Here is a 57,369-nt window from a genome sequence, read left to right on the forward strand (position 1 = left end):
ATCAGCGGAGCACCCGGCTTTAAACGTGCCCGAATGGATTGCAGAAGCGCTCGTTTGGCCTCATCGCCTTCCAGATGATGCAGAACGCCGATCACCGTGGCGGCGTCGTAAGACTCATCGGCAGGCAAGTCATCGACCGGCCCGAGATGCAGATCCGTTCGCTCAAGCAAGTCATGCGAGCGCAACTGCTCGGTCGCCGCCGCCAGCATCGGCTCGGAAGGGTCAACCGCCATGAAACGCCAGCCTGGCTCCAGGCTTCCCATCGCGATGATTTCCTGTGCGGTCCCGCCTGCGCCAACCGCCAGAATCCGCGCCGAACCTGCGTTACCGAGGCTGGCCGCCAGCATGCACGCAGCAAGGTCATGGCAAGTGTCATAGCCCGCCAGCGCAATGCGGCTTTGCTTGCCATATTCATTGGCGCGGGAGTTGTCGAATTTTTCAGTCGAGGAAGCGTTCAAGGGCGTTTCTCCGTGTCCTTGAATCACCCTACGTCACGAGGACCGATAATAGAAATTCATTGATTTTATGCGGTGCATTCCTGTGAGGAATGCGGAAGGCACCGATGGTTAGATCAACACCGTCAACAAAGCCGACAGCAACAACAAAAATGCCAGCCCGGCATTCATGCGCCTGAACGCCCGCGGCGATCCAAAAAACCGAGCACTGCCCACCCCCAGCAGCGCCCACGCCGTCATGCACGGCAGGCTGACCAGCAGAAACGCCAGCGACAACAACGCCATCCGTGCGCTGTCCTCGCTGCCACCGGCAAACACGCTCACCACCGCCACGGCCATCATCCACACCTTGGGGTTGATCAATTGCAGGCCGGCGGCGCCGAATACGTTGAAGCCGTCATCATTCGACGTTGAGGACTCCAACGATGGCGGCGTGCTGCGAAAGATCTGCCACGCCAGCCAGCTCAACCACAACACCCCGGCCCAGGCCATCGCCTGCTGCACACGGGGATAGCGCAGCAAGGTTTCCCCCACGCCGAGCCCGACCACCAACACCACCAGCGCCGCCGACACACACGCGCCGAAGATGATCGGCACGGTGGCCGTCAGACCGCGCCGCGAGCTGTGGCTCATCACCAGAATATTGGTCGGCCCCGGGGTGATCGAGGCAACGAAGGAAAACAGCAGAAAGGGTAACAACGATTCCACGGCATGGACTCCGGATCAGAACAGAGAGCCATGGTCGCGGTTGGATGCAGTTCCGTCTGGAAGGTTTGAGCAGTAATCGCGGGAGTCTGCAGCCCGAAGTAGAACCTAATCCAGCAGCTCACGCCTAAGCAGAAAAAACTCCTCCGCCAACTTCTTTGTGATCTCTTCCGCACGCCCGGTGCTGTCTACATATAACAAAACCGGATATTCGGGAAATTCCTGTTCCACCGCTTCGCCGTCGAAAGGGTCAATATTGTTTTTCAGCGTGAGGTGCTCCGACTCTTTATTACCAAAGAAATAATACTCACCGCCGTGATAGCCGCTTTCGCGTCTATCAAGGGAAAGCTCGAGACTTTCCTCAACTTTCGACCTGGCGGCTGAAACACTCAAATTTTTGACACCGTACAAATCGTAAGCAGCCATCAATGCACCTTTGTAAATAGGATGCCGGAGCATTCCAGCCTTGCGCCTTTGCGCTACCTCCGCTGGAGGCCAACAAAGACCAGGTGATCCTCAGACTTCCTCAAATTCCTTCCTCACAACTAATATCGAATCCACTTTCCCGTAGATATCAATTTCGGACTATCAGGATCAACCAGATTAAGCCATTCCGGATCATGCCCCAATGTACCTACCAAAACACCTAACGCATTTGGATTATCTGGCGTACGCGTGAAGTGCACGATTCCTATATAGCTTCCTATACCTTGAGTGCTTTGCAGTTGAAAACGTAAAGAGCCATCAGCATTGTAGATAGCCGCATTATCAGGACAGTTAAAAAACCAGGGAAATTCAGGCGTACTGAATTTTGAAGGTTTCTCATCAAAAACCACCAACACCCCTGTTCTATCTTCAAGAATATAGGGTGTCTCAAGGACTGGGAGTCGTACTTCAACGCCACTTTCAAGTACCAGATATTGCTCGAATCTTACGACTGCGTGCTCTTGCGCGTAGATCAAATTTTTTTTTGTATCTTCGAAGCTGGTAGAGGTCCCGTCCCAGCGGCGAAAACTCTCAAAGAGCAGACCATCATCGAATTCCCACATTTCTCTGATTTCGCTGATCAACTGATTCACTGCAATGACCTCACTGTCCCACCTATGAACCTCATACGACTTTGAATGGGTTCGGGGCGTTTTATCCATGGTTACTCCCTGATGTCCGTCACCAGGCAAGCGAGCTTCGTTCATAGCATCCCACAGATCGCCCACGGTTCCCTCACGAATTCCCAACGTTGCGCGGGGTTCAGTCTGGAAGGTTTGAGCAGCGCTTGCGGTAATCCGCCGGCGTCAGGTGATAGGCACGGCGAAACCAGCGCCCGAGGTGACTCTGATCGGCGAAACCGAGGGCGCTGGCGACGGTGGCGGGTGTTTCGCCGCGCGCCAGCAATTGCCGGGCGCGGGCCAGGCGCAACTGAATCAGATAGGCATGTGGCGCCAGTCCGAAAGCGGCCTTGAACGCCCGGGTCAGTCGAAAGCGATCAACCCCGCAGGCTTTGGCTACATCGTCCAGCCCGATGTCCTCGAAGGCATGCGCATGCAGATAGTCCCGCGCCACCTTGGCCACCCGTGGCAGGCGCGGATCGAACGGTTGACGTTTGCGCCAGTCGAGGTGCGACGTCAGCGAACCGAGCAAGGTGTCGATGGCGGTCTGGCGCACGATACGCAAGTCGCCTTGATGCAGGGCGTTAAAGGCCTGATTGATGGCGTTGGACAGGCTCGAATCCTGGCTCAGGGTATCGGTGAACCCGAGCTGGCTATTGTCCGGCGCATGCTCGAACAGCACGCGTAATTCGCGCTCCAGCCAGTGCGGGTCGAGGTAGAGCATGGAATAGGTGAAGCCCTCCTCCGTCGGCGCGTGCCCGTCGTGGATCTCCCCCGGTTCCAGCATGAAAATCTTGCCCGGCGTACTCAAATGCCTCACGCGCCGGCAATGAAACTGCTGCACGCCCTGCTCGGTGACGCCCACCAGAAAACTGTCATGCCAGTGCGGATCGTAGGCATGCCCCTGGAAGTGGGCACGAATCGACTCGATCCCGGTGTCGGCGTCCTGGGACAGCTCGATCCAGTTGCGTTTGTCCACGCAAGGCTCCGAAGGCAGTGTTAGTCGTTGAGGACGTCTACGTTACCGCGACTTTGCCGAGGCGTTTAGAACATTTGTGCACGTGCGCCAGGCAAGCCACCAAGCAAATTAAATGAACCCTGAGTGGCATGCCCCGCCTAAACCGATGACCATCAGGAGGTAGCCCATGCAACTTGAAACCACGTGGATCGTACTGGCCGTCGTTCTTTTGCTCATCGAATTGTGGGCAATCAACCGGGTGCGCAAGAGTGAGGGGAAAGCCAGCAACAAAGGCGTCTGGATCGTATTGATCGTGTTTGTGCCGCTGTTCGGGCTGATCGCCTGGGCGCTGGCGGGTCCCAAGCACGTCACTCAGGCCTGAAACTCAAGGCAAGCAGGAGCCCCGAACATTCGGGGCTTTTTGTTGGCCGCAGGTTTGTATCGCAGTGTGTACGAACGCCTCCCGGATACATGCCCGCGCATCAGCCAACGAAAACGGAAACAGCGCAGATACGTGGCCAGTCTTTAATGAACGCCAGATACGAAGGGTTCAGCCAGAACCCGGCCCTCGCCGATCATAAGGAGACTTGCCATGAAGCACGCACCACACACCACCGTCGCTACCGGGAAAAACCGTCGCCGCCTGCTGGGCCTGTCGATACTTGCCACCGCGCTGCTGCAGTTCGGCGCGTTCGCTCAAGCGCAAACCGCAGCACCCGAGCCGCTCAAGACCGAAGCCGCCAGCGTCAAAGCCGACCTGCCCTTCGGCCCGCTGAAACACGTGAAGGCCGGCCTGCTGGACGTGGCCTACGCCGAAACCGGCCCGGCCAATGGCCCGGTGGTGATTCTGCTGCACGGCTGGCCGTACGACATTCACAGCTATGACGACGTCGCGCCGCTTTTGTCGGCCAAGGGTTATCGGGTGCTGATGCCGTACGCTCGGGGTTATGGCGACACGCATTTCCTGTCTGAAAAGACCGTGCGCAACGGTCAACCGGCGGCGCTGGCCAGTGACGTGATCGATTTCATGGACGCCCTGAAGATCAAGCAAGCCGTGCTCGGCGGCTACGACTGGGGCGCGCGTTCGGCGGGCATCGTGTCGGCGCTGTGGCCGGAGCGGGTCAAGGCGCTGGTGTCGGTCAGCGGCTATCTGATCGGCAATCAGGCTGCCGGCAAGAATCCGCTGCCGCCCAAGGCCGAGCTGCAATGGTGGTATCAGTTCTACTTCGCCACCGACCGTGGTGAGGCGGGCTACACCAAGAACACCCATGATTTCGCCAAGCTGATCTGGCAACTGGCGTCACCGAAATGGGCCTTCGACGACGCCACCTTCGACCGCAGTGCCAAGGCGTTGCAGAACCCGGATCACGTCGCGATCACCGTGTTCAACTACCGCTGGCGTCTGGGCCTGGTGCAGGGTGAAAGCCAGTACGATGCGCTGGAACAGAAACTCGCCACCGCGCCGTCGATCAGCGTGCCGACCATCACCCTGGAAGGCGACGCCAACGGCGCGCCGCACCCGGCGCCCGAGGACTACGCCAAACGCTTCACCGGCAAATACCAGTTCCGCCTGATCAACGGCGGCATCGGTCACAACCTGCCGCAGGAAGACCCGAAAGCCTTCGCTCAGGCGATCATCGACGCCGATCACCTCTGAAGCAGCACGCCGAACGGCTCGTCATTTGACGAGCCTTTTTTCTTTGGACGGTCGATAACCGAAATAGGCGCTGTAGCACTTGCTGAAATGGCTCGGCGAGACGAATCCGCAGGCCACCAGCACGTCCACCTGGGACAGCTCGGTGTGTTGCAGCAGACGGCGGGCCTCGGTGATGCGCAGTTCCATGTAATAACGCTGCGGGGTGGTGCCCAGTTGTTCTTTGAACAGCCGTTCCAGCTGACGCCGAGAACGCCCGGCATACACCGCCAGTTGCTCCAGCTCCAGCGGTTCTTCGAGATTGGCGTCCATCAGCTTCACCACTTCACGCAACGGCGCGCTGACGCAAATGTTCTCGGTCGGTTTGATCCGCCGATAGCGCGATTCCTCGAACGCCAGAATGTCTTCGATGCCTTCGACCAGCGCTTTGTCGTGCAGGCCTTTGATCCAGTCCAGCGCCATGTGGAACGCGCCGGACGGACTGGACGCGGTCAAACGGTCGCGGTCGATGACGTAGGGTTCGCTGCTGACCTGGGTCGCCTTGGAAATCTCCGCCAGTGCCGGCCGATGCTCCGGGTGAATCGCACAGCGATAGCCTTCCAGCACCCCTGCCCGGCCCAGGAACCACGCGCCGTTCCACAACCCGGCCAGGATCACGCCGGCCTCGGCAGCCATTTTCAGCAGGTTGATGAACTCGTCGCTCGCCTTCAATTCCGTGCGGTAACCGCCGCAGATCACCAGCAGATCCAGTTCCTGTATCGCGCCCGTCTCCAGTCGCGCATCCGGGCGAATGACCAGACCCAGATCGCTGATCACTTCGCCGTCGCTCAGACCGAAAGTGCGCGTGGAAAACAGACCGGGGCGCAGCAGATTCGAGGTAATGATGGTGTCCAGCGCCTGGGTAAACGCTGGCAGGGAGAAATGCTCCAGCAGCACAAACCCGGTGCGGGTCATGCGTCCCGGCCCGCTGGCGGGCTCGTTCAGGTAGCGAAGGTTCTTGCCCTTCATGCCACCGCTGAATTGGCGTCGTTCGATCAAGGTGTGGTCCATCGGTTTCATTGTTGTAGCGCCATGCTAACCGCCGAAGCGGCAAAATACTCGGGAATGAACGCAATTCGCCCCAACCGGTACGCGCGTACCGATCGGGGCGAAAAAGACCTGCGAAAAACCGCGATGAATCAGGACGCGTCGATCCAGATGGTTTTCAGCTCGGTGTACTGGTCATGGGCCCAGATCGACTTGTCACGCCCACCGAAACCCGACTCCTTGTAGCCGCCGAAAGGCGTCGAGGCATCGCCCTCGCCGAAGCAGTTCACGGTGACGATGCCGGCACGGATCCCCCGCGAGAGTTTCAGCGCATGGCGCAGGCTGCCGGTGTACGCCGACGCGGCCAGACCATAAGCCGTGTCGTTGGCCAGGCTGATCGCTTCGTCGACAGAGGTGAACGTGGTCACGCTCAGCACCGGGCCGAAGATCTCCTCCTGGAACAGACGACTGTCACGGCTGACGCCATCGACGATGGTCGGCTCGACGAAGATGTTGTCGGCCGTGTTGCCCCCCGCCAGCACCGAAAGATTTTCATCCCGGGCATGGTCGAGGTACGAACGGACCTTCTCGAAATGCGCCTTGCTGATCATCGAGCCCAGACGGTTTTCCGGGTCTAGCGGGTCGCCCATTTTCCAGTCGGCCAGATGCACCTGCACGCGCTGGAGCAATTCGTCCTTGATGTCCGAATGCACGATCAACCGCGACGAAGCCGAGCAGTTTTCGCCCATGTTCCAGAACGCGCCGTTGACCACATGCTGGGCGACCAGATCGACGTCTTCGACATCGTTCATCACCACCGCCGGGTTCTTGCCGCCGCACTCCAGCACGATGCGTTTCAGGTTGGATTCGCTGGAATACTTGAGGAACAACCGCCCGGTGTCGGTCGAACCGGTGAAGCTGACCATCGCGACGTCCGTGTGACGGCCCAGCGGTTCGCCCGCCTCCTTGCCGCCGCCGGGCACCACGTTGAACACACCGGCCGGAATCCCCGCCTGGTGCGCCAGCTCGGCTACGCGCAGGGTGCTCAGGGTGGTTTCCTTGGCCGGTTTGACCACAATCGAGCAGCCAGCGGCCAGCGATGGACCGATCTTCCACGCGAGCATCAGCAGCGGGAAATTCCACGGCAACACCAGACCGACCACGCCGATCGGCTCGCGCACGACCATGGTCACCGCGCCGTTACCGGTCGGTGCGGTCGAATCGTAGATCTTGTCGATCAGCTCGGCGTGCCAGCGCAGGGTATGAATCGTCTCGGGCACGTCGATGTTCTGGCATTCGCGGATCGGTTTGCCGCTGTCCAGGCTTTCCAGCACCGCCAGTTCATGGGAGTGGTCTTCCAGCAACTGGGCGAATCGCAGCAACACCGACTTGCGTGCCGACGGCGCCAGCCCCTGCCAGCGTCCATCCTCGAATGCCTCCTTGGCGGCGGCGACAGCGACGTCCACGTCCTGGGCACCGCACGCAGTAATCTCGGTCAACACCGCTTCAGTCGCCGGGTTGGTCGTGGTGAACGTCTTGCCGGACAGCGCGCTGCGAAACTCGCCGTTGATGAACGCCTGATTGCGAAACTCAAGCCTCGCCGCCAGCTCGCGGTATTGCGCTTGACTCAGAAGATCGGCCATTTCAAACCTCCGCGACGATGCGCGCCACATTCTGTTTGAGGGTTTTGATCACGCTTTCCAGCACTTCCTTCTCGGACGCTTCCAGCGGCTGCATCGGCTTGCGCACGCCGCCGGCCCGCAGGCCGACCAGTTCGCTGCCGTGCTTGATCGACTGAACGAACTTGCCGCTTTCCAGCACGTCCATCAGCGGCAACAGCGCCGACATGATCCGCCGGCCCTTGTCGAAGTTCTTCTCCAGAACGCAGGCTTCGTAGAGCGCAATGTGCTCGGCCGGAATGAAATTCGAACCGGCGCAAACCCAGCTGCGCGCGCCCCAGGCGAAAAACTCCAGGGCCATGTCGTCCCAGCCGCAGGACAGCTGAATCGAAGGGTGCGAATGCGCCAGACGATGCAACTGGGCGGTGTCGCCGGAGCTTTCCTTGATCGCGACGATGTTCTTGCAACCGGCAATCGCCTCGAAGAATTCCGGGCCCATCGCAACGCCCATCCGCGCCGGGTAGTTGTAGAGCATGATCGGCAGGCCGGCGGCCTTGTCCACGGACAGCACGTGGGCGGCGATTTCCTTTTGCGTCGGCAAGGCATAGGGCGGCGAGCCCACCAGAATCGCGTCGGCCTCGATCGACTTGGCATGCTCGGCGAAGGCCACCGCATCTTCGGTGCGGATCCCGCCCGTGCCGATTACCAGCGGAATGCGGCCGTTGATCACTTCCTTGGCGCGCTCGGCCACTTTCAGCCGCTCGGCGGTGGTGTGGGCGTAGTACTCGCCGGTCGAACCACCGATGACGATGCCGTGAACCCGCGACTCGATCAGGTACTCGACCACTTCGGCAAACGCCGAATAATCGATCTGGCCATCGGCGGACAAAGGCGTAATGGCAGGGGTAAAGATGCCGTCAAAGTTCATAGGTTTTTCTCCAGTGGTTGCAGTGTTCAATGCGTTGGCCCGACGCCGCTATGGCCAGGGCAAGGTTCAATTCAGCGAGGCAGCCTGTTGCAGGTTGAGCGAGCGGGTTTCCGGTGCGAGCACCCACGACAGCACCAGGCCGACCAACGTGACGGCCGCCGCGATGTACATGGTCTGGGCGATGCCCAACGTGCTCAGGGAAACGGGCACCAGATAAGTCCCTGCCGCCGCGCCGATTCGCGACAGAGACGTGCCGACACCGACCGCGAAGGCGCGGATTTCCGTGGGAAACAGTTCATTGGGGTACACCAGCGTCAGCACCTGGGCGCCGCCGATGAACAAGGCGTAAACGGCAAAGAACGCGAGCACCAGCGCGTTGGGCCCGGCATGACCGACAGCCAGCCCGAGCAGCGCAAGGCCGGAGCAGAGAAAGCTGTAGATCAGCAGATTGCGTCGGCCGACGCGGTTGATGATCCGGGTCGAAATCACGCAGCCGATAACAAAGAACAAGGTAATCGCCACCGAGCCCAGGGACGACCAGTCGCCCTGCAGATTCAGCGCGGCCAGCACCTTCGGCGCAAAGGCATACACGGCAAACAGCGGCACCACCGAGCAAGTCCAGAACACCACGACAAACAACATGCGTTTGCCGTAGCCGGAGTGCAGCAGGTTGAAGATCGTCAGCTTCTCGCCCACCCGGTGCTCGGGAAGATTGGCCAGGGAGAAGTCGTTGCCGTAGACCTGTTTGATGATCGCCTCGGCTTCGGCGGCGCGGCCCTTGCTCAGCAGCCAGCGCGGCGACTCGGGGGTGCCGATGCGCACCAGAAACAGCATGGCGCCGATGATCGCCGCGCTGGCCAGCACCAGCCGCCAGGCATCGGAGCCCCACAGCTTGAACATCAGCTCGCCCACGACATACGCCGTTGCAGCCCCGGCGAACCACATGATTGTCAGCGTCGCCAGACGCGGGCCGCGATACTTGCGCGGCATGAACTCCACCAGCAGCGAAGTCGCGACCGGGTACTCGATGCCGACCGCCACCCCCAGCAGCAGCCGCAGAAAAAACAGCGCCACCGCCGAATCGACCCACAGCTGCGCCAGCGAGGCCATGATGAAAAGGGTCGGCCCGACAAACAGCAGACGCTTGCGGCCCAGCACATCAGTCAACCAGCCGCCAAGAAAACCGCCGAAGAAAATGCCGATCAGCGCCGAGGCGGCGATCATGCCTTCCCAGAAATCGTCCAGCGCCAGAGACCTGGACATGTGCACCAGCGCCACACCGATGATGCTCAGAACATACCCGTCGACAAAGGAGCCACCGGCCGAACGGATCGTCAGCAGACGATGAAAGCCATTGAGCGGTACGTCCTCGATTGATACAGCAACGTTGTTCATTTCTTGTCCTTGTATTCAGTGCATCGCTACTTCAGTTCATCGCGCAGGTCGGGCGATGAGCGTTCAACTTTCGCGGCCCGCGCGGTATTGCCCCCACTTCAGGTTCATGTTCACGCCCAGCGACAGAAACGGTTCGGGCGGGTTGCCCGTCGGCCCCGGGGCCTGCAACAGAAAATCGATCAAGCCGTCGCGCTCCCCCGCCAGCCAGTCGGCCAGCAACTTGCCGGTGACCGTGCCACGGGTGACGCCCAGGCCATTGCAGCCCAGCGCGCCGTAAACGTTCGGCGCCAGTTCGCCGAAGAAGCCGTTGTGGTTCCTCGACATGGCCAGCGCCCCGCCCCAGGTGTATTCGAACTTCACCCCCGGCAGCATCGGGAAGCGCTGGTCGAACGAGGCGCGGTGCCGGCGCACGAAGCGCTCGTTGTATTTGCTGTTGCTGCGGCCATCGGGGTTGAAGCTGAAGCTGTTGCGGATCAGCAAACGGTTGTCGGGAGTGCGCCGCACCGTGGTGCCGAACGGGTCGGCGGGAATTGCGCCCCAGAACGGTTTGCCACCGAGACGCGCCTGCTCCTCTTCGGTCAGCGGGCGGGTGATGCTGGCGTAGGTGTAGATCGGCAGCATGCGGCCCTGCAGAAAACCGAAGCGCATGCCGAACGAGTTGTTGGCCAGGATCAGTTTGTCGGCGGTGATGCTGCCGTGAGCGTGCTTGAGCAAAGTCTTGGCGCCGTATTCCACTTCGAGAATCGGCGTGCGTTCGTAGAGGGTGACGTTGGCCGGCAAACTGTCCGCCAGGCCCTTCACCAACGCCGACGGCTGAACCAGCACCGCCCCGGGAGTGAATAACGCCTTGCGATAGAAACGGGTGCCCAGATGCTCGGGCAATTCTTCGGCCTCGATCATCTGGTACGGCTGACCGAGCTTGTCGAGACCCCGGCGATAGGCTTCCAGCACCGCGATGCCGCGTTCCTCCACGGCGGCCTGATACTTGCCGCAGGCTTTCATCTGGCAATCGATGCCGAACTGATCGACCAGATTGCGCAGGATCGACTGGCCTTCCAGGTTCAGCTTCAAACTGATCCGGGCCAGATCGATATCACCGATATAGTCCTCGGCCCCGATGTCATGGGGCAGATCGATCGCGAAACCGGCATTGCGACCGGACGGCCCCAACCCCACTTCCTGCGCTTCGATCAGCACCACTTCATCGTCGGGGAAGTTCAGCGCGAGCTGGCGTGCCGCCGCCAGCCCGGTGAAGCCGGCACCCACGACGACCCAGCGCGCCGAACGGTGGCCGCGATGGCCGGGCTCGGGGCTGCGTGGCCGGCTCAGGTGGAACCAGCCACAGCTGTCATCATCGGCGGGCAGCGAACTGACTTTCATAGTGTTGAACCGTTTATTGTTGAAATGACAAATCGAACCCGACACGAAGCGAACGCACGGAATCGCGTTGAATGAAAACAGCCATCAAAGTTGCGTAATCAAATGGGTTTGAATGACGGCTTTTCACCCGGCGTTTTGCGCCACTGGATAACCGTCACTCGAACCAGCGAACAACCCGCTTACTTGGCCACCGCCCGCGCATCGCTCAGCCAGCCGTCGTAGCTTTGCTGGTGGGCCTTGATCCACTCGGCGGCGTGGCGCTTGATGTCGGCCAGGGACTTCTCGCCCTGCTGCATCTTCAGGTTCTGCGCACTTTCGTCGGCGGTGCTGATGCTGACTTCAGAGAGGAACTTGCGGGCCACCGGGTTCTTCTCGGCGAACTCCTTGTTCATGACAACGTTGACCGTGTCCACCGGGAAGCCGAGGTTCTTGCCTTCGTAGAAGGTGTCCTTGCTTTCCTTGCCGTCAGGCAGATCGGTGTACGGCACCGGCAGCCAGACCACGTCGCGTCCTTCGACCAGCACGCTGGAAATCCACTGCGGCACCCAGGTGAAGAACAGCACCGGTTTGCCTTGCTGGTAGCGGGCGATGGTGTCGGCCATCAACGCGAAGTACGAGCCACGGTTGTCGACGACAGTCGGTTCCAGGCCGTAGGCCTTCATGTGGTGCTCGACCATGACTTCGCAGCCCCAGCCCGGGTTGCAACCGGTCAGGTCGGCCTTGCCGTCACCGTTGCTGTCGAACAGCTTGGCGATTTCCGGCTTCTTCAAATCCGACAGGTCCTTGATGTGGTAGGCGTCTGCGGTTTTCTTGTCGATCAGGTAACCCTGCAGCACGCCCTTCATGATCTGCCCGACCTTGACCATCACGTCATCGCCGCCGGCCTTTTCATAAAAGGCTTCGTGCAGGTGCTCCCATTCATGCACGGTGAAATCCGCGTCGCCGTAGGACAGCGCCAGGAACATCGCCGGGTAATCGGTCTCCTTTGGCTGCTTGACGTCGTAGCCCAGTTCCTTGAGCCCGGCCACGACCACTTCACCGCGAAAGCGCTCTTCGGCGATGGTCGGGAAAATCGGCGTGATCGACACACCGGCGCCGGGCTTGTTGGCGTCCGCCGCGAACGCTGCCGAGCACAGAATCGTGCCCATGACTGAAGCAACCACACCCGCTACGACGCTTTTCTTGAGATTTGCCAGTTTCATGTTTCACCACGCTTTGGAGTTTTAATCGGTGAGCAGAAAGGTTCAGTTAATAACCGCACGAGCAACGTTCTTCTTTTTCTTCAACTTCATAACCAGGCCGACCGGCCCGCTCTCATACCAGCGCTGCCCGGTGGCCAGATCGCTGCTGCGTTCACCCATGGCCTGGGTCAGGCGATCGAGGAACACCGCCAGCAACACCAGCCCTGCTCCGCCGACACTGGCCAGGCCCATGTCGAGGCGACCGATGCCGCTGAGCACCATCAGCCCCAGCCCGCCGACCGAAATCATCGAGGCGACCACCACCATCGACAGCGACAGCATCAAGGTCTGGTTCAAGCCGGCCATCATGGTTGGCGCAGCCAGCGGCAATTGAACCTTCATCAGCATCTGCATCGGTGTGCAGCCAAAGGCCCGCGCCGCCTCGACCTTGTCCGCCGGCACCTGACGGATGCCGAGGTTGGTCAGCCGCACCAACGGCGCGACGGAGAAGATGATCGTGACAATCACGCCGGGCACGTTGCCGATGCCGAACAGCATCACCACCGGCACCAGGTACACGAATGCCGGCAAGGTCTGCATGGCGTCGAGCACCGGGCGGATGACCATTTCCGTGCGGTCGCTGCGGGCACACAGAATGCCCAGCGGAATCCCGATCACCGCGCAGAACAACAGCGAGGTCAGCACCAGTGCCAGGGTGACCATGGCGTCGTTCCACACGCCGATCAGCCCGAGCCCGGTCAGGGTCGCCACGCTGAAGATCGCGATGCGTTTGCCGCCGATCTGCCAGCTGATCAACCCGGCGATGATGATGAACACCGTCGGCGGCAGCGAAAGCAGCCCCCACTGGACGCCGTCGAGCACCTGATCGACCGGCCAGCGAATCGAGCGGAAGACATCCCGGAAGTTATGCACCAGGTATTTAAGGGCGGTTTCAACCCACGACCCCAGCGGAATATTCAAACTCTGGAAGGGATCCAGAAAGTTAAAGTCGGACATGACGCTACCTCGCACTTGCTTACTGCGTGATCATTCTTGTTAAACAGGCGTTCTGTTAAATAGACGCTCAGCTATTACCCAGGCAACTTAATAGGTGCCCCTGCGAGATCGAGCCTTTATAAAGTCCAACTTCATCGACTACCGGCATCGGTGTTGAAGATGCCGCAACTAAATGAAAGATCTCGCGCAAGGAAGCGTCAGCCTTTATCGGAGTTTGACGACCCGGCTCATAAACAATGTCCGAATCGGTCTGTGCGATATCGCCGGCGCGCAATATCCGGCTGGTGTCGAAACCGTTGAAGAAGTCCCGGACATACTTGTTCACCGGGTTGCACAGCAGCTCACGGGGCGTGCCGATCTGCACCACGCGCCCGCCCTCCATGATCGCGATGCGGTGACCGATGCGAACGGCTTCTTCAATGTCGTGGGAGATGAAAATGATGGTGCGATCCTGCTCGGCCTGAAGCTTGATCAGCTCGCCCTGCATTTCGCTGCGAATCATCGGATCGAGCGCGGAAAACGCTTCGTCCATCAGCAGGATGGCCGGGTCGTTGGCCAAGGCGCGGGCCAGGCCGACCCGTTGTTGCATGCCGCCGGAGAGCTGATGAGGAAAGCACATTTCCTGCCCGGAAAGCCCGACTTGCTCAAGAGCGCCCATGGCCCGGCAGTAGCGTTCCTTTTCGCTGACACCGCTGATTTCCAGGCCGAAGCTGACGTTGTCGATGACGCTCATGTGCGGCATAAGGGCAAACGACTGGAACACCATGCCCATGTCTTTGCGGCGTACCTGCAACAGGTCCTTGTCGCCCAGGCCGGTGATTTCCCGGCCATTGAGAAAGATGCTGCCGGAGGTCGGCTCGATCAGGCGATTGAACAGTCGGACCATGGTCGATTTGCCGGAACCGGACAAACCCATGATGACAAAGATCTCGCCGCGCTTGACCGAGAAGCTGGCATCGAATACACCGATGGCCTGGCCGGTCTTTTTGAAAACTTCCGCTTTCGATGCGCCTTCTTCGATCAACTTCATGGCCAGTGCTGGCTGAGTACCGAAGACTTTATAAACATTCTTTACGCAAATTATTTCGTCGGAGCGAGTCATACCTTGCCTCCATCGCGTAGTGCATATTCGGGTTCAAACAATATGCAATCGAGCGAAACTGGTTTTGAGCGGCAGCGGTAATAGTTATATGTCGTCACGACGGGTTTCCTTTTATTATTTTTGGGACCCCAGGAACGAGGGACGTTTCAAATTTATTAGCATCCCCCCGCTTAATCCAACGACATTTACAGGGACATGTTGATAACGTCGGGTTATCGATTCCGCCGCTCTCCCCCGTTTGCAGCAGGCATCGCCTGCCAGCGACCGGGACTATCCTTGCTGCGACGCCGGCGTATCCCTGCGCGCAGGCTTGGGCTACCCTCGTCGCGCTTCGCCCGGGAGCCGTATCGTGAGGAGGCCGTACAGATGACCAAGCATGTCGACCCAGACACCATCTTGCTGAAGATGCCGTCCTTGAGGGCCGTAAAGGCATTTGTCGCGGCCGCGAAGTACCAGAGTTTCACCCGTGCCGCCGAAGCATTGTGCGTTTCCCAAGCCGCGATCAGCCGGCAGATCCGCGAACTGGAAAGCTACCTCGGGGCGCAGTTGTTCACCCGCGTCGGGCGTGCCGTTGAACTCACTTCGGCGGGCGCGCTGTTCTTCGATGCCGCGCAGCTGTCTTTCGTGAATATCGCCCAGGCTGCCGAGCGCATCCGCAGCAGTCAGTCGGTCAAGAAGGTCCTGACCATCTGTTGCTCCCCGGCGTTCTCTGCGCTGTGGCTATCGAATCATTTGCCGGAGTTTTTCGCCCAGAGCGAAGGCATCGAGCTGAACCTGATCACCACCCAGAACTTCCTGACCATGGAACCCGGTGTCCAGCCCGACGTGTTCATCACCAAGATTTCGCGCATCCGCGAAGGCTATCGCAGCTACCCGCTATGCCATGACCTGATCTACCCGGTGTGCACGCCGCAGTATCTGGAGCAGCACCCGGAAATCGCCACCATCGAAGGCGTGCGCGATTCCGCCCTGCTCAACCTCAGCCCTTACGGTCGTTCGCAAGTCGCCGAGCATGTCGATTGGGGCGTGTGGCTGGCGTTTCAGTCCATCGATATCGACGACCGCCCGGCCACCAGTCCGCAGATTTTCAACGCCAACGACTACAACCTGCTGATCAGCATGGTGCTGACCCATCAAGGCATCGCGCTGGGCTGGAATCATCTCGTTGCACCGCTGTTGCAGCGCGGCTTGCTGGTGCGTCCGATCGAGCAGGAAGTCCAGCTGCGCAACAGCTGGCACTACCTGAGCTGCCGCGAAAACGCCGACAACGAAGACGCGCTACGGCGGTTTCGCGAGTGGATCCTGTCGAAGTTTCCCCGCCGCTAGCCATCGATTTGGTTATCAATTGCCCGACGAAAATGTCGTTGGAGCCGCACAACCTTCCTGACTCATTGTGGAGCGGCGCCGGCCGGGATCTGGCCGGTTCCCCCCACAGGAAGGAATTGTTGAATGTCACTCTACGAATTCTGCCGCGACTTTGATTTCCTCCAGGCCCCGGCCAAGACCCGGGAGATCCTGCAAAACAGCCTGCTGGATATCGTCGGCGTCATGGCCGGAGCCGCGTCCAATGACACGAGTGTGGCGCTGCGCCGCTTTGCCGTTTCGCACTATCCCGCTGGCGAGTACGGCAGCCGTCTGCTGTTCGACGGTCAGCGCGTAAGCCTGCTGGGCGCGGGTTGGGCCGGCGGTTTTTCCGCTGACAGCCTCGATGCCCACGAAGGCCATTTCCGATCCAAAGGGCACGCCGGCGCGACCGTGGTGCCGGCCCTGCTCGCCCTCGCCGATGCCCTGCATCACCAAGGCAACGACGTCAGCGGGCATGAGCTGTTGAGCGCGCTGTGCCTCGGCTACGAAACGGGATTGCGCGCCGGAACGGCGCTGATGGCAACGTCCCCGACCTATCACGCATCCGGCGGCTTTTCGGCGATTGGCGTGGTCTGCGCCGGGGCCCGCTTGCTCGGTTTTGACGAGCCGACCTTTCGCCATGCCTTGGGCATTGCCGAGTACTTCAGCGCCCGTTGCCCGATGATGCGGCTGATCGCCTTTCCGACCATGTTGCGTGACGCCCACGGCAGCGGCGCCTTTGTCGGTTTGAATGCGCTGTTGATGGCCAAGGAAGGCGTGACCGGCGCGCCGGCAGAAACCGTCGAGGACGCTTCGGTCGCCGAGCACTGGCGCGACCTCGGCCAGCGTTGGGAAATCGACAGCCAGTATTTCAAACCCTGGCCGGTGTGCCGCTGGGCGCAACCGGCGCTGACCGCGATGTTGCAACTGCAACAGGAGAACGCCGGGCTCAACGCTGACGCGATCGAGACAATCCGCGTCGAGACCTTCTACGAATCGATGTGCCTGCAAGGCCACACCCCGGCGGATGCCGATCAGGCGCAATACGCCCTGGCCTTTCCGCTGGCAGCACTGATCGTCAGAGGCAAACTCGGGCCGGACGAAGTCACCGGCGAATCGATCCACGCCGCCGACATCCGCGCCTTGAGCGCACGCATCGAGATCGTTGAAGCCGCCGATATTTCGGCGCGATTCCCCAATGAAATCCTCTCGCGCGTCACCGTCACCCTGAAAAACGGCACGGTGCTCGTCAGCCCGATCACGGCGGCACGCGGCGATCCCGAAACGGCCCTGAGCCGGGAAGAACTGGAGCAGAAGTTCGACCTGTTCGCCTCAAACCTTGGTCATGAACACAGCCTCGCGGTGAAACAGGCGATTCGCAATCTGGACCAGTCTGCGTCGGCCATCACCACGCTCGCGCCGATCTTCGAACGCCCTCACCCATAACCGCAACGCATCGATTGCCCGCAGGAAATGTCGTTTGTGACGGCATTCCCGGCGCGGCTAGGCTGCTGACTATCGTCGCCCCCGAGCGGGTCCGGCCATAACGCGCATGACGAGGATAACAATGAACAATAAAGACACCGTGGTTGACCTGATCGCCCAGCGCAAACCCTGGCACTCGCTGCCGGGCGCCCTCTACAAGGATGAAAACGTCTATCGCCAGGATCTCGAACAGATCTGGCACAAGGACTGGATTTTCGCCGGGCACACCTTCGAAATTTCCAAACCCGGCCAGTACTTCACCCTGCAGATCGGCGATTACCCGGTCGCCGTGGTGCGCGGCAAGGATGGCGAAGTCCGGGCATTTCATAACGCCTGCCGCCATCGCGGCGCCAAGATCTGCGAACACGAGCACGGCAAGGTCGCGAAGATGGTCTGTCCCTATCACAAGTGGACCTACGAGCTGGACGGCAACCTGCTGTACGCCGGCAACATGGGCCAGGATTTCGACAAGGCGCAGTACAACCTCAAGTCCGTGCACTGCGAGATCGTGCACAGCTACATCTATGTCTGCGTCGCCACCAAGGCGCCGGACTTCGAAGGCTTTCGCAAGGCCGTCAGCCCGTTCATTGCCCCGCACAATCTCGATAACTGCAAAGTGGCGTTCGAGTCAACCATCATCGAACAAGGCAACTGGAAACTGGTGTTCGAGAACAACCGCGAGTGCTACCACTGCGACGGCTCCCACCCCGAACTGCTGAAATCCTACGTCGACAACCCGTCCGTGGGCGGCGCCGGCGGCGAGGATGATCCGCACCTGGCGGCCTACTGGAACACCTGCGAAAAAGCAGGGTTGCCGAGCCGTCTGGTGATGGACATCAACGGTCAGTACCGCATGACCCGCATTCCGCTGTCGTCCGGGGCGGTCAGCTACACCATGGACGGCAAGCCTGCGGTGAACGGGCGGCTGGACAAAACCACCGAGCCGGACATCGGCGCCCTGCTGTACTTCCACTACCCGTCCACCTGGAACCACTTCCTCGGCGACCATGCACTGAGCTTCCGCGTGTTGCCGATCAGCGCCACGCAAACCATGGTCACCACCAAATGGCTGGTGCCCGACACGGCGGTGGAAGGCGTTGATTACGACCTCGAACGCCTGACCAAAGTCTGGATCGCCACCAACGATCAGGACCGCACCCTGGTCGAAGGCACCCAGCGTGGCGTGACGTCCCCGTCCTATGAACCGGGGCCGTACTCGGAAACGGCGGAAACCGGCGTCTGCCAGTTCGATGACTGGTACTGCGCCACGATGCTGGACCGGCTCAAGGGGCCGATTCCGTTGAAGTCCGTGGGCTGACAGCTCCTCGTTGCAACGTCGGCTCCTGTCACGCAAGAGCCGACGCTTTCTGAACCACAATTCCATCGATAAGGATGTCAGCCTCCATGTCTGCCTCTACGCCCGCCTTGGCAATCAACGCCAATGACGGCGAACGCCTTTCCACCCGCATCACGTTTTTGATCACCGGTATCGTCATGTCGGCGTGGGCGCCGCTTGTGCCTTTGGTCAAAGCGCGCACCGGCCTGGACGATGGCGGCCTGGGATTGCTGCTCTTGGGCTTCGGCATCGGCTCAATCGTGGCGATGCCCTTTGCCGGGTATCTGACGGCGCGCTTCGGCTGCCGTCCGGTGATCATCTGCTCGACCCTTGCCTTGTGCGCGGTGCTGCCGATCCTGAGTTATCTGGCCTGGATGCCCGGCCTTGCACTCGCCGTGCTGCTGTTCGGCGCGAGCATGGGCATGCTCGATTGCGCCATCAACATTCAGTCGATCATCGTTGAAAAGAACAGTGGCGAAACCCTGCAATCCGGTTTCCATGGGCTCTACAGCGTGGGCGGCATCGCCGGTGCGGTGGCGATGACCGTGATGCTCAGCCTGGGCCTGGCGCCATTGCTCTGTGTTCTGTGCCTGGTCGCCATCATTCTCGCGGCGCTTTACAAAGCTGCGCCGAGCTTGCTGCCCTATGGCACCGAAAGGGATGGCCCTTTGTTCGCGGTTCCACGGGGAATCGTGCTGCTGTTGGGCAGCCTCTGCTTCATCGTTTTTCTGACTGAAGGCGCAATGCTGGACTGGAGCGCGGTGTTTCTCGCGTCTCATCGAGGCATGGAGCCCAGCTACGGCGGATTGGGATACGCGTGCTTTGCAACGACTATGACCATCGGGCGCCTGACCGGCGATTCGATCGTCCGTCGCTTGGGCGGCGTGCGAGTGCTGGCACTCGGCGGTGTTTGCGCGGCATCGGGCATGGCGATCTCGTTGGGATTCGACAGCTGGCAGGCATCCTTGCTCGGCTATGCGCTGGTCGGGGCAGGATGCTCGAACATCGTCCCGGTGTTGTTCACCGCCGCCGGTCGCCAGCAACACATGCCCCAGCGGGTAGCCATTCCGGCCATCATCTCCATGGGTTACGCGGGCATTCTGATGGGGCCGGCCTTCATTGGCATGGTTGCTCACCTCAGCACCCTGACCGTCGCCTTGAGCGGGTTGGTAGTTCTGTTGCTGTTCGTCAGCTACGCCGCTCGTTTACTGAAGGTTCAATGATCTGCGCCGGGCTAGTCGGCTGTTGCCGGGTCGCGTACCAGCAAAGCAGCGATCCGGCAGTCACCAGCACCGCGCCCTGCCAGAACTGCATCTGCAAACTGACGCCCAGCCACAGCGCGGCGAACGCCGACGACAGCACCGGCGCGCCGTAGGACGCGGTCGCCAGCAAGGTCAGGTTGCCGCGCAGGATGCCGATGTTCCACAGCGCATAACCGCCGGCCATGGCGATGCCGGTAGCGATCAGTTCGAGGGAGTTGCCCAGGGTGAATGTCGAAATCCGTTCACTGCTGAAGCCCCACTTCACCCACAGCACTATGGCCGTCAGCACGAAAAACAGCACCACCAGACTCTGCCCGTTGGCGTAGCGGCGCGTGACGTTGCAATACAGCGCAAACGTGATCGCACAGGCCAGCGCCAGGCTGTAACTCAGCGGGTTGGAGTTGACGTTGGCGATGATCCCCGGCAGCGACAGGCCCTGACCGCTGACCACCCAGAGAATGCCAAACAGCGCGAGCGCACTGCCGGGAACGATGAACCAGCGGGTTTTCTGCCCGTTCATGAAAATCGCCAGCACTACCGTCAGGCACGGCCACAGGTAATTGACCACGCCCAGTTCGATCGCCTGTTGCCGGTCACTGGCAAACCCCAGCGCCAAAGACAGGCACACCTCATACGCAACGAACAACCCACTGCCGAGCAGGAGATAGAGTGTTGACGTGGAACGAAGACGCGGTCGCCCGAGAAACATCACCAGCAGGATCGCCCCCAGGGTGTAAATCATTGCGGCTCCACCGAGCGGGCCGAAATGTTCACTGACGCCCCTGATCAACCCGGCGGCGGTGCTCCACAACACAATCGCCAACAGCCCGCACGCCGTGGCGGCGCGCTCGCCTCTTATCTGCATCATTGCCTCTGGATCAATATCGCGATTCGACCGCACAGGCTAACGAGGGAAACCGCATTGATACAGCTACTTTTCCTCCGGGCAAAGAATGCGCTGGGGTTATCGATCCTGTCTTTATCGATCCGGGCTGCGTCCCAACGTCGCAGGCCCGGCACCTTGGCAAACGCTGCACAAGGCTTAAAATCGCGCCTCCTCTTGCAGTCGCCCGAACGGCGCCTGCCCGCAGCCATGACAACCCTCAGGTTTGAACAGCCGGCCACTTTCACGAAGCGCGCCTGGCTCAATCGTCCTGCCCGTTCGGCGGTCGTTTGTCTTCAACACACTTCGGCTTGGCACTCGCATGCGCAGAGGCGCACGTTCCGCTGTTCGATCACTTGAGGTTTTTATGACACCGCGTTTGCTGGCCATGGCGCTGGCGCCCCTGCTCGGGCTATTCATTGTTGCCCTGGGCAACGGCTTTCTGTCTTCTTTGACCACCCTGCGCCTGGGCGCTGCCGGCGAATCGGCGACGATGATCGGCATCGTCTCCTCGGCCTATTTCATCGGCCTGACCCTGGGCGCGATCTTCAACGACCGGCTGATCCTGCGCATCGGCCATATCCGCGCCTACAGCAGCTTCGCCTCGCTGATCGCCGCGACCATCCTGCTGCAAGGCTTGTTTTATGACACCTGGGGCTGGGTCGTGCTGCGCCTGATCAACGGCTGGGCCACGGTCGGCGTGTTTCTGGTGATCGAGAGCTGGCTGCTGCTGGCCGGTGACGCGAAGATTCGCGGCCGTCTGCTGGCGCTGTACATGATCGTCCTCTACGGCGCCGGGGTTCTGGGTCAGGCGTTTTTGGGGAAAATCACCGGGCTGGGCGACACCGCGCCGTTCATGGTCGCCGGCATGCTCGCGACCTTGTCGGTGCTGCCAATCGTGATCCTGCCGCGGGTGTCGCCATTGCTGGAACAGGTCGAACCGCTCAAGCCACGGGCGCTGCTGGGTGTGTCGCCTACCGGACTGGTCGGCTGCTTCGGCTCCGGCGTAACCATCGCGGCGATCTACACCCTGCTGCCGCTGTACCTGCAACGCATCGGCCTGAACGTCGGCGAAGTCGGCAGCATGATGGCCTGGACGATTCTGGGCGCGATGCTCCTGCAATACCCGGTCGGGCGCTGGTCCGACCGCAAGGATCGCCTGCAAGTGCTGACCGTGCTGTGCGCCGCGTGCACCGTGCTGTCGCTGGTGATCGTGCTGGTGCCGCTGTCCTCGGCCATGCTCGCGGCGATGCTGTTCCTGTTGGGCGGCGGAGTGTTCGCGTTGTATCCGGTTGCGGTCAGCCACGCTGCCGACCGTGCGCCGGTTGAAACATTGGTGCCGATGATTCAGGGCATGCTGCTGATCAACTCGCTGGGCTCGGCGATGAGCCCGCTGCTGATCTCGCCGGCGATGAACGCCCACGGCGAAACCGGCCTGTTCTGGGCCTTCGCGCTGGTCAACCTGGCCATGGTGACGTTCTTCTTCTGGCGTCGTGGCAAGCGTCCGGTGCCGGCCAACCCGGCGCCGTTTGCAGCGGCAGCGACCTTCTCGCCAACCGGCGCCGAGCTGCGGGTGACCGAGGATCTGCGTCAGGCAGCGCAGGACCATCCGCCGATGGTTGATGCGTTGAGTGGCGAAGCGGCGCCGCCAACAGGATCGCGCTACGAAGCCAGTTGAGTTTCTGGCGGGCATAAAAAAACCGGTGATTTTCGTCACCGGTTTTTTATTGCCTGCTAATCAGTGCGGAGCCCGAGGAATGGTCTTCATCAGGTCTTCAGGGCTGATATGCCCCACCACACTGCCCGGCTGCGGCAGATTCAGGATGTGGCCCTTCATCTTGCCGATCACGTGCATCTCGCACGGTTTGCAGTCGAACTTCAGGGTCAGCACTTCATCGCCGTGAATCAGCTGCATCGGCGCGACTTTGGTTTTCACGCCGGTCACGCCTTTGGCCTGTTTCGGGCACAGGTTGAAGGAGAACCGCAGGCAGTGCTTGGTGATCATCACCGGCACTTCGCCCGCCTCTTCGTGGGCCTCGTACGCCGCGTCGATCAGCTTCACGCCGTGACGGTGGTAGAAGTCGCGAGCCTTCTGGTTGTAGACGTTGGCCAGGAACGACAGGTGCGCCTCCGGGTATACCGGCGGTGGCGTGGTCTCGGCCTTGCGCGAACCGCGCGGGTGGGCGGCAACACGGGCGGCGGTCAGCGCTTCGATCACTTCACGGCGCAACGACTTGAGCTGCGAGTTCGGGATGAAGAACGCTTGCGGCGCATCGAGTTTGATCGAGGTCGCGTGGTACTCGGTAGTGCCGAGCTGACCGAGCAGGTCGTGCAAGGTGTCCAGCGCCTGTTCCGGTTTGTTGGCGACGCCGAACGGGCCTTCCAAAGCAACGCTGGCGCTGATGCCCTCTTCGCTGGTCACGGTCAGTTCCAGACGCTCTTCACGCAACTTCGCCAACCAGCTCACGCCGATACGACGCTCGGCGGAAGTCTTGAGCAAGGCCTGCTGCCAGTTGTGGTCGAGGTTGCGGTTCAGCGGATGGTTCGGGCGCAGCTTGTACAGGCCTTCCGGCATCTCGTTCGGCTCGACGCGGTAGCGATAGCGCTTCTCGCCTTCTTCCTCGAACTCGCCCTTGGCTTCGGCGATGTTGGCGCGGAAACCGACCACTTCACGCTTGACCAGCACGTTGAGACCGTCGCCGTTCGACAGCGGCTCGTGAGTAATGACCTGCATGTCACGCTTGCCGACTTTCTCGACCGTGCCCACCGCCAGACCGGTGAAGGTCGGCGAATCAAAGGCGCCGATGTCGATCTTGCGCTCGCTGACGAAGTAGTCGGTGCTGCCACGGTGGAAGGTCTTTTCCGGGTCCGGCATGAAGAAATGCGCGGTGCGGCCGCTGGAAGCGCGGGCCAGGTCCGGGCGGTCGTTGAGCACGTCGTCGAGGCGCTGACGGTAATAGGCGGTGATGTTCTTCACATAGCCCATGTCCTTGTAGCGACCTTCGATCTTGAACGAACGCACACCGGCCTCGACCAGCGCGCGGATGTTGGCGCTCTGGTTGTTGTCCTTCATCGACAGCAGGTGTTTTTCGTAGGCGATCACGCCACCCTTTTCGTCTTTCAGGGTGTACGGCAGACGGCAGGCCTGGGAGCAGTCGCCCCGGTTGGCGCTGCGCCCGGTCTGCGCGTGAGAAATGTTGCACTGACCGGAGAACGCCACGCACAAAGCGCCGTGGATGAAGAACTCGATGGCGGCATCGGTTTCATCGGCGATCGCGCGGATTTCCTTGAGGTTCAGTTCACGGGCCAGTACCAGTTGCGAGAAACCGGCCTGATCGAGGAACTTGGCCCGCTCAAGGGTGCGGATGTCGGTCTGGGTGCTGGCGTGCAGCTCGATGGGTGGAATGTCCAGCTCCATCACGCCCAGGTCCTGAACGATCAGCGCATCGACGCCGGCGTCGTACAACTGATGGATCAGCTTGCGCGCCGGCTCCAGTTCGTTGTCGTGCAGGATGGTGTTGATGGTGGTGAAGATGCGCGCGTGGTAACGACGGGCAAATTCCACCAGTTCAGCGATTTCGCTCACCTCGTTGCACGCGTTATGGCGCGCACCGAAGCTCGGGCCGCCGATGTACACCGCGTCGGCGCCATGCAGGATGGCCTCGCGGGCGATGGCCACGTCACGGGCGGGGCTGAGCAGTTCCAGGTGATGTTTGGGCAAGGACATATGTTTTTTTAGTCAGGCTGTCACGGTTGAGGCGCGCATTGTAGCCGCGAAACGCGTGGCCGGCACGCCTGTGCTGCCGGGTGGCTGTTTTGGATCGGCGAACTGGCTCCTATATTTCCTACAACCTCGTGGGAATTTGATTTCAATCTTTCAGCAGTATCAAAGAAGGCTACAAATACCTGCGTATCTGCCTACGACAGCAACGGAATCCACCGGCTTGTGTATCACGAGTACGAACCTTACTGTTCTTGGGTCACGGTAAAAAAGTAATCGAGACAAGTAAGTCACCTGCCCTGAACTCAAACAGAACCGCTCAGATTTTCTGACTGAATATAAATAAAGGATTAATTCATGTTCAAAAGAAAAAAGCTTAACCCTCCTCCCGCCTTAAATCATTTTCTGACATTCAAAGCCAGTCCGACAATCAATGGCTACGGGGGCGGATGCGTTCTCGAGGGGAAATACACCGTATTCCGACCAGACTGCGGTCCTAGAATACCGAGGTAACCACTGAATATTTTACTGAGTGCTCTTTATCGAGCACTCAGTGATTCAGCTTTATACAGTGGCAAAGGATTGGCTGTGAAAAAACCAAAAAAACCTGATCAAAACAACATAATACATTGTGTAGAATCAATCTATTTGACAAACAAAATAGTCCATACAAACCCTGCGAACTCTTGCAAAATAGTTATTATAGATACGAATAACGGAACCATCCTGAGTAACAACCACAAGAAAACAATTATTAACAAAAGCCTGGACAGACGGGAGATTCTTCGTCAAATCTCCCACGACGAAAATATTTCTACTTCAACGTACAGAGAAGGATTGATTCTGCTTCCCCCGGGCTGCACCTATACGCACGACACCCACGACAATTCAAGCAACATTAAGATATCTCTTTGCAACCAAGTAAATTATCACCCCGGCAAAGCTGATGACCCTTTTGAGATACTTGTTTCGCACATCGCAGCAGAATACCGAAATAACAATTGCGGGAAACTGGTTGTCCGGTTTTCTGGCGGAGTAGATTCGACATGCTTACTTCTTGCCGCCATTGAAGTTGCCGGGGCAAGTCGTGTTACTGCCCTAACCTGGTTTGCTGATGATTGCAGTTCAAACAACGACCGAATCGCCGCAACGTCGTTATGCAAGACACTAAATATCAAGCATATGCTATTCAGGTTTGAGCCTCGTTATCTCTTTCAAGACATTGACCCAGACAATCACTACTTTGTTAATTTGGGCATGGCGTCTGATCAGGTCTTCGAAAAAGAAGGAGACTTCATATCCAGCCATTTAGACGAAGACTACATTATATTAGACGGTCACGGTGGTGATCACGTTTTTCTAGACCCCGTCCCCTCACAAGCTTTTCGGGATCTATTCAAAAGAAAAAACATTATCAATGGTTTAAAGATAGCCGTAAAAATCTCAAAACTAACTGGATCGAGCATTTACGAAACCCTATCCAGCAATCGAAAGCAGCGAAATCATCAATATAATCAGCGAAATGATTTTCTAAACATTCAGGTTCCGCCACTGCTAAATATCGGGAGACCTGAAAACCTGAGAGATGTGCACTTGCAAGCGACGATGCAAGCCATGGCTCAAAATGCAACAAGCACGACTTTGAATAAAACAACAAAAATAGCCTATCCATTTACAAGCAAGGAAATGGTCGAATTCGCCTTAAATCAAAACCCCTACAACATGTTCAACGAATTCGCCACCAGACTTCCGCTAAGATATGCAACAAACAAAAAATACCCAACCATCCCTCTCAGAAGTGACAAGGGCCACATTACAAGCGCCTACCAAAGAGCTTTAAAACACCATAAAGAAAGAATCTTGAACAAATTGACAAAAAGCTGGCTCACAAAAGACAACCTGATCAACATGTCACACGTAGAAAACGCCATCAGTCGTTCGGCACTGGGTATCGGCGGCGTAGACCCGATCCTGCTAAAAATCATTTGTGCATCCTTGATCAAGGGTCTTTAACGAAGGAGAAGGATTAAATGGATTTTGCCTTTCAGCCACATATACACCACATTCTGATGCACAACCAACTAGTCATTCTTGACGAGAGACGTGATTCGTATACCGTTTTCAGTGAGGCACAAACCAAAGTCCTGATTGAGGGAGACAAACTCAACGACCAGTACTACGCCATGTGCAAGAAACTCACCGCATTGAACGTAATAAGCCATTCGAACACCCCTCAGACTCTAATAACAGCCAAAGAAAATTATGAAGGCGTTGACAACTACATATGGAGAACCGGTAGAAATCAGATTTCCAAAAGCACCGGACTTCTACCGACTGTGCGGGCCGCCCTCGACCTGATAAGGCTGAAAGCAAAGCTCAACCGATGTGGCCTGGGATCAGTGCTCGATAACATGCGGTTATCAAAAAAGCACCTCATAGAAAAACATAACGCCTCTTATCTCGACAGACTCGAAAGCTACGCACGCGAAATTCATGCCGCGTCAGTTGCGCTCCCATTTAAGATCAAATGCCTGGAGTCTTCTATCTGCCTATTCAACCACGCCATAAAAAATGGAAAATCCTGTGATTTTTTTATCGGCGTTCAATTATTTGATTTCCTTTCGCATGCGTGGGTCGAGGTAGACGGGCAGGTTATAGCGGATGACAAAGACCTATCAAGAAAACTTCCAAAAATCCTGAAAATATAATGGGCCCGCAAATGAATTTGACCAGTCATTACATAAAAATATTTAAAATAATATCGAAAAACTATCGCTGGTTCACACTGGGATTCGCTGGAGTTTCCGCGATATTCATTATATGCAGCGCCTTGAACTCGCTCATTCCTGTTCTATTGAGAAATGCAGCAAACACCCTTGATGGTGCGGAGAGCGCGCAGACCCAATTTCTTTTTTTTGCGGGTTCGTATGCAGTCTTATGGACAGCTTCGCAGGTTCTATCCAATATTCGCGGCATATTTTCGGCCTGGGTACTGGCAAAATGCGACGCCACGCTTTACGAAGCAATTATTTCTAGAATATTTAGATACTCGTATAAAAAACAGCAGACGCTTGACCCCGGGTACGTAGTCGCCGATATAAGTCGATCATCAGGCAGCTTCAGCTTGGTTACTATTGGTATTTTCTGGACAATCATCCCTATCGCGATAGAAATGCTTATTGCAGTGTGTGTGCTATATAAAATAATGGGCGCAGCGTATGCAATGTTATTCCTTGTCGCTTGCATAGCATTGACCTCAATATCCATCTACGTAGCCAAGTCAAGCTCAAACATCCACAAAAATCTATTTGAAGCTGAAAACAATCTGTCCAGCTACACCATTGAACGGCTTAGCCGAGTTTACGACATCAAGCTGAACAACAGCCTCACCAAGGAACTTAGCTCAGGAAAGTCTTTCTTCAACAGCTACGTCAAGACAATCAGAAATGCGAATATTCATATGGGTATACGTGTTGGCTGTCAAGGACTTGCAATCGGCGCAACCCTGGCCTTTTTTGTAATATTAGCGGGGGTCAATTACCGTGCAAACTTTACTGCAGGGGATTTCGTCATGGTTGCTGGATACATCACCATGTTCACGATGCAGCTACACATTCTAGCTGGAACATTAATCAACCTTCAGGCAAATTTCATATCGTTGAACGACGGTATTAAATACATCGAAGAGGACATCAAAGAGTCGCACCAACCAAAACAACATAAAAATGCACAAAGCTTTGCCCTTCACGGTGTATCACTCGTAAAAAACCAGAAAACCATCCTCAACAATATCGACTGCCAATTTGGCCCAGGCGTAAACATAATATCAGGCCGTTCAGGCGCCGGGAAAACGACACTTATAAATACCCTGCTTGGCTTCGAAGACAACTATACAGGCAAGGCCTTCTACAAAGGACACTTGATAAACGAATCATTAAGTGAATACATACTTTCTGAGGTTTCTGTGGCACCACAAAAACCGATTTTGCTACCCGGCACGTTAAAAGATAATCTTCTTTATGGGACAGAGAATGCTAACCCACAAAAATTAATTCAAATATTTGAGCTTTTGGAATTGTCACGAAAAGGCACTAACATTGAGGCGTCGCTTGCGACCATTATAGACATTTCTGGCAGTGGACTAAGCGGTGGAGAAAGACAACGAATTGCTATTGGCCGAGCCATCCTAAGAGAAAAACCTACCCTAATACTGGATGAGCCTACTTCAGCCCTGGATAAAAGAATGGCTCAAAGAATTATTGAGTGGCTAGCCTCCAACACACCCTGCTTGATAATTGTTACTCATGATGAAAATTTAAAGAAGAAATACGGAACAACAATAGAGTTAGACGACCGCACGATTAAAGTTGCGTAGTTAAAAAACTACGTGCTTCGTTGTAATTTTCCTATTGGCCTCTATGGCGGCCCAAGTGTTGAATAGCCAGCACTCGAAGCCGCCTTACAAATTGCGTGTCTAAAGCCGAAGTCAGGCTTTGGCGGCCATCGCAGTCACTTCCACTTTCATCCCTTCAACCGCAAGCGCCGCCACACCCACCGCCGCACGCACCGGCCAAGGCTTGGCGAAGAAGCGCTTGTAAACCTCGTTGAACGCAGCGCGATCAGCCATGTCGGTCAGGTAAATGGTCAGGTGCAACACGCGGTCCATCGAACTACCGGCCTTTTCCAGCGCCACTTTCAGCGCCTGCAACGTGCATTCGCTTTGCGCGGTGACGTCGCCCAGTTCCAGGCTGCCATCGGCGCGGGTCGGAATCTGGGTCGACATCAGGATGCCGTTGAATTCGGTCACGTCCGAAGAGATCGAGTCTGCATCCGGATCCGGGGTGTAGGTGATGTCTTGGTTGGCCATTGGAAAGTCCTTCGCTGGCAGTGAGGACGGCGCCATCGCGCGCCGTTTCGGGCGGCCAGTTTACAGACACGGCGGCGGGATTGAAGCCATGGTGGTTTTCGGGGTGGTTTCGGGCGGAGGTTTCAGTGGGTTTTAAGTGCCCATAAACATGTTTCGCCATGAGTGTTTAAAGACACCTGTAGTTACGCGCAATTGCCCACAAATCCTTGCGCCAGAGCCTACGGCTACGCCAGAATCCGCCGGCTTGTGCGCCTTGGGGTCGGCCGGTAACTTGGATCGGGTCACTGATTTCCAGTGATCGGGTTTAGCAGCCCGGACAGGATGGACTTACGGTTGCATTGGCATCTTCAGTCAGGTATTCACCTGCGCTTGATGGTAGCTGTGTGCATGGCATCTTCGGGTGCGCCGGGTTTGGTCTTCCTTCCGGTCTGCTAACTTGCGCACAGCTGCCACCCCCTTCGTTTAGCAGCGAACAGGTTGCGGCTCTACTGTAAAAGGAAGATCGCATGTTCAAAATTACACCGAATCCCCCGGTCACCGAACCGGCCAGCATCACCGACCCAACCTCCCCCTACGAATGCCCTGATTCAAAGAGATTCAACGAAGCCGCCAACCGCGCCCTCGACTACCACCTCGGCCCGATATCAGCCCACATGATGGCCGCGCCCTACTACCCCAACCGCCTCTACCAGGCCAACCCGGCCAGCAACAACGAATCCCTGCTCGCCGACGCCGTCGAAACCCTGGGCTCCGCCAACGTCATGCTCAACAACTTCGTCGACCTCCTCGAAGGCCCCCACCGCAAGACCGCCCAAGGCATCGCGCAGATCGTGATGCTGGCGGAACTGGCGGTGAATCAGGTGCTGGATAACGTCGTGCCGACGGAATAAAACCCTTGGCGGCGGGTCTCTCCTGCCGCCCCTGCATCAGTCGATCAATCCCCGCCACTGGATATCCCCCCAATCCCAATTATGCTCAATGAAACCCCGCCCTCCCGCGCGGGGCGGTGATTCTGTGCACGCTCCACGAAACACCTGTTCCGGCATCCGCCACAGGCCTCGGGTACGCGACGTTGATGAAGTGCTCCGGCCTACAAAAACAAGCACGACGGAGAACACCCATGGCAGTACTCGACAGCATGTCCACCGGCAGCGCGCCGCCCACCAACCACAGTATCAGCCGCGAGGAGCGCAAGGTGATCTTTGCGTCGTCCCTCGGCACGGTGTTCGAGTGGTACGACTTTTACCTTTACGGCTCACTCGCCGCGATCATCGCCAAGCACTTCTTTGCCGGGGTGAACGAGACCACGGCGTTCATCTTCGCCCTGCTCGCCTTCGCCGCAGGCTTTGCGGTGCGGCCGTTCGGGGCGATTGTGTTTGGGCGGTTGGGCGACATGATCGGGCGCAAGCACACGTTTCTGATCACGATTGTGATCATGGGTGTGTCGACGGCGATTGTCGGGTTCCTGCCCGGTTACGCGACCATCGGGGTCGCGGCGCCGATCATTCTGATTACCCTGCGGCTGCTGCAAGGTCTGGCGCTGGGCGGTGAGTACGGCGGCGCGGCGACGTATGTGGCCGAGCATGCGCCGAAGGGCAAACGCGGGTTCTTCACCTCGTGGATTCAGACCACCGCGACGCTGGGGCTGTTTCTGTCGCTGCTGGTGATTCTGGCTTGCCGCACGGCGCTGGGCACCGAGGCGTTCGAGGCCTGGGGCTGGCGGATTCCGTTCCTGCTGTCGATCCTGCTGCTGATCGTGTCGGTGTACATCCGCCTGCAACTGAGCGAGTCACCGGTGTTCATGAAGATGAAGGCTGAAGGCAAGGCGTCGAAAGCGCCGCTGACCGAATCCTTCGCCCGTTGGGACAACCTGAAAATCGTGATCATGGCCCTGCTCGGCGGCACCGCCGGCCAGGCGGTGGTCTGGTACACCGGGCAGTTCTACGCGCTGTTTTTCCTGCTGCAGACCCTGAAGATCGACCCGCAGACCGCCAACCTGCTGATTGCTGGTTCGCTGCTGATCGGTACGCCGTTCTTCGTGATCTTCGGCAGCCTGTCCGACCGCATCGGGCGCAAGGGCATCATCATGGCCGGGTGCATTCTGGCGGCGGTGACCTACTTCCCGATCTTCCACGCGCTGACCCAGTACGGTAACCCCGACGTGTTCATCGCTCAGGAAAAGAACCCGGTCAAGGTGATCGCCAACCCCGACCAGTGCTCGTTCCAGTTCGATCCGGTGGGCAAGGCCAAATTCACCAGCTCCTGCGATCTGGCGAAGACCATTCTGGCCAAGCGGGCGATCCCGTATGAAAACGTGGTAGCGGAACCGGGCACCGTGGCCCAGGTGCGCATCGGCGACAAGGTCATCGAAAGCTTCGAAGGCACGACCCTCCCGGCCGCCGACTTCAAGACCCGCAACGATGCCTTCACCGCCAGCCTCACGACCGCGCTGAAAGAAGCCGGTTACCCGGAAAAAGCCGACCCGGCCAAGACCAATTACCCGATGGTCTTGCTGCTGCTGACCATCCTCGTGATCTACGTGACCATGGTCTACGGCCCGATCGCGGCCTGGCTGGTCGAGCTGTTCCCGGCGCGCATCCGCTACACCTCGATGTCGCTGCCGTATCACATCGGCAACGGCTGGTTCGGCGGGTTCCTGCCGACGGTGGCGTTTGCGATGGTCGCGGCCACCGGGGATATCTACTACGGCTTGTGGTACCCGATCGTGATTGCGGTGATGACGGCGATTCTCGGGATTTTCTTCATGCCGGAAACCAAGGATCGCGACATTCATCACACCTGACCCACTTCGCTCGATGCTGTGCGTGGCGTTCACGCACAGCATTGCGCGCTGTCACATCGGCGTCATTCTCCCTTGGTAATGTCTTCGCGCCCCCATGCCCCGACCACCAAGGTGACCCTCCCGGTGTACTCAAGCCCGACGCGCCAGACCCTCATCCTGCGATCCGACAACATGGCCTGCGACGACTTCGGCGCCCTGTTTTCGCGATTGTTCGGCAACCGTTACGGCGACACTCCGCCGCCGCCCAAAGACATCATCATCGGCGGCGTTTACGGGCGGTACGAAGGTCTGAGTTTCCGGCGCATGCATTACCGGGGCGATTTCACCGTGGCGTTCCCCGAGCCGTTCGACGAAATCACTTTCGTCATTCCCACCGCCGGCAAGATCGTTTTCAACCATGAAGCCGTGGGGCTGAGCGACGTGGGGCTGGCCATCGACAAGGCGGACCTGCGCTCGATGCGCTTTATCGACAATCACGCCCAGCACGGCATGTCGATCAGCCGCGCAGCGCTCACCGAACGGCTGTCGTCACTGCTGGGACGACCGATCGTGCACAAGCTGCATTTCGAGCCGAGGGTGGATCTGAACAGCCCAGCGTTTCAGGGCATTCGTGCATTGATCGATCTGGCCACCGGCACTGAATTCGACCTGTTGTTGAACGCCGGTTCGCTGATGCCGTCGCGCCTGCGGGAGATGCTGGTGGACGCGGTGCTGGAAGCATGGCCGCACAACTTCAGCGAGGCCTTGCGCCGCCCCGAGGCGCAGATCGCACCACGGCATGTGAAACAGGCCATCGAATACATTCAGGCGCATCCCGAGCAACTGGTCAGCGGAACGGATCTGGCCGGGTTGGTGAACGTCAGCCTGCGGGCGTTGCAGGAAGGTTTCCGGCGGTTCGTCGGCACCTCGATTGTCGCGTACCAGCGCCAGGTCAGGCTGGAGCGCGCCTGTGATGCATTGAAGCAAGGCCCATCGTCATCGGTAACCGACGTGGCCCTGCAATTCGGGTTCAGCAACGTCGGCCGGTTCTGCCAGTACTTTCAGGACGCCTACGGCGTGAGCCCTGCAGAAATGCGAAAAGGACTGCGCTGAGGCAGTCCTTTTTCTTCACCTACAGTCTTGTCAGAACTGGTAACTGGCTTTGAGTCCGCCGCTGAAACCGTGGCTGTCGCCGCCACCGCTGGCACCGACTTCGGCACCCACGCTTAGGGCGCCGAGATTGGCCATGACATTCACACCGCCACTGAACTGATCGCGGTTATCGAACGCCGCGCGCTGCTCGATATCCAGCCCCAGCAGATGCCCTTCGCTGTCGACCTGATGATCGCCCAGCACACGCTCGTAGCCGACCCGCACGCCCGGCACCAGTTGCCACGCGCCCATCGGCATCGGGGCGAACGAAACGTCAAGATTAGCCACCGCACTGCGGCGGGTTTCCTGAATGTCATCGACATTAAGGGCCAGTTCGCTGCCCTTCTCCTGGAAGCCCGACAGGTCCAGACGGCTGACCCGTACGCCGAGGCTCGGCTCCAGAATCACAGTGTTCAGCGGCATGCGATACCCCAGCGCCAGCGTCGCGCCACTGAGATTGCCGTGGGTGTCGCCCTTCGCCGAGCCGAGGCCGCCGCCGAGGTCGCGCTTGCTGTCGTAGTCGACGTAACCGGCGCTGAGGTTGGCATCGACAAACAGGCCACGTTCCAGGCTGGTGAAACCATAACGGGCGCCAAGGTCGAGGAAGGTGAAATCGGTGTCGGCCTCTCCGCCTGCGCCACCCACCGAACCTTTGCTGTAACCGATGCCGCCGCGAGCGCTGAGCTGTTCGGAGAAGCGCTGGGTGACGCCAACCATCAGGCCCTGGCTGTGTTCGTTGCTGCTTTGCGCATGGGCCGAGCCGTCGGTGCCGAGGTAACCGGCGAGCGCGGTGCTCCACAATCGGTACTGGCCGACCTTGAGGTCGGTGCCGCTGGCGAACGGCGCCGCAGCCTGTTCGATCATCGCGTTCTGACGCAGCAGGTAACTGGCCGCATCCGCATGTACCTGACCGCCGACCGTGGTCTCGACGCCACTAAGGGTTCCGGCGTCGATGGCCGATTGCAGGTAATAGTTGTAGGCGCTGTAAGTGCCCGAGAGTTTGCTGTTCTGCAATTCCTGCAACAGTTGCGCGCCAGCGGCGGCGTTGCCGATCAGCCCTGCCTGACCCGGCAGGCTGTTGTACTCGACCATTTTGCCGCGCAGTACATAGATGGTTTCCTGGGACAGACCCAGCCCCTGCTTGAGGTAGTTGTCCATGCTGCCGTATTGCGCGGTCACCTGATCCAGGCCCGCTTGCAGGTAACTGGCCTCGACGCCCAGCAGCGGCGCGTAGATCGCCGCCATGCTCGGCGGCATCATCGCCAGGGTCTTGGCCACGCGGTCGGCGGTGTAGTCGTTGGTCGCCAGGTAGTTGCTCATGATCGTCGCGTTGTCGACCCCGGCGATGCTTTGCAGCACGGCCGCCGTCCAGCCGGTGCGATCCTTGCCGGCGGTGCAATGGAACAGTGCGGCACCGTCGACACCGGCCAGTTCGTTGAACAGCACGCCCAACTGCCCGCGCATGCCGGCGTCACTGACGAACGCACGGTTGGTTTCCTGCATCATCGCAGTCGCATCGGCTGCGCTTTTGAACGAGACCGTGGTGATGTTCGCCCCCGACGTAGTGGCGCCGATGATGTCGATGTTCTGGTAAGTCGCCCCGCTGATCATCGTGTCCGGCGTGGCCGCGATTTCGCTCGGGGTGCGCAGGTCGTAAACGGCCTTGATCCCCAGACCGTTGAGGGTCGCCAGGTCCGACGCTGTCGGCGTCAGCGCGTTGGAGCGGTAGAACACGCCGGCGCGCATGGTGCCGTCGTGGGCCGTCGAATAGGCGGTGGTGGTGCCGGCGATATCCCGGAAGTTGTCGATGCCCACCAGACGCGGGGTATCGAGATCGGCAGCCTGGGCGGCAGCAATGGACAGACTCAGCACGGACAGCGAACACACAAGACGTTGAAACACGGGGCAGCCTCACTGGAAACACGTTGGGCTGCCCACTATCTGCATTGAAATGTGACGGAATATGACAAATCGGCGAAGCCCGCAAATCATGGCGCGATCTGTCCATTGGCGGCGTTTTTTGTCCGTTAAACGTTCACTAACCGTTTAAATACTCGACGTGCTTTGACGTTTTTTTTGCAAGCACCCACGTAAACTGCAGTCTTCGCCCCTTCTGGAACCCGTCAATGAACGACGCAGATGATGAAATCCTGACGCAAGCGGCGCACTGGTGCATGCGCCTGCAAGACGAAACCTGCACGCCCGACGAACGCCAGGCGTTCCAGCAGTGGATTCAGATCGACCCGCGCCATGCTTTCGAATACGCAAAGATGCTTGAGGTCTGGGAATTGAGCGATCAACTGCCGGACGAGCGCGACAAGTCGAAAAAACGCAAGGCCACGACGCTGCCCTGCAGCTTCGAAGAGTTTCAACGCAACCTGGCGGAGCGCACCTAGTGCGCCGCGACACGCTGGGGTTGTTGATCTGACGTAAAGCTACGCCCGCCCTGGCTCGGCCAGTCCCGCGCCTTTTGAGCGAACAATCGCATTGCTCAAGCTTCGTCCTTTATTCAGGGTTAGAATCCGCCCGGTTCCGCTAACCGTTTAAGGATGATCCCGGCATGGCCACCCACGACACTTCCCTGCAAGACACCGCCGCCCCCGAGGGCGTCTGCTTCGGCTGCGGCAGCAGCAACCCGCACGGTTTGCACATCAAGAGTTTCTGGCACGAGGACGGCGTGCACGTCATGGCCGAGCACGTGCCCGAGGCCAAATACTGCGGCTGGCCGGAGCTGGTCTACGGCGGCTTGATCGCGATGCTGGTGGACTGCCATTCCAACTGGACCGCGATGGCGTATCACTACCGGGCCGAGCAACGCGAACCCGAAAGCCTGCCGCGCATCAACTGCGTCACCGGCAACCTCGGCATCAAGTTCATCAAACCGACGCCAATGGGCGTACCGCTGATACTGAAGGCCAGAGTCGACGGTGAAGTCGGGCGCAAGACCCGAGTGATCTGCGAGGTCTACACCGGTGATGTGCTGACGGCGGTGGGCGATTCGGTGTTTGTGCGAGTGGATACCGAGCAGTTGGCAGCGGTTGCACACGGTCGCTGAAATCCGTCACTGAAGGAAAACACGATGCCCGATCGCAAAATCATCATCCCCGAATCCATGAAAACCATTGTCGAACGCGCCGGATACGCTCCGGCGGTTCTGGTGGGCGACACGCTTTACTGCGCCGGCCAGGTGGGCCGGACGGCTGACTTGAAGGTCATCGAAGACCCCGAGCAGCAATTCATCCGCGCTTGGGAAAACCTCGACGAAGTGCTGAAGGCCGGTGGCTGCACCTTCGACGATGTGGTGGAGATGACCACCTATCACGTCGACATGAGCCAACACATGCCGGTGTTTCGTGACGTGAAAAACCGCGTGTTCCCCAAAGGCTTCTGCGCCTGGACCTGCATCGGCGTCAGCGAACTGGCCCATCCGGGGTTGCTGGTGGAAATCAAATGCGTGGCCGTGCGTAGGCGCTGAGCCTTACGCCGGCTGGTGACTGGTCACGCAGTGAATCCCGCCACCACCGGCCGCGATGGCGTCGATGTTGATCTGCACCACGTCGCGGTTCGGGTAGAGCTTTTTCAGCAGGTCGAAGGCCTTCTTATCGGCGTCCTTATCGCCGAATTCCGGGGCAATCACCGCGCCGTTGATCACGAAATAGTTGATGTAACCGGCGGCGAAGTCGTCGTTGTCCCTGTTGAACTTGGTCTTGCGTGGCTTCAACGGTGGCGAAACGGTGTGGATCTGCAGCGGGCGACCGTCGGCGTCGGTGGCCTTTTTCAGGATTTCCAGGTGCGCCAGAGTGACCTTGTTGTCGTAGGAGCGTGGGTCGGTGTCGAGGTTGGCGATCACCACGCCGGGCGTGACGAAGCGCGCATAGAAATCGACGTGGGCATCGGTGATGTCCTTGCCTTTGATGCCCGGCAGCCAGATGATCTTGCGCAGACCGAGGCGTGCCTTCAGCTCAGCCTCGACGTCGGCCTTGCTCCAGCCGGGGTTGCGATTTTCGTTGACCCAGCAGCTTTCGGTCATGATCGCGGTGCCGTGGCCATCGACTTCGATGCCGCCGCCCTCGCCCACCAGTTCGCTGCGCTGGTAGGTCGCCTGCGCATCGGCCGCCACGCGTTTGGCGATCTTCGCGTCTTTCGAGTGCTGCTGCTTGTTGCCCCAGCCGCTGAAGTTGAAGTCCACCGCGCCCAGGCCATTCTTGTCGTCGATGACGAAGTTGGCGCTGATGTCACGCATCCAGATGTCGTCGAGGTTGGCGATCTGGTAGGTGATGTTGGACGTGCCGCAAATCTCTTCGGCCAGGCTGCGTTCGCCGCTGCGGCAATAGATGGTCAGCGGTTCGTAGCGGGCGATGGCGCGGGCGATCCGGCCGAGGGCTTCCTGGACGTCTTCGGTGAAGTCTTCCCAGATCGCATCCTGCGCGCCGAAGGCCATGTAGGCGCGTTCGTGCTTGTCGCCCTCGTCGGGCATGAACCAGCGACCTTCGCTGGCCGCCAGTACGCGCGCCGGTGACAGGCCGAGGCCCATGACGGCAGCGCCTACGCCGGCGGCGACTGAAACCTGTTTGATGAACTCGCGACGAGTTGGCATGTGTAACTTCCTGATGTGTAAGGGGCTGCCGAAGCAGCCCGGAAAAATCACTTTGCAGTGGCGGTCTTGAACTTGGTCCAGGTGCGCATGCGGGCGCGCATGTCGGCCTGGGGAATATCCTTGCCCGGTATCAGACGAGCATAGGTCGCTTCGTCGAGGTAGATGTCCGGGTTGTTGCGCATCGCCTCATCCACGTTTGGCCGGGCCTTGGCGTTGGAGGTCGGGTAACCGGTGAAATTGCTGATCGCGGCCATGTTCTCCGGGCGCATCACGAAGTTGATGAATTCGTAGGCGTATTCCGGGTGTTTGGCATCGACCGGAATGGCCATGGTGTCCATCCACACCGTGGTGCCCTCGCGCGGCACGCGGTACTGGAAGCGGGTCTGCTTGCCGGCGCTGTCCGAAGTGCGCTGGGCCTGGGTCATGTCGCCGCTGTAGCCGAGGGACAGGCACAGGTTGCCGTTGACCAGATCGGTCACCGGTTGCGACTGGAATTTGCGGATGTACGGCCGCAACTTCATCAGCAGATCACTGGCCGCCGCCAGATCCGCAGGCTTGGCGCTGCGCGGGTCGCGGCCCAGATAGTTGAGCACCACGGCCAGCACTTCGTCCGGCGAGTCGATCATCGAAATCCCGCAATCGGCAAACTTGGCGGCCAGCTCCGGTTTGAACAGCATGTCGAGGCTGTTGACCGGCGCGTCGGCCATACGCTGTTTGATCTGCTCGGCGTTGTAGGTCAGGCCGATGGTGCCCCAGGTGTACGGCACCGTGGCCTTGTTCGAATGCTCGTAATGGCTGCGCAGTTTTTGCAGGCCGGGCTCGATGTCGTTCATCGCCGTGACCTTCGAAGGATCCAGCGGCAACAGGCTGCCGGCACGCATCAGCCGTTCGGCCACGGTGTCGCCGGGGAAGATCAGGTCATAGCCGCTGCCGCCGGACAGCATCTTGGCTTCCAGGGTTTCGCTGCCGTCCATCACGTCGTAGATCACCTTGATCCCGGTTTCGGCGGTGAACTTTGTCAGCGTGTCTTCGGCGAAATAATCCGCCCAGTTGTACAGCCGCAGGGTCTTGTCTTCGGCGTGCACGGCCGGCATCAAACCGGCCAGCGCCAGGCCCAGAGCGCCAAGCAACCACTTGTGTGAAGTAGGCATATCAGACTCCTTGAGGATTCCAGCGGGCGTGAAGGTGACGGCCGTCCTGGCTCAACAAGGCGCCGTACATTTCCGGGCGACGGTCGCGGTAAATGCCCCAACTCAGGCGATCTTCACGCATGGCTGCCAGATCCAGGCTTTGCACCAATACGCCGGTGCTGGCGCGGTCGGCTTCGGCGAGCATTTTCCCCTTGTGGTTGCAGATGAACGACGAGCCGTAGAAATTCATTTGCAGCGTTGCATCGGTGCCCGCCACTTCACGGCCAACGCGGTTGGACGCGATCACCGGCAGCAGGTTGGCTGCGGCGTGGCCACGCATGGTCATCTGCCAGTGGTCCCGCGAATCCAGATCCGCGCAGCCCGGTTCCGAGCCGATCGCCGTCGGGAACAGCAGCACTTCAGCGCCCATCAACGCCAGGCAGCGCGCGGTTTCGGGGAACCACTGATCCCAGCAGATGCCCACGCCGAGGCGACCGAACGCGGTGTCCCAGACTTTGAAACCGGTGTCGCCGGGGCTGAAATATTCCTTCTCCTGATAACCGATGGCGTTGGGGATGTGGGTCTTGCGGTACACACCCAGCAAACGCCCGTCGGCATCGGCCACGCTCAGGGAGTTGAAGTAGGCATTGCCGGCCTTCTCGTACCAGCTCAGCGGCAGCACCACGCCCAGTTCACGGGCCAGCGCGGCGAAGCGCGACAGCACCTGACTGTCGCGGTACTCCTCGGCCAGCGCCATGTGATGGTGGCTCTGCTCGATGCAGAAATACGGCGTGGCGAACAACTCCTGCAACAGGATCACTTGTGCGCCCTGTGCGGCCGCTTCACGCACCAACTGCTCGGCGCGATCGAGGTTACTTTTCAGGTCCCAGGTGCACGGCATCTGGGTAGTGGCGACTTTCAGCAAAGTCATCGATCAACCCTCCACCGGCCAGGCTGGCTGTTGCTGGGTGATGCAGTGCACACCGCCGCCGCCGTGGGCCAGGTGATTGATCTGTACCGGCACCACTTCACGCCCCGGGAACGCCTTGGCCAGGGTTTGCGCCGCGACATGGTCGGCCTCGATGCCGTACGCCGGCATGATGATCGCGCCGTTGGCGATGTAGAAATTGGTGTACGAGGCGCAGAACACTTCGGCTTCGGTGTCCACCGCATCGGTGGCTTCATACAGCTCGATCAGCTCGAATTTGCGGCCCTGAGCGTCGGTGGCGAGTTCCAGTGCGCGGCGGTTTTCCCGCACGACTTCGGCATACACCGAACTGCGATCATGGGTAGCGTCCACCAGCAACACGCCAGGGCGAGCGAAGGCGCAGACACCATCGACGTGACCGTCGGTCATGTCGCCGGTGACGTAATCCGGATCCCCCGGCAGCCAGATGGTTTTCTTCACGCCGAGCAGGCGGCTGAAAATTTCTTCCATCTCGGCCTTGCTCACACCGGGGTTGCGGTTGGGATTGAGCAGCACCGATTCGGTGGTGATCAACGTGCCCTCACCGTCGACATGGATCGCGCCGCCCTCGTTGCTCAGCGCCGTGCCGAAGCACTCGCCGCCCAAACGATTGAGCACGCGGCGGGCCAGGCTTTCGTCCAGGTCGTGAGCCGACTTGCCGCCCCACGCGTTGAAACGCCAGCTCACCCCCGCCAGACCTTGCTCCGGGTGCACCACGAAGCTTGGGCCGGAGTCGCGGCACCAGCTGTCGTTGACCGCCAGCGGGATCAGTTCGATGTTCGGTCCGCACAAGGCTTTGGCGCTGGCGATGGCCGACGGATCGACGACCATTTTCACTGGCTCGAACCTCGCGATGGCATTGGCGACGCGGGCGAAATCTTCCTGCACCAACGGCAAGGTGACGCCCCAGCCCGACTCCCACAGGGCCTGATTGTGTGGCCAGACCATCCAGGTTGCCGCGTGCTTCACCCACTCTGCCGGCATCATCCAACCGCTGTTGTTGTTTTTGTTCTGCTGCATGGTAAAAAGCCCTTTGAGTTAAGCCATTGTGTTCAATGAAAACAGCCTTGGCGGCGTTGACGTGCATGCTAATGGCGGCCTTAAGGGCAAACAAACGATGGATTTAGCGGAAAACTGATTAGAGGAACTTATCGATCATGCTGAAACACTGGCCACCCCTCAGCTCGTTGCGCGGCTTCGAAGCCGCCGCAAGGCTGGGCAGTTTCCACAAGGCCGCCGAGGAACTGAGCCTCACGCAGTCGGCCATCAGCCAGCAGATCCGCAGCCTTGAGGCGTATCTAGAGCAGCCGCTGTTTTTCCGCAGCGGGCGCAGCGTCAGCCTGACCGACGCCGGCTACGATCTCCTCAGCACCACCCAGGCGATGCTGCAGCAACTGTCGGTGGGCATCCGGCGGCTGGGGCAATACCAGAAACCCAATCAGCTGGTGCTCAACACCACGCCGGCGTTTGCCCGGCATTGGTTGCTGCCGCGTCTGGGGGATTTCCGCCGACAGCATCCGAATGTGGATCTGTGGATTTTCAGCACCGATGACGTACCGGACATGGCGACCCAGACCATCGATCTGGCGGTGCGCGACGACATCAGTTCGCAGGCTGAATGCAGCTTCAAGGTGCTGCACGCTGATCGGCTCTACCCGGCGTGTCATCCGAGCCTGCTGAACGTGCCGAGCGCACAGCGGACAACGCTGCACGGCGAGCGGGAAATGGACTGGAGTCATTGGGCAGTGGAATCGGGGATCGATGTCGGCCAGCAGGATCAAGGCCTGAACTTTTCCGATCCGGGCCTGTTGCTGGACGCAGCCTGCGGCGGGCTCGGCATCGCGCTGGTCAGCCAGTTGCTCAGCCGCAAGGCCCGGGCCGACGGGCTGTTGCAGCCCTTGGTGGACGAGACCATTCGCGGCCCGAACTGGGCGCTGCTGACCCACCGCGACAGCGAAAACGATCCGATGGCCCGCAGTTTTACCGAGTGGCTGCTGGCGAACCTGGGCGATCCATGACCGGCGCGTGGCGGGCCATCACCTCGGCGATCCAGTCGATGAACACCCGCAACTTGCGGCTGATGTGGCGGTTCGGCGGGTACGCGACGTAGAGCGGCATCGGATCGAGGCGCCAGTCTTCGAACAGCGGCACCAGATCACCATTCGCCTCGTGCGCCCTGGACATGTATTTCGGCAACCACAACACGCCCAGCCCCGCGAGCCCCGCCGACAAATAGGCATTGCCGTCATCGACGGCCAGCACATGACGGCCCTTGATCTGCAAGTCTTCGTGTTCATTGTGCAAGGCGTATGGCACCGGTTTGCCGGTGCGCGCCCAGAGGAAACCGACCACGCGGTGATGGCTGTCTTCCAGTTCACGGGGATGCATCGGGGTGCCGGCGCGGGCCAGGTAACTCGGCGCGGCATACACGCCCAGTTGCAGATCGGCGACCTTCCGCGCCATCAGTGACTGATCCCGCAGCTCGCCGCCACGCACCACGCAATCGACGTTTTCATCGATGATGTCGACGATCCGGTCGCTGACGCCCATGTCGATCTGGATCTCCGGGTAACGCGCGCAGAACTCGGGCAGCGCCGGCACCAGAATCAGGTTGGCCAGAGGGCTGGGCACGTCGACCCGCAAGCGTCCCTTGGGCATGGCCGCGGCGCCGGGAAGGCTGGTCTCGGCGTCGTCCATGTCCGCCAGCAACTTGATCACCCGCTCGTAATAGGCCGCGCCGTCCGCCGTGGCGTTGACCTTGCGCGTGGTGCGGTTGAGCAACTTGACCCGCAGCCGCGCCTCCAATTGCTGAATGAGCTGGGTCACGGTGGTCTTGCTCATGTGCAAAGTCTCGGCGGCCTTGGTGAAACTGCCCGCCTCCACCACCCGCGCGAAGGCTTGCATCGCGTCAAAACGGTCCATATCCCACCTCTGATAGCGGCTCGATTGTTTGGGATTCGCAAACAGTGATCGCCAAGGTTGCGCGTTTATCGCGCCGAGGCAAGTCCCTAGAGTTTCTCCATCGCAGGTTTTCAACCCATTGAAGGAGACACCCCATGACCCATGCCCAGCCAAAACGCGACGTGGTTTTCCCGCCCGGACGCCATGCCCTTTACGAGCGCAATCGCTATTCGCCGGCGGTTCGCTCCAACGGTTTTCTGTTCGTCTCCGGGCAGGTCGGCAGCCTTGAGGACGGCTCGCCGGAGCCGGATCTGAAACAACAGGTTCGACTGGCCTTCACCAACCTCAACGCTATCCTCGGCGCGGCCGGCGCCAGTTTCGATGACGTGGTGGACGTGACGGTGTTCATGGTCGATCCGCAATCGACCTTCGAAACCATCTGGGAAGTAGTGCCGGAGTTCTGGGGCGAGGCGCCGCATCCAACGATTACGGCAGTCGGCGTGACGTGGCTGTATGGCTTTCAGTTCGAGATCAAGGTGATTGCCAAACTGCCGGAATGACCTGATATCGCGTCGATTTGCAGCACGGGCCGACAGTCTTCAGACTGTCGGCCCGCATTCCTTTTGCGATCCATCGCCATGTCCGACACCTTGTTGAAGCCCAGTCTGCCCGGCATCGCCCTGCGCCGCTGGCGCGTGCTGCACCGCGTCAAGCAGAGCCATGCCGCCGAGTTGTTCAAGGTCACCCAGTCGACCATTTCCCGCTGGGAAAGCGGCGTGCAGGCGATGGACCCGGACGCGCATCTTCAGCTCGAACGGTTGCTCGCGGCCCGACTCGACAGCGCCGCCGATCAGGCCCTCGCGCGACTGGTCACGGACAGCGCGCGCCCGGTTCACCTGGTCTGCGACCTGACCCATCGCCTGCTGGCCTGCTCCCCGGCCCGCGCCGCGCAGTTCAGCAGTCCGCTGAGCGATCTGCTGGGGCAGTCGCTGTGGCGCTTTGCGACGGCGCAAATCCAGCACAAGGAGTCCTTGCTGGATGACACCGGTTGGCGAGAAGTCCCGGCGCCGCCGGCACTGGAATTCGTCACCGGCCACAATGACTCAACCCTCGTGCCCATCCGCGAAAGCCTGTGCCGCTGGACGCGGATCGCGCTGTCGGACGGCACCGCCGCACGGCTGGTGGAAACGCTGTAGGCCGCGCGCCGCATATTTTATGCGTGGACGATGATCGAGGCCGGGCCTAGGCTTTGAGCCCTGCTCTCTTTATCCCGGCCACTGTATGAACCTCGAAAAAATCAAGGGACGCCTCGACTTTCTGCGCGAAGCAGAACGGCTCAAGGACGTCCTCAGAAGCGCCCACACCTCTTCCGGTCGTAACGAAAGCACCGCCGAACACAGCTGGCGCCTGTGCCTGATGGTGATCGTGTTCGCTGACGACCTGTCCGGGCTCGATCTGCTGAAAGTCCTGAAGATGTGCGTCATCCATGACCTCGGCGAAGCCATCAACGGAGATATTCCGGCAGTCGATCAAGCCGGTTTTCCCGACAAGGGCGAACAGGAGCGCAACGACTTGCTGCTGCTCACCCGCTCCCTGGACGACGCACTGAGAGATGAAATACTCGCGCTCTGGGACGACTACGAAAACGCCCGTTCTCCCGAAGCCAAGGCCGTGAAGGCACTGGACAAGCTGGAAACACTTTTACAACACACTCAAGGAAAGAATCCGCCAGACTTCGACTATGGCTTCAACCTGGCCTACGGCAAGCAATACACCAACGCCGATCCGCTGTTCGAAACCCTTCGAACCCTGATCGACCGGGACACCCGAGAACGCATGAACACAAACATCACAATCCGCAACGAACGCCCCGAAGACATCGACACCATCGCCCGAATCACCGAGGCCGCGTTCCAGCACGAAGAACACTCCAGCCACACCGAACAATTCATCGTCAACGCCTTGCGCCGCGCCGGTCAGCTCAGCGTTTCGCTGGTGGCCGTCGAGAACGACACGGTGGTCGGCCATGTCGCCATTTCACCTGTGACGATTTCCTCCGGAACACAGGACTGGTACGGCCTGGGCCCGATCTCCGTGTGCCCGACCCGCCAGCAGCAAGGCATCGGCTCGGCGTTGATGAAAGCCTCGCTGGCGGAGTTGCAGCGCATTGGCGGGGTGGGTTGCGTGGTGCTTGGCGATCCGGGCTACTACGGCCGTTTTGGCTTCAAGGCCCATGCGGGCCTGGAGTTGCCGGGGATCCCGGCGGAGTACTTTCAGGCGTTGGCGTTTGACGGTGAGTTGCCAGTCGGTGTTGTCAGCTACCACAAGGCTTTTGACGCCACCGCGTGATCGCTCACCGCCCTCGATTACTCACAATCCGTGTTCAACCGCTTCACCAATGCGCTCTTGATGCCATTTCTGCGATCAATATTCTGTCCTCATGTTGTTTTTGCCCCGGACAGAAAAGAGCGCAAGCCATGCCCAGCCCGAGAACGCTGTACCAGAAGCACATCGACAGTCACACCGTCTGCACCCTCGACGATCAGGGCCACGTGCTGCTTTACATCGATCGCCAGGTCGCCAACGAATACACCAGCCCACAGGCCTTCAGCGGCCTGCGTGATGCCGGGCGTACGGTGTGGCGGCCTGCGGCGACGCTGGCGGTGGTCGATCATGTGAACCCCACCGCACCGAAACGCATCGCGACCATGCCCGACGCCGGGGGCGCGCGGCAGGTGTCGTACTTCGAAGAAAACTGCCGCGACTTCGGCATCGAGCTGTTCGATGTTCTGGACAAGCGCCAGGGCATCGAACACGTCGTGGCGCCGGAACAGGGTTTCATTTTGCCGGGCATGGTGGTGGCGGCCGGTGATAGCCACACCACCACTTACGGCGCACTGGGCGCGTTCGGCTTTGGTATCGGTACTTCGGAAATCGAGCACCTGCTGGCAACCCAGACGCTGGTCTACAAGCGCCTGAAAACCTTGCGTGTGACGGTCAACGGTGAGCTTGGCGCAGGCGTCACCTCCAAGGACATCATCATGGCGCTGATCGAGAAGATCGGCGCTTCGGGCGCCACCGGTTACGCCATCGAATTCACCGGCCCGGCCATCAGCGCCCTCAGCGTCGAGGCGCGCATGACCATCTGTAACATGGCCGTCGAGGCCGGCGCCCGGGGTGCGTTCATGGCGCCGGACGACAAGGTGTTCGCTTACCTGCAACGCAAGCCGCGTGCGCCCAAGGGCAAGGTCTGGGAGCAGGCCGTCGAGCGCTGGAAAACCCTGCACAGCGACGAGGGCGCAGTGTTCGATCGCGAAGTCATCCTCGATGTCGCCGCGCTGGAGCCGATGGTGACCTGGGGCACCAGCCCCGATCAGGCTGCGCCGATCAAAGGGCACGTGCCGGACCCGGCGGCCCAGCCCGATCCGATCCTGCGTCAGGGCCTGCAGCGCGCCCTCGACTACATGGGCCTGACACCCGGCATGCCGCTGAACGAAGTGACGATCAGCCATGCCTTTATCGGTTCCTGCACCAATGCGCGGATCGAAGATTTGCGCGACGTTGCCCGCGTGGTGCGCGGCAAGCGTGTGGCAGCCCACGTGCGGGCGATGATCGTTCCCGGCTCGACGTTGGTGCGCAATCAGGCCGAGGACGAAGGCCTGGCGCAGATTTTTCTCGACGCCGGTTTCGAGTGGCGGCAATCGGGTTGTTCGATGTGCCTGGCGATGAACGACGACGTGCTCGCGCCGGGTGATCGCTGTGCGTCCAGCACCAATCGCAACTTCGAAGGCCGTCAGGGCGCCGGTGCGCGCACTCACCTGATGAGCCCGGCGATGGTCGCAGCCGCCGCCATCACCGGCCATTTGACTGACGTGCGCACCGTCGCGCTGGAGGCTTGAACCATGCAACCTTTCGACACCGTCAGCGGCAGCGCCGCGCCGTTTCTTGGGTCCAACATCGACACCGACGTGATCATGCCCAAGCAGTTTCTCAAGGGCATCGATCGTCAGGGGCTGGATCGCGGGCTGTTCTTCGATCTGCGCTTTCTCGCCTCCGGCGAGCCCAACCCGGAATTCGTGCTCAATCAGCCGGCCTGGCAGGACGCGGCGTTTCTGGTGACCGGTCCCAATTTCGGTTGCGGCTCCAGCCGCGAACACGCGGTGTGGGGCTTGAAGCAAGTCGGCATCCGGGCCTTGATCGGCACCACGTTCGCCGGGATTTTCTACGACAACTGCCAGCGCAATGGTGTGTTGGCGATTCAACTGGACGACGCGCAGTTCAAGCGTGTGGCCGAGGCGATCAGCGTCCCTGAGACCGCGCGGATCAGCGTGAACCTGGCGCAGCAGACCCTCGAACTGGCGGACGGCACGCAGATCGGATTCGAGATCGATCAGTTGCGCAAGCAATCGTTGCTGCTGGGACTGGATGCCATCGGCACCACGCTGCAACGCACCGAGCAGATCCGCGCCTTCGAGACGCGGCATCTGGCGGACAATCCCTGGTTGGGCTGATGACGAAAAAAAACGGGCGGTTCATTGAACCGCCCGTTTTCATTCCACGGACAAATCGCGGAAGTACTCTTCCAGAAACTCCACGCACACCCGCAATTTCGCCGACTCGCTGAGCCGGGTCGGATAGACCGCCCAGACGTTGGCGCTCTGGGTGTAGCCGTCCAGCACCTGCACCAGCCTGCCCTGCTCAAGCATCGGTTTGACGTCCCACATCGAGCGCAACAGGATCCCGCCGCCGCTCAAGGCCCACTCCAGCACGATCTCGCCGCTGTTGGAGGACAACGGGCCATTCACCCGCACCGTCTCTTCTTGCCCGTCCTTGCTCAGGGTCCAGATGCCGAATGCGTTGTTGCGTTCCTTGAGCACCAGACAATCGTGGTCTTTCAGGTCTTCGAGGGATTGCGGCGTGCCGCGGCGTTCAAGGTATTCCGGCGTGGCGCACAACACGCGCCGGTTGCTCACCAGTTTGCGCGCCAGATGCTGGCCCGGCAGGTCATCGCCGACGAGGATTTCCAGATCGAAGCCCTCGCCCACCAGATCGACCACCCGGTCGAACACGTCCAGCCGAATGTCGAGTTTCGGGCACGACCGGGACAACTGACTGATCGCCGGCGCCACATGATTGCGGCCGAAACCGAAGCTGCTGCAAATGTGCAGCGAGCCCGCCGGCTGGTGCCGGGCCTGGGAAATCTCGCCGAGAAACTGATCGAAATCCCCCAGCAGCTTCTCCGCCCAGATCCGCACCCGCTCGCCGTCGTCGGTCAGCGCGATGCGCCGGGTGGTGCGGTGCAGCAGCTTGGTCGCCAGCGTGGTTTCCAGCACCGAGATGCGCTTGCTGACGTAGGCCGGTGAGAAGCCTAGCTCGTCGGCAGCGCTGGCAAAGCTGTTCTTGCGGATGACGGTGAGGAAGACCTTGAGGTCTTCGGGCAAGGGAAATTGGTCACGATTCGTGTTCATGGGCCGCGCGCCTTCGCTATTTGTCACACATTTTGCGAAGGATAACATCGAATCAACGCCTCGCCAGCCGGGGCCCGGCGCTTGCTGGAACCCCGGCACCGGTGATCAGGGTTGTCGATTGCTGGCGGTTTGCGTGCCCGATTCGAACATCGCCTCGAACCGCGATTTGTTGGCCGCGTAATAGGCCGCGACCGCCTGGTCCGATGAGGTCTGGCGTGCCTGCATCATCAAGCTTTCCAGATCCGCCTGCGGGATCGAGTAGTGTGCGAAAAAGTACGCCACCTGCGGGTATTCCTGACTGAACCCCTTGCGCGCCATCGCATGGATCTGTTCGGCGCCACCGAAAATCTGCTTCGGATCATCCAGGTAGCGCAACGACCATTTGGAGAACATCCAGTGCGGGCTCCAGGCATTGACCAGTGACCATTTGTCCCGTTTCAGGTTGCGATCCAGTTCATTGAGCATGCCGCTTTCCGAAGACGCCACCAGTTTGTAGCCATCAAGCCTGTATTCCTCGATCGCCTTGACCGTGAGCTTGTACTGGCCGTTGCCCACCTCCGAGGTGAGGATCTTGCCTTCGAGTTTCTCCTTAACTTGCGGCTTGTTCAGATCCTCGACACTGGCCACTTCACTGATCGGCACCGAGGTCGGGACGGCCATGCCGATCCGCCCTTCGTACAGCACGCCGAGGTCTTCGAGGCGATCCTTGTATTTGTCGTAGAACGCCTTGTGGGTACTCGGCAGCCAGACCATAGGGATCAGGTCGATGTTGCCGTTGGCCAGGGCCTGGAACTGAATGCCGATATCGGCCATCACCAGTTTCACCGGTTGTTTGAGGTGATCCTGGAGCGCGGCGCTGGCGAGTTTGACGGTGATTTCGGTGTCCGACCAGTTGACCCAGCCTATGCGCACGGGAGCAGGTTCGGCGGCCTGGGCCTGTGCAGCGAGCGTGGCCAGAATCAGGGCGAAAAGCGTATTTCGATAAGGCGAATGAGCGTTCATCAAGCGTCTTCCTGGGGAGGTGGGATCGGCAGGTATGTCTCAATCTGGACGGCCTTGCGGTTGAGGCGTCTGGCGCAATCCTATGCTTGGGCGAAGCACCGCGCAAGCAAAATGTACACCTGTGTCATAGATGATTGACACGCCTGTACAGTTGACCTAATTTCAAGTCGCCGAGCCTGATGAAGCCCACCCCGGAGCGCACCACCATGTCCAGCGATCCCCTGTTGCAGCCTTACAAAATCAAGAACCTGACGCTCAGAAACCGGATCATGACCACCGCTCACGAACCGGCCTACCCGGTTGACGGCATGCCCAAGGATTTGTATCGCGCCTACCACGTCGAACGCGCCAAAGCCGGTGTCGCGCTGACCATGACGGCCGGTTCCGCCGCCGTTTCCAGAGACAGCCCGCCGGTGTTCAACAACGTCCTTGCCTACCAGGATGAGGTGGTGAAGTGGCTGAAGGACCTGACCGACGAATGCCACGAGCATGGCGCGGCGGTGATGATCCAGTTGACGCATCTGGGTCGCCGCACCCGCTGGGACAAGGCCGACTGGTTGCCGGTGGTTTCGCCGTCGCACCATCGCGAAGCGGCGCACCGCTCCTTCCCGAAGAAAATGGAAGACTGGGATATCCAGCGCATCATCAAGGACTATGTGGACGCTGCCGAGCGGATGCACGCCGCCGGCATGGACGGTCTGGAGCTGCAAGCCTACGGGCATCTGATGGACCAGTTCTGGTCACCGTTGACCAACGAACTCGACGGGCCGTACGGCGGCTCGCTGGAAAACCGCATGCGCTTCACCTTCGACATTCTGCGCGGGATCCGTCAGCGGGTCGGCGAGGACTTCCTGCTGGGCGTGCGCTACACCGGCGATGAAGGCTTGCCCGGTGGCTTCGATGCCAGCGAAGGCTTGCAGATTTCCCACCTGCTGAAAGACAGCGGGCTGGTGGATTTTCTGAATGTCGTACGCGGCCACATCGACACCGATGCGGGTCTGACCGATGTCATTCCGATCCAGGGCATGCGCAATTCGCCGCATCTGGATTTCGCCGGTGAAATCCGTGCGGCCACCGGATTCCCGACCTTCCATGCGGCCAAAATCCCTGACGTCGCCACCGCTCGCCATGCCATCGCCTCAGGCAAGGTCGATATGGTCGGCATGACCCGGGCGCACATGACCGATCCGCATATCGTGCGCAAGATCATCGAAAAACGTGAGGAAGATATCCGTCCCTGCGTCGGCGCCAACTATTGTCTGGACCGGATCTACCAGGGCGGCGCCGCTTACTGCATCCACAACCCGGCGACCGGCCGGGAAACCACCATTCCCCACGACATTCCCAAGGCAGCACGCAAACGCAAAGTGCTGGTGATCGGCACCGGTCCTGCGGGGCTCGAGGCCGCGCGGGTAGCGGGCGAACGCGGTCATGACGTTACCGTGCTGGAAGCGGCGGATCGCCCCGGCGGGCAGATCCGTCTGACCGCCCTCAGCGAACGTCGGCGGGAGATGATCAGCATCATCGACTGGCGCATGGCGCAGTGCGAACGTCTGGGCGTGAAGTTTCATTTCAACACCTGGGCCGAAACCGACACGGTGCTGCAGCATGAACCGGATGTGGTGATTGTCGCCACCGGCGGCCTGCCCCACACGGACGTACTGAGTGCCGGCAACGACCTGGTGGTTTCGACCTGGGACATCATTGCCGGTGACATCAAACCAGGCCGGCATGTCCTGATCTATGACGATGCTGGCGACCACGCTGCGCTACAGGCTGCCGAGGTCATCGCCGCCAGCGGTGCGAGTGTCGAAATCGTCACCCCCGACCGCAGTTTTGCTCCGGAAGTCATGGCGATGAATCTGGTGCCCTACATGCGCAGCCTGCAGGATCTGGATGTCACCTTTACCGTCACCTATCGCGTCGATTCGGTCGAGCGCCGCGACGGGCGACTGGTGGCAACGCTCGGCAGTGATTACTGCACGGTGCACAAGCAGCGGGTGGTGGATCAGGTGGTGGTCAATCACGGCACGATTCCGCTGGATGACCTGTATTTCGACCTGCGCGCGCATTCGAGCAACGGCGGTGCGGTGGAACAACACAACCTGATTGCCGGCAAGACTCAGGACATCGTCACCGACCCGCAGGGACGTTTTCAGCTGTTCAGGATTGGTGACGCCGTGGCCGCACGCAACACCCACGCGGCCATTTACGATGCGTTACGGCTGATGAAAGACCTCTGAGCGTGGCCTTCCCTTCTGTGTCGGGAGGGAAGTCGCTGAATCTGCCAATTACAGGCCGCGCCGGGCAACCTGGGCGCCGGCCTGTACGGCCCGCCCCACGATGTCTTCGAGGTTCTGCCCGGTCATCGACTGCAACGCAGCCGCCGTGACCCCGCGATAAGCCATCAAGGCATCCAGCAGAGCTTTCGGCTCCCGCGTCGCCAGCAGTTGACCGCCGCCCACCACCACCGCCCGTGCCGCGCGCTGCGCAATCCTTGCGGGAATGCCGGCCGCTTCGGCCTGACTGGCGAGCGCAGCGCATAGCAGCGCCGGAAACGCCGGCCCGGTGCCGGACAACGCGCTCAGATAATCGATGCAGTCTTCATCGGGCACCTCGTCCGCGGTGCCCACGCACTCGAACAATCGCTGCAGCCAGTCGCGCTCCTCATCGGTCAAGGAGCCGGCCACGAACCACGGCGTATAGGATTGGCGGATCTCCACCGCCGCGTTCGGCATGGCCCGCACCACCACTCGCGCGCCTGTCGCGGCACTGAGAGTGGACGCTGAAATGCCGGCCATCAGCGATACCAGCGTTTTGCCCCGGGCATCGATCTGCAACGCCCGAAACTGCTCGGGCCGGACCGAGAGCACGACGATATCGCTGCTGTCGACCAGCGACTGGTTGTCACTCAACACGCGCACTCCCGGCGCAACATCAGCACTGCCCGAGCGGTTCGAGATCAGCAGATCACTCGGCCTGATGAATTCCAGATCCAGCAACGATTCGGCAATTGCCTTTCCCAGCCAGCCCGTGCCGCCGATGATCCCCAGCGTTTTATTGGTCATCGGGCAGCGCCTCTTCGAAGGTTTCCACCAGTGGAACAAACACCCCCGGCTCCGTCTCGGCATAACCGAACTGACCGAAAAACCGGTCCAGCTCGCGCCGCTTGGGTGACTTTCCGGTGAACACGGTGACGTACTGCGGGATTCGCCGGAACCGCACGATCACGTCTTCGGTGGTTTTCATCGAGATGTAGCCGATCTGCGTGAGATAGATCGTCCGGGCGCGGGCATCAGCCGCCCCCGGCTCGTAACCGAAACGCCGAAACATCGCGGCCAGCGCATTGATCCGCGCATCGTCGGCGAGCGCGATTTGTCCGGCGACTTCATCCGATTGCAACGCCCAGCTGCGCACGGCGAATTCAAACTGCGAATCGAACAACGCGGGGTTCAGCCAGCATTCGAAAACATTGAGGATCGCCTCGGACACGCTTTCGGCATAACGCTCGCACTGCCCCACCAGACCACCGGTGTTCTTGTCCCGCCAGCGGGCCAGCAGCGCCGCGAGCAGTTGCTCTCGATCTTCGTAGAACCAGTAGAAGCTGGTGCGCGACAGGTTCAGGCGCTTGGCCAGCGGCATCACCCTGACCGCATCGACTCCGGATTCCTTCAAAGCCTCATACGCGGCGTCCAGCCAGACGTCCACAGAACCGCGCCATCCCGAATCCTGAGCCTTGTTTTTTGTCCGTCCTGCCTGCGTCATTGCAATGCACCTGTCTTCGAGACTTTGACCAGACTTTACACGGGGCGTACACGCAATGTACATCGGCGTACATTTTTGATTTTCGAACGCTCCTCAGCGCCCATGGCGATCTCGATTCAATCGCTTAAAAACGCTGCCGAAAGGTCGGTTGTGCGTGCGCCAAAATCCCTGCATTGGACAGACATGACCGTTCGGCGCTTTTTCTGGCAGCCCTGCACAAACGGGTCTAGGGTTGCGTGGCTGGCAAAATGCTGGCCACTTGGCAAACGTCGCTCGACGAGCGCCATCAGCGGCACTGGAAGAAAAATCAGGGATGGTTTTTGTGCTTGCGCGGGTATTGCACTCTTGAAGAGTGAACGACCTATCCCTGTGTTTCGTTGCTTTCTATCAAGGACAGAAAGATGACCAACGTACAGGCGAGTTTCCCCCGTTTGCCCCAGCGGCAACCCCCTTCATTGACGCCCGAGGCCAGGCCCGACGGTTTTGGCTGACGACGCTTGCGCGTGAGCCGGCGCTGCGGCGTCGCTCCTGCGCGAACCCTGTTTGCGGATTGATCAGATCCCGACGGATCAGGCTGTCACGTCGCCGAGAATCCCGGTTGCCGGAATTCTGGCCGATGTCGTTCGCCTGCCTGTCAGGAAAGGCGCCCCTTCTGCGCAAGGGGTCGAGCGGCACACACAAGGAAGGCCTCGATATGACCGGTTCAAACCACAACATCCCGCCCTATGGCGTCGCCATCCAGAGCGCGATCACCGGCGGCGATTTGCAGCAGATGAAGACTTTGTTGAAGCAGCGCGATTCAACGAAGCCGGAAGCGAAGGAGCTACAAACCGCGTACGAAAAACTGGCCAAAGAAGTTTCTCGACTGGAAAAACCCTAAGGCCATTTCCCACACTGCAATGGAGGCAATCAACATGTCAGCTACTCAGCAAAATGTCGGCTTGTTCCCGGTGAGCTACCGGATCGGTACGGGTCAGCCGGGGGCGCAGAGTCTTGCGCTGAACCTGCTGGTGTCCACGCCACAGCAGCATGTCACCGGCAACGCCGCGGTGACTCAGGCAACCAATCCGCCGCTCGACATCGACTCGGACGTCTGGGGCGAATACACCTACATGACGGTGATGAAGCCCGGTGTCAGCAAGATCCTGATCACCGCCCAGGGCAACCACGGTGGCCCCGGCTCCAATTCCATCATCAACTTCAAGATCCATCTGGTGGTCGGCACCGACTGGCGCGAAGGCGTGGCCAACTATGAGTACTTCGACGGCCAGCGCTGGCACGAAATCAACAACGTGCCGGCGCATCTGGTGGAGGTGCCTTCGAACGTCCTTCAGCCGTTCAATCCCGGCCCCGTGATCGAGCCGTACAAACCGGTCCTGCCGCTTTATGCCGCGCCGATTCAGGGCGCTATCGCCAGCGGTGATCTGGCCCAGATGAAGAGCCTGTCCGCACAGGCCAGACAGCAGCTGGAGCAACTGCCGCTGCTACGCAAAGCAGTGGACGACGCCAACAAAGAAATCAGCCGCGTACAAAGTCGCTGATCGGCAATTGGAACCATAACTTTCACAAGGGAGCAGCATCATGTCGATCGGACTTTTTCACACCCGCCTCATCGCCAGTAACTCACTGCTGGGCGCACCGGTTCTGACCCTCGATATCGTGGTCGATACCGTCCGCAAAAAAGTCAGCGGAACCGCGAGCGTGTTTCAAAGCACCTGGCCACCGGTGAATTTCCATGCCCGGGTCTGGGGCGATTATTCCGAGGCCAGGCTGACGCCATCCACCGAGAATTACATCATTCTCACCCTCGGCGGTAATCCGAGCGGTCCGTTGAGCCAAATCGCCCAGACGTTCAGCCTCAAGGGCATTCTGAACGACTGGACCAGTGGCTTTGTCGATTACCGCTACAACGAAAGCGGCCAGTGGCAGGACGTGCGGCACGTTGCGGTGCATCAGGCGCCGAGTGTTGAACCACTGCCGCCCGAGCATCATGTCCAGCCGCTGTATGCGGTGGCCGTGCAAACAGCTCAGGCCAGCGGTGATCTGGCGCAGTTGAAAGTCGCCGTGCAGCAAGGCGAACAACAGCTGGCCCACGAGGACGCCTTGCGCAGTGCCCTTGCGCAGCTGAATGCGGAAATCGCGCGACTGGAAGCGCGCTAAGCGATACGGCCCGGGCGCGGTCATGGGTGACCGCGCCCGGTCTTCCAGCCACTCGAGGTCAGTCCAATCGTGCCGCGCACAGGCCCGTGCGCAAGGATCTCCCATGACAGACAACCGCCCTGCCCGCTACCTCAGCGACACCGATCTCAAACGCTACGTGCCGGTGCACGTGGTCTGGGAAATCACCCTCGCCTGCGACCTCAAGTGTCTGCATTGCGGCTCCCGCGCGGGGCATCGACGTCCCGATGAACTCAACACCCGCGAATGCCTCGACGTGATCGATTCCCTCGCCGCCCTCGGCACCCGCGAGATCACCCTGATCGGCGGCGAAGCCTATTTGCGCAAGGACTGGACGCAATTGATCCGCGCCATCCACGACCATGGCATGTACTGCGCGATCCAGACTGGCGGACGCAATCTGACGCCGGCGAAGATGCAGGCGGCGGTCGATGCCGGGCTCAACGGGGTCGGCATTTCCCTGGACGGACTCGCGCCGCTGCACGACAAGGTGCGCAACGTGCCCGGCTCGTTCGACAAGGCCGTCGACACCCTGCGCCGGGCCAAGGCGTCGGGGCTGGCGGTGAGCGTCAACACCCAGATCGGTGCGGCCACGTTGCCCGACTTGCCGGAGCTGATGGACACCATCATCGAACTCGGCGCCACCCATTGGCAGATCCAGATCACGGTGGCCATGGGCAACGCCGTCGACCATCCGGAACTGTTGCTCCAGCCTTATAAGCTGCTGGAAGTGATGCCGCTGCTCGCCCGGTTGTATCGCGAAGGACTGGATCGCGGCCTGCTGATGAACGTCGGCAACAACATCGGTTATTACGGCCCTTACGAGCATCTGTGGCGCGGCTTCGGCGACGAGCGCGTGCACTGGAGCGGCTGCGCGGCCGGCCAGACCGTGCTGGCGCTGGAAGCAGACGGCACGGTGAAAGGTTGCCCGTCACTGGCGACCGTCGGTTTTTCCGGCGGCAACGTACGCAACATGAGCCTGCACGACATCTGGCATTACAGCGAAGGCATGCACTTCGGCCGCCTGCGCTCGGTCGATGACCTGTGGGGCTACTGCCGAAGCTGCTATTACAACGACGTCTGCCGAGGCGGTTGCACCTGGACGTCGCACTCGCTGCTGGGCAAACCCGGCAACAATCCTTACTGCCATTACCGAACCCTGGAACTGCAAAAACAGGGTCTGCGCGAGCGCATCGTCAAAGTCGAAGACGCCGCCCAACGCTCGTTTGCCGTCGGACGTTTTGACCTGATCACCGAACGCATCGACACCGGCGAAAAAGTCAGCAGCGTCAGCGACAGCGGCCAAGTGATCAAACTGGCCTGGATCAATCAGGGCCAGTCTTCCCCCGAGGAAGGACGTCTGCCAACGCAACTGGCCCTGTGCCGCGACTGCCTGCAATACATCCAGCCGCACGAATCGATCTGCCCGCACTGCCACGCCGACGTCGCCGCCGCCGAGGCCCGGCACCTGACCGACCGGGCGCGGCAGCAGGCGATCATGAAGACGCTGACCGGTTTGCTGGCGGGAGTGCCGACTTCGTTGAGCTGAGACACCTGGCTCCGGTCATGCGGAGCCAGAGACGGTGCCCGAATTCACGTCCTTGTAGAGGTGGAAGCGCTCGCATATGATATTCGATCTCATTTGCATGGCATGCGTGGCAGCTCAATGGCATCGGTCGATACGAATCCGCTCACCGTTCTTTACGAACAGCAGCACCGCTGGTTGCGCAACTGGCTGTATCGGCAGTTGAGCTGTTCACAGCGTGCCGCCGACCTGATGCAGGACACCTTCATGCGCCTGCTGGTCAGCAATGAAGCACTGGAAATCCGCCAGCCCCGGCCGTTCCTGGCGAAAGTGGCGCGCAGCGTGTTGTCCAACCATTTTCGTCGCGTGCGCCTGGAGAAGGCTTATCTGGAGGCGTTGCAGTGCGAGGCTGAGGAAACCCTGCCGGACCTGGCCACTCAACTGATTCTTTTCGAGACGCTGGTGCGACTGGACGAAG

The 57,369-nt window shown here is 59.9% G+C and carries 54 protein-coding genes and 1 pseudogene (2 of these 55 only partly in view); 29 read left to right on the forward strand and 26 right to left on the reverse strand.

Going from position 1 to position 57,369, the window contains the following annotated elements; translation table 11 throughout:
• From M5G18_RS00810 to M5G18_RS00830, 5 genes are all read right to left on the reverse strand, one after another.
• Positions 1-458, reverse strand: the 5' portion of a protein-coding gene (locus M5G18_RS00810; protein WP_273896817.1) for a class I SAM-dependent methyltransferase. Its footprint begins 250 nt before the window's first position; the window shows 458 of its 708 coding nt (coding positions 1-458); the start codon lies at positions 456-458; the stop codon falls past the left edge of the window.
• Positions 459-566: 108 nt separating this feature from the next.
• Positions 567-1,163 carry a LysE family translocator gene (locus M5G18_RS00815; protein WP_273896818.1) on the reverse strand — a complete coding sequence of 199 codons (597 nt, stop codon included), beginning with the start codon at positions 1,161-1,163 and terminating at the stop codon, positions 567-569.
• Positions 1,164-1,268: 105 nt separating this feature from the next.
• The gene (locus M5G18_RS00820; protein WP_273896819.1) at positions 1,269-1,586 is read right to left on the reverse strand and encodes a hypothetical protein; all 318 of its coding nucleotides are present in this window, start codon (positions 1,584-1,586) and stop codon (positions 1,269-1,271) included.
• Positions 1,587-1,705: 119 nt separating this feature from the next.
• Positions 1,706-2,374: a hypothetical protein gene (locus tag M5G18_RS00825; protein WP_273896820.1), complete on the reverse strand. Its 669-nt coding sequence runs from the start codon at positions 2,372-2,374 to the stop codon at positions 1,706-1,708.
• Positions 2,375-2,408: 34 nt separating this feature from the next.
• Complete coding sequence (locus tag M5G18_RS00830) at positions 2,409-3,245, reverse strand: AraC family transcriptional regulator (RefSeq protein WP_273896821.1); 837 nt, start codon at positions 3,243-3,245, stop codon at positions 2,409-2,411.
• A gap of 166 nt (positions 3,246-3,411) precedes the next feature.
• On the opposite strand from M5G18_RS00830, the gene M5G18_RS00835 reads away from it, so the two are divergent.
• Entirely contained in the window at positions 3,412-3,606 is a 195-nt protein-coding gene (locus M5G18_RS00835; protein ID WP_007955366.1) for a PLDc N-terminal domain-containing protein, read from the forward strand.
• Positions 3,607-3,816: 210 nt separating this feature from the next.
• A complete protein-coding gene (locus M5G18_RS00840) occupies positions 3,817-4,881 on the forward strand; it encodes an alpha/beta fold hydrolase (RefSeq protein ID WP_273896822.1) in 1,065 nt (354 codons plus the stop codon).
• A gap of 21 nt (positions 4,882-4,902) precedes the next feature.
• Here M5G18_RS00840 and M5G18_RS00845 read toward each other — a convergent pair whose 3' ends face one another.
• From M5G18_RS00845 to M5G18_RS00880, 8 genes are all read right to left on the reverse strand, one after another.
• On the reverse strand, positions 4,903-5,928 hold the full coding sequence (locus tag M5G18_RS00845; protein WP_273896947.1) for a GlxA family transcriptional regulator: 1,026 nt from the start codon (positions 5,926-5,928) through the stop codon (positions 4,903-4,905).
• Positions 5,929-6,056: 128 nt separating this feature from the next.
• Positions 6,057-7,547, reverse strand: coding sequence for an aldehyde dehydrogenase (locus M5G18_RS00850; RefSeq protein ID WP_273896823.1), 1,491 nt, complete (start codon positions 7,545-7,547; stop codon positions 6,057-6,059).
• Between the two features lies 1 nt (position 7,548).
• Positions 7,549-8,451, reverse strand: coding sequence for a dihydrodipicolinate synthase family protein (locus tag M5G18_RS00855; RefSeq protein ID WP_273896824.1), 903 nt, complete (start codon positions 8,449-8,451; stop codon positions 7,549-7,551).
• Positions 8,452-8,517: 66 nt separating this feature from the next.
• Complete coding sequence (locus M5G18_RS00860; RefSeq protein ID WP_273896825.1) at positions 8,518-9,846, reverse strand: MFS transporter; 1,329 nt, start codon at positions 9,844-9,846, stop codon at positions 8,518-8,520.
• Between the two features lie 63 nt (positions 9,847-9,909).
• Complete coding sequence (locus tag M5G18_RS00865) at positions 9,910-11,226, reverse strand: NAD(P)/FAD-dependent oxidoreductase (protein ID WP_085604594.1); 1,317 nt, start codon at positions 11,224-11,226, stop codon at positions 9,910-9,912.
• Between the two features lie 179 nt (positions 11,227-11,405).
• Positions 11,406-12,428: a glycine betaine/L-proline ABC transporter substrate-binding protein ProX gene (gene proX / locus M5G18_RS00870; protein ID WP_273896826.1), complete on the reverse strand. Its 1,023-nt coding sequence runs from the start codon at positions 12,426-12,428 to the stop codon at positions 11,406-11,408.
• A 42-nt stretch (positions 12,429-12,470) separates the two neighbouring features.
• A complete protein-coding gene (proW, locus tag M5G18_RS00875; RefSeq protein WP_007955402.1) occupies positions 12,471-13,424 on the reverse strand; it encodes a glycine betaine/L-proline ABC transporter permease ProW in 954 nt (317 codons plus the stop codon).
• 67 nt (positions 13,425-13,491) lie between these two features.
• Complete coding sequence (locus M5G18_RS00880) at positions 13,492-14,526, reverse strand: quaternary amine ABC transporter ATP-binding protein (protein WP_273896827.1); 1,035 nt, start codon at positions 14,524-14,526, stop codon at positions 13,492-13,494.
• Between the two features lie 366 nt (positions 14,527-14,892).
• Between M5G18_RS00880 and M5G18_RS00885 the strand changes: the two genes are divergently transcribed.
• The 4 genes from M5G18_RS00885 (at position 14,893) to M5G18_RS00900 (ending at position 19,914) form a co-directional block, all read left to right on the forward strand.
• Positions 14,893-15,852: a LysR family transcriptional regulator gene (locus M5G18_RS00885; RefSeq protein WP_114882519.1), complete on the forward strand. Its 960-nt coding sequence runs from the start codon at positions 14,893-14,895 to the stop codon at positions 15,850-15,852.
• Between the two features lie 123 nt (positions 15,853-15,975).
• Entirely contained in the window at positions 15,976-17,316 is a 1,341-nt protein-coding gene (locus M5G18_RS00890) for an MmgE/PrpD family protein (protein ID WP_273896828.1), read from the forward strand.
• Positions 17,317-17,437: 121 nt separating this feature from the next.
• Positions 17,438-18,673, forward strand: a complete 1,236-nt coding sequence (locus M5G18_RS00895) for an aromatic ring-hydroxylating oxygenase subunit alpha (RefSeq protein ID WP_273896829.1) — start codon at positions 17,438-17,440, stop codon at positions 18,671-18,673.
• An 86-nt stretch (positions 18,674-18,759) separates the two neighbouring features.
• The gene (locus tag M5G18_RS00900; protein ID WP_273896830.1) at positions 18,760-19,914 is read left to right on the forward strand and encodes an MFS transporter; all 1,155 of its coding nucleotides are present in this window, start codon (positions 18,760-18,762) and stop codon (positions 19,912-19,914) included.
• On the opposite strand, the gene yddG is transcribed toward M5G18_RS00900, so the two are convergent.
• Positions 19,880-20,818, reverse strand: coding sequence for an aromatic amino acid DMT transporter YddG (yddG, locus tag M5G18_RS00905; protein ID WP_273896948.1), 939 nt, complete (start codon positions 20,816-20,818; stop codon positions 19,880-19,882). The genes M5G18_RS00900 and yddG overlap by 35 nt on opposite strands.
• Before the next feature lie 385 nt (positions 20,819-21,203).
• Between yddG and M5G18_RS00910 the strand changes: the two genes are divergently transcribed.
• Complete coding sequence (locus tag M5G18_RS00910) at positions 21,204-22,514, forward strand: MFS transporter (protein WP_236191157.1); 1,311 nt, start codon at positions 21,204-21,206, stop codon at positions 22,512-22,514.
• Positions 22,515-22,574: 60 nt separating this feature from the next.
• Here M5G18_RS00910 and M5G18_RS00915 read toward each other — a convergent pair whose 3' ends face one another.
• Positions 22,575-24,563: a peptidase U32 family protein gene (locus tag M5G18_RS00915; RefSeq protein WP_007955412.1), complete on the reverse strand. Its 1,989-nt coding sequence runs from the start codon at positions 24,561-24,563 to the stop codon at positions 22,575-22,577.
• 582 nt (positions 24,564-25,145) lie between these two features.
• Here M5G18_RS00915 and M5G18_RS00920 point away from each other — a divergent pair.
• Genes M5G18_RS00920 through M5G18_RS00930 form a run of 3 tightly spaced genes read left to right on the forward strand, consistent with a single transcriptional unit; the run spans position 25,146 to position 28,932 of the window.
• A complete protein-coding gene (locus tag M5G18_RS00920) occupies positions 25,146-26,570 on the forward strand; it encodes an asparagine synthase-related protein (RefSeq protein ID WP_273896831.1) in 1,425 nt (474 codons plus the stop codon).
• Between the two features lie 17 nt (positions 26,571-26,587).
• Complete coding sequence (locus M5G18_RS00925; protein WP_273896832.1) at positions 26,588-27,265, forward strand: lasso peptide biosynthesis B2 protein; 678 nt, start codon at positions 26,588-26,590, stop codon at positions 27,263-27,265.
• A gap of 11 nt (positions 27,266-27,276) precedes the next feature.
• Positions 27,277-28,932 (forward strand): ATP-binding cassette domain-containing protein, encoded by a 1,656-nt coding sequence (locus M5G18_RS00930; protein ID WP_273896833.1) that lies wholly within the window; start codon positions 27,277-27,279, stop codon positions 28,930-28,932.
• 111 nt (positions 28,933-29,043) lie between these two features.
• On the opposite strand, the gene M5G18_RS00935 is transcribed toward M5G18_RS00930, so the two are convergent.
• Positions 29,044-29,424 (reverse strand): RidA family protein, encoded by a 381-nt coding sequence (locus M5G18_RS00935; RefSeq protein ID WP_065261325.1) that lies wholly within the window; start codon positions 29,422-29,424, stop codon positions 29,044-29,046.
• A gap of 506 nt (positions 29,425-29,930) precedes the next feature.
• Here M5G18_RS00935 and M5G18_RS00940 point away from each other — a divergent pair.
• The 3 genes from M5G18_RS00940 to M5G18_RS00950 all read left to right on the forward strand — a co-directional run bounded on the left by M5G18_RS00940 (position 29,931) and on the right by M5G18_RS00950 (position 33,319).
• Positions 29,931-30,314: a DUF6124 family protein gene (locus tag M5G18_RS00940; protein WP_273896834.1), complete on the forward strand. Its 384-nt coding sequence runs from the start codon at positions 29,931-29,933 to the stop codon at positions 30,312-30,314.
• A gap of 230 nt (positions 30,315-30,544) precedes the next feature.
• The gene (locus M5G18_RS00945) at positions 30,545-32,227 is read left to right on the forward strand and encodes an MFS transporter (RefSeq protein WP_127797875.1); all 1,683 of its coding nucleotides are present in this window, start codon (positions 30,545-30,547) and stop codon (positions 32,225-32,227) included.
• 123 nt (positions 32,228-32,350) lie between these two features.
• Positions 32,351-33,319 (forward strand): AraC family transcriptional regulator, encoded by a 969-nt coding sequence (locus M5G18_RS00950; RefSeq protein WP_273896835.1) that lies wholly within the window; start codon positions 32,351-32,353, stop codon positions 33,317-33,319.
• 30 nt (positions 33,320-33,349) lie between these two features.
• On the opposite strand, the gene M5G18_RS00955 is transcribed toward M5G18_RS00950, so the two are convergent.
• Positions 33,350-35,260 (reverse strand): tyrosine-protein phosphatase, encoded by a 1,911-nt coding sequence (locus M5G18_RS00955; RefSeq protein ID WP_273896836.1) that lies wholly within the window; start codon positions 35,258-35,260, stop codon positions 33,350-33,352.
• 224 nt (positions 35,261-35,484) lie between these two features.
• On the opposite strand from M5G18_RS00955, the gene M5G18_RS00960 reads away from it, so the two are divergent.
• From M5G18_RS00960 to M5G18_RS00970, 3 genes are all read left to right on the forward strand, one after another.
• Positions 35,485-35,754 carry a FecR/PupR family sigma factor regulator gene (locus M5G18_RS00960; RefSeq protein WP_273896837.1) on the forward strand — a complete coding sequence of 90 codons (270 nt, stop codon included), beginning with the start codon at positions 35,485-35,487 and terminating at the stop codon, positions 35,752-35,754.
• Positions 35,755-35,918: 164 nt separating this feature from the next.
• Positions 35,919-36,413 (forward strand): PaaI family thioesterase, encoded by a 495-nt coding sequence (locus M5G18_RS00965; protein WP_273896838.1) that lies wholly within the window; start codon positions 35,919-35,921, stop codon positions 36,411-36,413.
• Positions 36,414-36,437: 24 nt separating this feature from the next.
• On the forward strand, positions 36,438-36,833 hold the full coding sequence (locus M5G18_RS00970; RefSeq protein WP_273896839.1) for a RidA family protein: 396 nt from the start codon (positions 36,438-36,440) through the stop codon (positions 36,831-36,833).
• A 3-nt stretch (positions 36,834-36,836) separates the two neighbouring features.
• On the opposite strand, the gene M5G18_RS00975 is transcribed toward M5G18_RS00970, so the two are convergent.
• The 4 genes from M5G18_RS00975 to M5G18_RS00990 are packed head-to-tail and all read right to left on the reverse strand — an operon-like array spanning position 36,837 to position 41,072.
• A complete protein-coding gene (locus M5G18_RS00975) occupies positions 36,837-37,955 on the reverse strand; it encodes an agmatine deiminase family protein (protein WP_007955427.1) in 1,119 nt (372 codons plus the stop codon).
• Positions 37,956-38,002: 47 nt separating this feature from the next.
• A complete protein-coding gene (locus M5G18_RS00980; RefSeq protein WP_273896840.1) occupies positions 38,003-39,106 on the reverse strand; it encodes an extracellular solute-binding protein in 1,104 nt (367 codons plus the stop codon).
• A gap of 1 nt (position 39,107) precedes the next feature.
• On the reverse strand, positions 39,108-40,016 hold the full coding sequence (aguB, locus tag M5G18_RS00985) for an N-carbamoylputrescine amidase (RefSeq protein ID WP_273896841.1): 909 nt from the start codon (positions 40,014-40,016) through the stop codon (positions 39,108-39,110).
• A gap of 3 nt (positions 40,017-40,019) precedes the next feature.
• Complete coding sequence (locus M5G18_RS00990) at positions 40,020-41,072, reverse strand: agmatine deiminase family protein (protein WP_273896842.1); 1,053 nt, start codon at positions 41,070-41,072, stop codon at positions 40,020-40,022.
• 137 nt (positions 41,073-41,209) lie between these two features.
• On the opposite strand from M5G18_RS00990, the gene M5G18_RS00995 reads away from it, so the two are divergent.
• Entirely contained in the window at positions 41,210-42,070 is an 861-nt protein-coding gene (locus M5G18_RS00995) for a LysR substrate-binding domain-containing protein (RefSeq protein WP_273896843.1), read from the forward strand.
• Here the strand turns inward: M5G18_RS00995 and M5G18_RS01000 are convergent.
• Positions 42,033-42,974 carry a LysR family transcriptional regulator gene (locus M5G18_RS01000; protein ID WP_273896844.1) on the reverse strand — a complete coding sequence of 314 codons (942 nt, stop codon included), beginning with the start codon at positions 42,972-42,974 and terminating at the stop codon, positions 42,033-42,035. The two genes, M5G18_RS00995 and M5G18_RS01000, sit on opposite strands and share 38 nt — an antisense overlap.
• Positions 42,975-43,108: 134 nt before the next feature.
• Between M5G18_RS01000 and M5G18_RS01005 the strand changes: the two genes are divergently transcribed.
• The 6 genes and pseudogenes from M5G18_RS01005 (at position 43,109) to leuD (ending at position 47,464) form a co-directional block, all read left to right on the forward strand.
• A complete protein-coding gene (locus M5G18_RS01005; RefSeq protein ID WP_273896845.1) occupies positions 43,109-43,513 on the forward strand; it encodes a RidA family protein in 405 nt (134 codons plus the stop codon).
• A 78-nt stretch (positions 43,514-43,591) separates the two neighbouring features.
• Positions 43,592-44,149, forward strand: coding sequence for a helix-turn-helix domain-containing protein (locus M5G18_RS01010; RefSeq protein ID WP_273896846.1), 558 nt, complete (start codon positions 43,592-43,594; stop codon positions 44,147-44,149).
• Between the two features lie 85 nt (positions 44,150-44,234).
• Positions 44,235-44,792 (forward strand): annotated as a pseudogene (locus M5G18_RS01015) (HD domain-containing protein); the annotation flags it as partial.
• Positions 44,790-45,302, forward strand: a complete 513-nt coding sequence (locus M5G18_RS01020; RefSeq protein WP_273896949.1) for a GNAT family N-acetyltransferase — start codon at positions 44,790-44,792, stop codon at positions 45,300-45,302. The pseudogene M5G18_RS01015 and the gene M5G18_RS01020, both read left to right, overlap by 3 nt.
• Before the next feature lie 128 nt (positions 45,303-45,430).
• The gene (gene leuC, locus M5G18_RS01025) at positions 45,431-46,852 is read left to right on the forward strand and encodes a 3-isopropylmalate dehydratase large subunit (protein WP_127797860.1); all 1,422 of its coding nucleotides are present in this window, start codon (positions 45,431-45,433) and stop codon (positions 46,850-46,852) included.
• Between the two features lie 3 nt (positions 46,853-46,855).
• Complete coding sequence (gene leuD, locus M5G18_RS01030; protein ID WP_273896847.1) at positions 46,856-47,464, forward strand: 3-isopropylmalate dehydratase small subunit; 609 nt, start codon at positions 46,856-46,858, stop codon at positions 47,462-47,464.
• Positions 47,465-47,503: 39 nt separating this feature from the next.
• On the opposite strand, the gene M5G18_RS01035 is transcribed toward leuD, so the two are convergent.
• Together M5G18_RS01035 and M5G18_RS01040 are read right to left on the reverse strand one after the other, a co-directional pair.
• Positions 47,504-48,421: a LysR substrate-binding domain-containing protein gene (locus tag M5G18_RS01035; RefSeq protein ID WP_273896848.1), complete on the reverse strand. Its 918-nt coding sequence runs from the start codon at positions 48,419-48,421 to the stop codon at positions 47,504-47,506.
• 105 nt (positions 48,422-48,526) lie between these two features.
• Positions 48,527-49,423, reverse strand: a complete 897-nt coding sequence (locus M5G18_RS01040) for a glycine betaine ABC transporter substrate-binding protein (protein ID WP_273896849.1) — start codon at positions 49,421-49,423, stop codon at positions 48,527-48,529.
• A gap of 206 nt (positions 49,424-49,629) precedes the next feature.
• On the opposite strand from M5G18_RS01040, the gene M5G18_RS01045 reads away from it, so the two are divergent.
• Positions 49,630-51,666: an NADH:flavin oxidoreductase gene (locus M5G18_RS01045; RefSeq protein WP_273896850.1), complete on the forward strand. Its 2,037-nt coding sequence runs from the start codon at positions 49,630-49,632 to the stop codon at positions 51,664-51,666.
• Positions 51,667-51,714: 48 nt separating this feature from the next.
• Here the strand turns inward: M5G18_RS01045 and M5G18_RS01050 are convergent, their stop codons facing one another.
• On the reverse strand, positions 51,715-52,491 hold the full coding sequence (locus tag M5G18_RS01050) for a pyrroline-5-carboxylate reductase family protein (protein ID WP_273896851.1): 777 nt from the start codon (positions 52,489-52,491) through the stop codon (positions 51,715-51,717).
• Entirely contained in the window at positions 52,481-53,188 is a 708-nt protein-coding gene (locus tag M5G18_RS01055; RefSeq protein ID WP_085604695.1) for a TetR/AcrR family transcriptional regulator, read from the reverse strand. Before M5G18_RS01055 ends, M5G18_RS01050 begins: the two co-directional genes overlap by 11 nt.
• Positions 53,189-53,882: 694 nt before the next feature.
• Here M5G18_RS01055 and M5G18_RS01060 point away from each other — a divergent pair.
• From M5G18_RS01060 to M5G18_RS01080, 5 genes are all read left to right on the forward strand, one after another.
• The gene (locus M5G18_RS01060; RefSeq protein WP_041475227.1) at positions 53,883-54,068 is read left to right on the forward strand and encodes a DUF1843 domain-containing protein; all 186 of its coding nucleotides are present in this window, start codon (positions 53,883-53,885) and stop codon (positions 54,066-54,068) included.
• Between the two features lie 34 nt (positions 54,069-54,102).
• Positions 54,103-54,729, forward strand: coding sequence for a DUF1842 domain-containing protein (locus M5G18_RS01065; protein ID WP_273896852.1), 627 nt, complete (start codon positions 54,103-54,105; stop codon positions 54,727-54,729).
• 40 nt (positions 54,730-54,769) lie between these two features.
• Positions 54,770-55,348, forward strand: a complete 579-nt coding sequence (locus M5G18_RS01070; RefSeq protein WP_273896853.1) for a DUF1842 domain-containing protein — start codon at positions 54,770-54,772, stop codon at positions 55,346-55,348.
• A 103-nt stretch (positions 55,349-55,451) separates the two neighbouring features.
• A complete protein-coding gene (locus M5G18_RS01075; RefSeq protein WP_273896854.1) occupies positions 55,452-56,915 on the forward strand; it encodes a GDL motif peptide-associated radical SAM/SPASM maturase in 1,464 nt (487 codons plus the stop codon).
• Positions 56,916-57,032: 117 nt separating this feature from the next.
• Positions 57,033-57,369, forward strand: partial view of a sigma-70 family RNA polymerase sigma factor gene (locus M5G18_RS01080; RefSeq protein ID WP_273896855.1) — the 5' portion only. Its footprint extends 170 nt past the window's final position; 337 of the gene's 507 nt are visible here — the first part of the coding sequence; its start codon is at positions 57,033-57,035; its stop codon lies off the right edge, out of view.

The organism is Pseudomonas aphyarum (genome assembly GCF_028657055.1).
GTDB lineage: Bacteria > Pseudomonadota > Gammaproteobacteria > Pseudomonadales > Pseudomonadaceae > Aquipseudomonas > Aquipseudomonas aphyarum.

Coding starts and splice junctions, on each gene's coding strand:
- M5G18_RS00885 (WP_114882519.1), top strand. CDS start 14,893: ATGACCAAGCATGTCGACCCAGACACCATCTTGCTGAAGATGCCGTCC.
- M5G18_RS01000 (WP_273896844.1), bottom strand. CDS start 42,974: ATGGACCGTTTTGACGCGATGCAAGCCTTCGCGCGGGTGGTGGAGGCG.
- M5G18_RS00865 (WP_085604594.1), bottom strand. CDS start 11,226: ATGAAAGTCAGTTCGCTGCCCGCCGATGATGACAGCTGTGGCTGGTTC.
- M5G18_RS00890 (WP_273896828.1), top strand. CDS start 15,976: ATGTCACTCTACGAATTCTGCCGCGACTTTGATTTCCTCCAGGCCCCG.
- M5G18_RS01040 (WP_273896849.1), bottom strand. CDS start 49,423: ATGAACGCTCATTCGCCTTATCGAAATACGCTTTTCGCCCTGATTCTG.
- M5G18_RS00960 (WP_273896837.1), top strand. CDS start 35,485: ATGAACGACGCAGATGATGAAATCCTGACGCAAGCGGCGCACTGGTGC.
- M5G18_RS01050 (WP_273896851.1), bottom strand. CDS start 52,491: ATGACCAATAAAACGCTGGGGATCATCGGCGGCACGGGCTGGCTGGGA.
- M5G18_RS00915 (WP_007955412.1), bottom strand. CDS start 24,563: ATGTCCTTGCCCAAACATCACCTGGAACTGCTCAGCCCCGCCCGTGAC.
- M5G18_RS00910 (WP_236191157.1), top strand. CDS start 21,204: ATGACACCGCGTTTGCTGGCCATGGCGCTGGCGCCCCTGCTCGGGCTA.
- M5G18_RS00820 (WP_273896819.1), bottom strand. CDS start 1,586: ATGGCTGCTTACGATTTGTACGGTGTCAAAAATTTGAGTGTTTCAGCC.
- aguB (WP_273896841.1), bottom strand. CDS start 40,016: ATGACTTTGCTGAAAGTCGCCACTACCCAGATGCCGTGCACCTGGGAC.
- M5G18_RS00845 (WP_273896947.1), bottom strand. CDS start 5,928: ATGGACCACACCTTGATCGAACGACGCCAATTCAGCGGTGGCATGAAG.
- yddG (WP_273896948.1), bottom strand. CDS start 20,818: ATGCAGATAAGAGGCGAGCGCGCCGCCACGGCGTGCGGGCTGTTGGCG.
- M5G18_RS00835 (WP_007955366.1), top strand. CDS start 3,412: ATGCAACTTGAAACCACGTGGATCGTACTGGCCGTCGTTCTTTTGCTC.
- M5G18_RS00900 (WP_273896830.1), top strand. CDS start 18,760: ATGTCTGCCTCTACGCCCGCCTTGGCAATCAACGCCAATGACGGCGAA.
- M5G18_RS01075 (WP_273896854.1), top strand. CDS start 55,452: ATGACAGACAACCGCCCTGCCCGCTACCTCAGCGACACCGATCTCAAA.
- M5G18_RS00860 (WP_273896825.1), bottom strand. CDS start 9,846: ATGAACAACGTTGCTGTATCAATCGAGGACGTACCGCTCAATGGCTTT.
- M5G18_RS01010 (WP_273896846.1), top strand. CDS start 43,592: ATGTCCGACACCTTGTTGAAGCCCAGTCTGCCCGGCATCGCCCTGCGC.
- M5G18_RS01035 (WP_273896848.1), bottom strand. CDS start 48,421: ATGAACACGAATCGTGACCAATTTCCCTTGCCCGAAGACCTCAAGGTC.
- M5G18_RS01045 (WP_273896850.1), top strand. CDS start 49,630: ATGTCCAGCGATCCCCTGTTGCAGCCTTACAAAATCAAGAACCTGACG.
- M5G18_RS00895 (WP_273896829.1), top strand. CDS start 17,438: ATGAACAATAAAGACACCGTGGTTGACCTGATCGCCCAGCGCAAACCC.
- M5G18_RS01055 (WP_085604695.1), bottom strand. CDS start 53,188: ATGACGCAGGCAGGACGGACAAAAAACAAGGCTCAGGATTCGGGATGG.
- proW (WP_007955402.1), bottom strand. CDS start 13,424: ATGTCCGACTTTAACTTTCTGGATCCCTTCCAGAGTTTGAATATTCCG.
- M5G18_RS00970 (WP_273896839.1), top strand. CDS start 36,438: ATGCCCGATCGCAAAATCATCATCCCCGAATCCATGAAAACCATTGTC.
- M5G18_RS00995 (WP_273896843.1), top strand. CDS start 41,210: ATGCTGAAACACTGGCCACCCCTCAGCTCGTTGCGCGGCTTCGAAGCC.
- M5G18_RS00965 (WP_273896838.1), top strand. CDS start 35,919: ATGGCCACCCACGACACTTCCCTGCAAGACACCGCCGCCCCCGAGGGC.
- M5G18_RS01005 (WP_273896845.1), top strand. CDS start 43,109: ATGACCCATGCCCAGCCAAAACGCGACGTGGTTTTCCCGCCCGGACGC.
- M5G18_RS00935 (WP_065261325.1), bottom strand. CDS start 29,424: ATGGCCAACCAAGACATCACCTACACCCCGGATCCGGATGCAGACTCG.
- M5G18_RS00880 (WP_273896827.1), bottom strand. CDS start 14,526: ATGACTCGCTCCGACGAAATAATTTGCGTAAAGAATGTTTATAAAGTC.
- leuD (WP_273896847.1), top strand. CDS start 46,856: ATGCAACCTTTCGACACCGTCAGCGGCAGCGCCGCGCCGTTTCTTGGG.
- M5G18_RS00855 (WP_273896824.1), bottom strand. CDS start 8,451: ATGAACTTTGACGGCATCTTTACCCCTGCCATTACGCCTTTGTCCGCC.
- proX (WP_273896826.1), bottom strand. CDS start 12,428: ATGAAACTGGCAAATCTCAAGAAAAGCGTCGTAGCGGGTGTGGTTGCT.
- M5G18_RS00925 (WP_273896832.1), top strand. CDS start 26,588: ATGGATTTTGCCTTTCAGCCACATATACACCACATTCTGATGCACAAC.
- M5G18_RS00945 (WP_127797875.1), top strand. CDS start 30,545: ATGGCAGTACTCGACAGCATGTCCACCGGCAGCGCGCCGCCCACCAAC.
- M5G18_RS01065 (WP_273896852.1), top strand. CDS start 54,103: ATGTCAGCTACTCAGCAAAATGTCGGCTTGTTCCCGGTGAGCTACCGG.
- M5G18_RS00980 (WP_273896840.1), bottom strand. CDS start 39,106: ATGCCTACTTCACACAAGTGGTTGCTTGGCGCTCTGGGCCTGGCGCTG.
- M5G18_RS00850 (WP_273896823.1), bottom strand. CDS start 7,547: ATGGCCGATCTTCTGAGTCAAGCGCAATACCGCGAGCTGGCGGCGAGG.
- M5G18_RS01070 (WP_273896853.1), top strand. CDS start 54,770: ATGTCGATCGGACTTTTTCACACCCGCCTCATCGCCAGTAACTCACTG.
- M5G18_RS01060 (WP_041475227.1), top strand. CDS start 53,883: ATGACCGGTTCAAACCACAACATCCCGCCCTATGGCGTCGCCATCCAG.
- M5G18_RS00975 (WP_007955427.1), bottom strand. CDS start 37,955: ATGCCAACTCGTCGCGAGTTCATCAAACAGGTTTCAGTCGCCGCCGGC.
- M5G18_RS00940 (WP_273896834.1), top strand. CDS start 29,931: ATGTTCAAAATTACACCGAATCCCCCGGTCACCGAACCGGCCAGCATC.
- M5G18_RS01020 (WP_273896949.1), top strand. CDS start 44,790: ATGAACACAAACATCACAATCCGCAACGAACGCCCCGAAGACATCGAC.
- leuC (WP_127797860.1), top strand. CDS start 45,431: ATGCCCAGCCCGAGAACGCTGTACCAGAAGCACATCGACAGTCACACC.
- M5G18_RS00930 (WP_273896833.1), top strand. CDS start 27,277: ATGAATTTGACCAGTCATTACATAAAAATATTTAAAATAATATCGAAA.
- M5G18_RS00990 (WP_273896842.1), bottom strand. CDS start 41,072: ATGCAGCAGAACAAAAACAACAACAGCGGTTGGATGATGCCGGCAGAG.
- M5G18_RS00840 (WP_273896822.1), top strand. CDS start 3,817: ATGAAGCACGCACCACACACCACCGTCGCTACCGGGAAAAACCGTCGC.